Source organism: Stenotrophomonas sp. GD03958 (genome assembly GCF_029839005.1).
Classification (GTDB): Bacteria; Pseudomonadota; Gammaproteobacteria; order Xanthomonadales; family Xanthomonadaceae; genus Stenotrophomonas; species Stenotrophomonas hibiscicola.
The window spans coordinates 1-43,376 of record NZ_JAOBZT010000032.1; the positions used below are offsets into that span (position 1 = coordinate 1).

The 43,376-nt window shown below is 66.8% G+C and carries 33 protein-coding genes, 2 tRNA genes and 1 pseudogene; 18 read left to right on the forward strand and 18 right to left on the reverse strand.

The genetic code is table 11. The annotated features are described in order from the left end of the window. On the forward strand, positions 1 to 1,531 hold a 1,531-nt coding region (gene rho / locus N5C25_RS11135), incomplete at its 5' end, for a transcription termination factor Rho (RefSeq protein WP_279936942.1). Between the two features lie 207 nt (positions 1,532 to 1,738). Beyond that, positions 1,739 to 3,313: a sensor domain-containing diguanylate cyclase gene (locus N5C25_RS11140; RefSeq protein WP_058978843.1), complete on the forward strand. Its 1,575-nt coding sequence runs from the start codon at positions 1,739 to 1,741 to the stop codon at positions 3,311 to 3,313. Between the two features lie 33 nt (positions 3,314 to 3,346). Here N5C25_RS11140 and N5C25_RS11145 read toward each other — a convergent pair whose 3' ends face one another. The 8 genes and pseudogenes from N5C25_RS11145 to N5C25_RS11180 form a co-directional block, all read right to left on the reverse strand. Further along, positions 3,347 to 4,237, reverse strand: coding sequence for an energy transducer TonB (locus N5C25_RS11145; protein ID WP_058978846.1), 891 nt, complete (start codon positions 4,235 to 4,237; stop codon positions 3,347 to 3,349). A gap of 61 nt (positions 4,238 to 4,298) precedes the next feature. Next, entirely contained in the window at positions 4,299 to 6,029 is a 1,731-nt protein-coding gene (gene aceK / locus N5C25_RS11150; protein ID WP_058978848.1) for a bifunctional isocitrate dehydrogenase kinase/phosphatase, read from the reverse strand. Between the two features lie 154 nt (positions 6,030 to 6,183). Then, positions 6,184 to 6,414: pseudogene (locus tag N5C25_RS11155) on the reverse strand (hypothetical protein); the annotation flags it as partial. 152 nt (positions 6,415 to 6,566) lie between these two features. Beyond that, positions 6,567 to 8,789: an NADP-dependent isocitrate dehydrogenase gene (locus N5C25_RS11160; protein ID WP_279936943.1), complete on the reverse strand. Its 2,223-nt coding sequence runs from the start codon at positions 8,787 to 8,789 to the stop codon at positions 6,567 to 6,569. A 912-nt stretch (positions 8,790 to 9,701) separates the two neighbouring features. After that, positions 9,702 to 10,214, reverse strand: a complete 513-nt coding sequence (locus N5C25_RS11165; protein WP_019660848.1) for a hypothetical protein — start codon at positions 10,212 to 10,214, stop codon at positions 9,702 to 9,704. Positions 10,215 to 10,257: 43 nt separating this feature from the next. Continuing rightward, positions 10,258 to 10,551 (reverse strand): LysM peptidoglycan-binding domain-containing protein, encoded by a 294-nt coding sequence (locus N5C25_RS11170; protein ID WP_005419771.1) that lies wholly within the window; start codon positions 10,549 to 10,551, stop codon positions 10,258 to 10,260. A 214-nt stretch (positions 10,552 to 10,765) separates the two neighbouring features. Further along, entirely contained in the window at positions 10,766 to 11,584 is an 819-nt protein-coding gene (gene queF / locus N5C25_RS11175; RefSeq protein ID WP_279936944.1) for an NADPH-dependent 7-cyano-7-deazaguanine reductase QueF, read from the reverse strand. Positions 11,585 to 12,104: 520 nt separating this feature from the next. Continuing rightward, positions 12,105 to 13,424 carry a M20 family metallopeptidase gene (locus tag N5C25_RS11180; RefSeq protein ID WP_251101973.1) on the reverse strand — a complete coding sequence of 440 codons (1,320 nt, stop codon included), beginning with the start codon at positions 13,422 to 13,424 and terminating at the stop codon, positions 12,105 to 12,107. A 186-nt stretch (positions 13,425 to 13,610) separates the two neighbouring features. On the opposite strand from N5C25_RS11180, the gene N5C25_RS11185 reads away from it, so the two are divergent. From N5C25_RS11185 to N5C25_RS11230, 10 genes are all read left to right on the forward strand, one after another. After that, complete coding sequence (locus N5C25_RS11185) at positions 13,611 to 14,855, forward strand: efflux RND transporter periplasmic adaptor subunit (RefSeq protein ID WP_019661485.1); 1,245 nt, start codon at positions 13,611 to 13,613, stop codon at positions 14,853 to 14,855. 74 nt (positions 14,856 to 14,929) lie between these two features. Beyond that, complete coding sequence (locus N5C25_RS11190; RefSeq protein ID WP_279936945.1) at positions 14,930 to 18,163, forward strand: efflux RND transporter permease subunit; 3,234 nt, start codon at positions 14,930 to 14,932, stop codon at positions 18,161 to 18,163. A gap of 31 nt (positions 18,164 to 18,194) precedes the next feature. After that, positions 18,195 to 21,317 carry an efflux RND transporter permease subunit gene (locus N5C25_RS11195; protein WP_279936946.1) on the forward strand — a complete coding sequence of 1,041 codons (3,123 nt, stop codon included), beginning with the start codon at positions 18,195 to 18,197 and terminating at the stop codon, positions 21,315 to 21,317. Between the two features lie 299 nt (positions 21,318 to 21,616). Beyond that, positions 21,617 to 23,674, forward strand: a complete 2,058-nt coding sequence (locus tag N5C25_RS11200) for a TonB-dependent receptor (RefSeq protein WP_279936947.1) — start codon at positions 21,617 to 21,619, stop codon at positions 23,672 to 23,674. A 182-nt stretch (positions 23,675 to 23,856) separates the two neighbouring features. After that, positions 23,857 to 26,034 (forward strand): YccS family putative transporter, encoded by a 2,178-nt coding sequence (gene yccS, locus N5C25_RS11205; RefSeq protein WP_251101968.1) that lies wholly within the window; start codon positions 23,857 to 23,859, stop codon positions 26,032 to 26,034. A 141-nt stretch (positions 26,035 to 26,175) separates the two neighbouring features. Further along, a complete protein-coding gene (locus N5C25_RS11210; RefSeq protein WP_058978863.1) occupies positions 26,176 to 26,970 on the forward strand; it encodes an SDR family oxidoreductase in 795 nt (264 codons plus the stop codon). Between the two features lie 98 nt (positions 26,971 to 27,068). Continuing rightward, a complete protein-coding gene (locus tag N5C25_RS11215) occupies positions 27,069 to 28,958 on the forward strand; it encodes an MFS transporter (RefSeq protein ID WP_279936948.1) in 1,890 nt (629 codons plus the stop codon). A 182-nt stretch (positions 28,959 to 29,140) separates the two neighbouring features. After that, entirely contained in the window at positions 29,141 to 29,428 is a 288-nt protein-coding gene (locus N5C25_RS11220; RefSeq protein WP_005411297.1) for a CD225/dispanin family protein, read from the forward strand. 34 nt (positions 29,429 to 29,462) lie between these two features. Continuing rightward, positions 29,463 to 29,741, forward strand: a complete 279-nt coding sequence (locus N5C25_RS11225; RefSeq protein WP_005419785.1) for a CD225/dispanin family protein — start codon at positions 29,463 to 29,465, stop codon at positions 29,739 to 29,741. A gap of 43 nt (positions 29,742 to 29,784) precedes the next feature. Continuing rightward, a complete protein-coding gene (locus N5C25_RS11230) occupies positions 29,785 to 30,210 on the forward strand; it encodes a DUF2752 domain-containing protein (protein WP_049468614.1) in 426 nt (141 codons plus the stop codon). Positions 30,211 to 30,884: 674 nt separating this feature from the next. Here N5C25_RS11230 and ampE read toward each other — a convergent pair. From ampE to N5C25_RS11255, 5 genes are all read right to left on the reverse strand, one after another. Continuing rightward, a complete protein-coding gene (gene ampE / locus N5C25_RS11235; RefSeq protein WP_021203729.1) occupies positions 30,885 to 31,772 on the reverse strand; it encodes a regulatory signaling modulator protein AmpE in 888 nt (295 codons plus the stop codon). Positions 31,773 to 31,918: 146 nt separating this feature from the next. Next, positions 31,919 to 32,824 carry an NAD(+) diphosphatase gene (gene nudC, locus N5C25_RS11240; protein ID WP_251101965.1) on the reverse strand — a complete coding sequence of 302 codons (906 nt, stop codon included), beginning with the start codon at positions 32,822 to 32,824 and terminating at the stop codon, positions 31,919 to 31,921. A 160-nt stretch (positions 32,825 to 32,984) separates the two neighbouring features. Further along, a complete protein-coding gene (gene erpA / locus N5C25_RS11245; protein ID WP_005419789.1) occupies positions 32,985 to 33,377 on the reverse strand; it encodes an iron-sulfur cluster insertion protein ErpA in 393 nt (130 codons plus the stop codon). Positions 33,378 to 33,408: 31 nt separating this feature from the next. Next, complete coding sequence (locus N5C25_RS11250) at positions 33,409 to 33,873, reverse strand: polymer-forming cytoskeletal protein (protein ID WP_006398829.1); 465 nt, start codon at positions 33,871 to 33,873, stop codon at positions 33,409 to 33,411. Positions 33,874 to 33,877: 4 nt separating this feature from the next. Beyond that, positions 33,878 to 34,621: a DUF6776 family protein gene (locus N5C25_RS11255; RefSeq protein WP_058978868.1), complete on the reverse strand. Its 744-nt coding sequence runs from the start codon at positions 34,619 to 34,621 to the stop codon at positions 33,878 to 33,880. 179 nt (positions 34,622 to 34,800) lie between these two features. On the opposite strand from N5C25_RS11255, the gene N5C25_RS11260 reads away from it, so the two are divergent. The 3 genes from N5C25_RS11260 to N5C25_RS11270 are packed head-to-tail and all read left to right on the forward strand — an operon-like array spanning position 34,801 to position 39,582. Continuing rightward, positions 34,801 to 35,418, forward strand: a complete 618-nt coding sequence (locus N5C25_RS11260; protein WP_279936949.1) for a DUF4126 domain-containing protein — start codon at positions 34,801 to 34,803, stop codon at positions 35,416 to 35,418. 44 nt (positions 35,419 to 35,462) lie between these two features. Further along, positions 35,463 to 37,349 carry an EAL domain-containing protein gene (locus N5C25_RS11265; RefSeq protein WP_058978871.1) on the forward strand — a complete coding sequence of 629 codons (1,887 nt, stop codon included), beginning with the start codon at positions 35,463 to 35,465 and terminating at the stop codon, positions 37,347 to 37,349. 1 nt (position 37,350) lies between these two features. Continuing rightward, positions 37,351 to 39,582: an ATP-binding protein gene (locus N5C25_RS11270; protein WP_262213037.1), complete on the forward strand. Its 2,232-nt coding sequence runs from the start codon at positions 37,351 to 37,353 to the stop codon at positions 39,580 to 39,582. 1 nt (position 39,583) lies between these two features. Here N5C25_RS11270 and bfr read toward each other — a convergent pair whose 3' ends face one another. From bfr to N5C25_RS11285, 3 genes are all read right to left on the reverse strand, one after another. Further along, the gene (bfr, locus tag N5C25_RS11275; RefSeq protein WP_005414691.1) at positions 39,584 to 40,054 is read right to left on the reverse strand and encodes a bacterioferritin; all 471 of its coding nucleotides are present in this window, start codon (positions 40,052 to 40,054) and stop codon (positions 39,584 to 39,586) included. A 141-nt stretch (positions 40,055 to 40,195) separates the two neighbouring features. Continuing rightward, complete coding sequence (locus tag N5C25_RS11280; RefSeq protein WP_019661500.1) at positions 40,196 to 40,405, reverse strand: bacterioferritin-associated ferredoxin; 210 nt, start codon at positions 40,403 to 40,405, stop codon at positions 40,196 to 40,198. Positions 40,406 to 40,513: 108 nt separating this feature from the next. Continuing rightward, positions 40,514 to 41,134, reverse strand: a complete 621-nt coding sequence (locus tag N5C25_RS11285; protein WP_019661501.1) for an RNA pyrophosphohydrolase — start codon at positions 41,132 to 41,134, stop codon at positions 40,514 to 40,516. Positions 41,135 to 41,255: 121 nt separating this feature from the next. Here N5C25_RS11285 and N5C25_RS11290 point away from each other — a divergent pair. Both N5C25_RS11290 and N5C25_RS11295 read left to right on the forward strand, forming a co-directional pair. Further along, positions 41,256 to 41,332: transfer RNA gene (locus tag N5C25_RS11290), tRNA-Met, on the forward strand. 55 nt (positions 41,333 to 41,387) lie between these two features. Beyond that, positions 41,388 to 41,462: transfer RNA gene (locus tag N5C25_RS11295), tRNA-Gln, on the forward strand. A 282-nt stretch (positions 41,463 to 41,744) separates the two neighbouring features. Here the strand turns inward: N5C25_RS11295 and rpsI are convergent. Together rpsI and rplM are read right to left on the reverse strand one after the other, a co-directional pair. Next, entirely contained in the window at positions 41,745 to 42,137 is a 393-nt protein-coding gene (gene rpsI, locus N5C25_RS11300) for a 30S ribosomal protein S9 (protein WP_019661502.1), read from the reverse strand. A 2-nt stretch (positions 42,138 to 42,139) separates the two neighbouring features. Then, positions 42,140 to 42,568: a 50S ribosomal protein L13 gene (rplM, locus tag N5C25_RS11305; RefSeq protein ID WP_005414692.1), complete on the reverse strand. Its 429-nt coding sequence runs from the start codon at positions 42,566 to 42,568 to the stop codon at positions 42,140 to 42,142. A gap of 198 nt (positions 42,569 to 42,766) precedes the next feature. Between rplM and coq7 the strand changes: the two genes are divergently transcribed. Continuing rightward, on the forward strand, positions 42,767 to 43,376 hold a 610-nt coding region (gene coq7 / locus N5C25_RS11310; RefSeq protein WP_279936950.1), incomplete at its 3' end, for a 2-polyprenyl-3-methyl-6-methoxy-1,4-benzoquinone monooxygenase.

Here is a 43,376-nt window from a genome sequence, read left to right on the forward strand (position 1 = left end):
TGGCGAAGGCAGCGAAGGCCGCGAATCCGGCCAGCCGCGCCAGCAGCACAACCATCAGGGGGGCGGCCAGAACCAGGGCCAGAACCCATACAACCAGAATGGCCAGCAGGGCCAGGGGCAGGGCAACCGCCGCGACCGCTTCCGCAACCGCCGCGACCGTGACCGTGACCGCAACAACCGCTTCCGCGACGAGGGCATGCCCAACGACGGTGGCGAGCAGCAGCCGTTCGTGCCGCGCCCGCACGCCAACGTGCCCGAGGGCTTCCCGGTCTATTCGCTGAGCGACCTCAAGCGCATGCCGGCACAGAAGCTGCTGGAAATCGCCGAGCAGCTGCAGATCTCCGAAGGCGTGGCCCGCGCCCGCAAGCAGGATGTGATCTTCGCCCTGCTGAAGGTGCTGACCCGCCACGGCGATGGCGTTGCCGCCGACGGTGTGCTGGAAATCCTGCCGGATGGCTTTGGCTTCCTGCGCGCGGCCGAAGCCAGCTACCTGGCCGGCCCGGACGACACCTACATCTCGCCCAGCCAGATCCGCCGCTTCAACCTGCGCACCGGCGACCACATCTCCGGCCGCATCCGCTTCCCGAAGGACGGCGAGCGCTACTTCGCGCTGAACATCGTCGACACCATCAACGGCGAGCCGATCGAAGCGTCGAAGAACAAGGTGCTGTTCGAGAACCTGACCGCGCTGTTCCCGCGCCGCCGCTTCACCCTGGAGCGTGGCAACGGTTCGTCGGAAGACATCACCGGCCGCATCCTCGACCTGATGGCGCCGCAGGGCAAGGGCCAGCGCTCGCTCATCGTGTCGCAGCCGAAGGCCGGCAAGACGATGATGATGCAGCAGGTCGCCACCGCCATCACCACCAACCACCCGGACGTGCACCTGATCGTGCTGCTGATCGACGAGCGCCCGGAAGAAGTGACCGAAATGCAGCGCACCGTGCGCGGCGAGGTCATCAGCTCGACCTTCGACGAGCCGGCCGCGCGCCACGTGCAGGTGGCCGAAATGGTCATCGAGCGCGCCAAGCGCCTGGTCGAGCACAAGAAGGACGTGGTGATCCTGCTCGACTCGATCACCCGCCTTGCCCGCGCCTACAACAACGTGGTGCCGAGCTCGGGCAAGGTGCTGACCGGTGGTGTGGACGCCAACGCCCTGCACCGCCCGAAGCGCTTCTTCGGTGCCGCGCGCAACGTGGAAGAAGGCGGCAGCCTGACCATCATCGCCACCGCGCTGGTGGACACCGGTTCGAAGATGGACGAGGTGATCTACGAAGAGTTCAAGGGCACCGGCAACAGCGAAGTGCACCTGAGCCGTCGTATTGCTGAAAAGCGCGTGTTCCCGGCCATCGACATCAACCGTTCCGGCACCCGCCGCGAAGACCTGCTGATCGAGCCGGAACTGCTGCAGAAGATCTGGATCCTGCGCAAGCTGCTGCATCCGATGGACGAAATGGCCGCGATGGAATTCCTGCTCGACAAGATGAAGAACACCAAGTCCAACGACGAGTTCTTCGGTTCGATGAAGCGCTGATCCGGCGTTGCATCGGAAGAAGCCTGCCGCTCGCTGCGGCAGGTTTTTTTTTGCCTGCAGGGCGACCTGTTTCACTTTGCCGCCGCCGACTTTTGGCGATAATTCGCCCTATACCCTGCCCGGCCCCAAGGGCGTGGCCACCGATTCCCGCTGTCGCCCCTTCCGGAGAACCGGTCGGGTCCAGCCTCCTGCCGGATCCGTCGACGCATGCGAACGCTGTCTCCCCGCCTCAACCTGGGCAAGCTGATCCTCGCCCTGGCCCTGCTCAGCGCCATCATCGCCCTGGCCAATACCCTGCTGGCCAGCTACCGGGTGCAGCGCGACCAGCTGGTCGGCAATACCCTGGAAGCCAACCGCGTCTATGCCACCAAGCTGGCCGAGACCACCCAGAACTTCCTGCTGGCCGCGCAGCAGGAGTTGGCGTATGCGGCCACCCGGCTGGGCCAGAGCAATCTCGATCCGGCACAGGCGCAGGACGAAGCCAGCCGCCTGCAGTTGCAGACCAACAGCTTCAATTCCTCGCTGGTGGTCGATGCCGATGGCCTGGTGATCGCCACCTCGCCACAGACCCTGCAGTTGCAGGGCGAGATCCTGCACAGCGTCGGCAACAACGCGGCACTGGCCGCGCGCCAGCCGATGATCAGTGACCCGTACCAGTCGGCCACCGGCAAGCTGCTGGTCTCGCTGTCGCACCCGATCTTCGACCGCCAGGGCCGCTATCGCGGCTACGTCAGCGGCACCCTCTACCTGCGCCAGCGCAGTGCGCTGCACACGCTGCTGGGCAAGCACTACTACCGCGACGGCTCGTATCTGTACGTGGTGGACCGCCATGGCCGCCTGCTGTACCACGCCGATGGCAAGCGGGTGGGCGACTACGTGGTCGGCAACCCGGCGGTGAAGGCAGTCGTGCGCGGTGAACGCGGTGCGCAGCAGGTCCGCAACAACCTGGGCGTGTCGATGCTGGCCGGCTATGCGCCGGTACCGGCCACCGGCTGGGGCATCGTCGCCCAGCGGCCGACCGAGGCCACGCTGCAGCCATTGTCGCGGTTGATGACCGCGGTGATCTGGAACGCGATCCCGCTCGGCCTGCTGTCACTGCTGGTCACCTGGTGGTTCGCCCGCCGCATCTCGCTGCCACTGTGGCAGCTCGCACGCAACGTGCAGGGCGGCGAAGACACCGGCAATGCGATCAGCCACGTCAGCGGCATCCGCGCGTGGTACTTCGAGGTCGCCCAACTCAAGCAGGCAGTGCTGCACAGCTTCAATGCCCTGCAGGACCGTATCGGTACGCTCAACCGTGCCAGCCGTACCGACCCGCTGACCGGCCTGCTCAACCGCCGCGGCCTGCAGCAGGCGCTGGACGCGCTGCAGGTGCAGGGCATCCCGTTCGCGATCCTGGCGCTGGACATCGACCGCTTCAAGTCGATCAACGACAGCCATGGCCACGACGTCGGCGACGCCGCCATCGTCCACATCGCCGACCAGATGCGCCGCTATTCGCGCGACAGCGACATCCTCTGCCGCGCCGGCGGCGAGGAATTCCTGCTGCTGCTGCCGGGCATCAGTACCGACTCGGCCCGCCAGGCCGGTGAACGCCTGCGCCAGCACGTCGCCGATCATCCATTCGAACCGGTCGGCACCATCACAGTGTCGCTGGGCGTGGCTCACTTCCCCAGCTTCCATGTCGACGCCGAGCAGGCATTGCGGCTGGCCGACAAGGCGCTGTACATGGCCAAGGAACAAGGCCGCAACCGGGTGGTGATTTACCCTTACGCCGACTGACGCGGAGCCGGACCGGCCAGCTCCGCAAGGACCTCAGCTCTGTTGCAGCGGGGTCAGCAGGCGCAGGCCGCGCTTGGCGCCGTCCACCATGTAGACGCCGCCTTCCGGCAGCAGATCGCTGCCGGCCTGCTCGACCGGGTCGGCCTCGTGCCACGGCACGCTCTGCCGCGGCCCCGGAATGAAAGCGCGCCAGCGGCCATAGCGCTCGGCAGCGGCATTGCGATCATCCGAGAACGCATAGTTGACCGGCACGCGTACCGACCAGAATTCCCGTGCGACGTCCTCACCGCTGCTTGGAGGAATGAAGGTCCACTTGCGGGCGGTGTTGATGCTGGCCTTGGCCAGCACATCGCGCAGCTTGGCCATGGTCCGCTCGGGCCCTGCCACGGTCATGTTGACCTGCTCGGCAATGACGTCGGCCACCGTGCCATCACGGGCGACCTTGATCATCAGGATCACATCGCCCTGACCACCGATCCTCATTGCCTCGTCCGGATACCGCGGCGGCGCCAGGCGATCCGCTGTCACCGAATCGGTGGCCTTCGGATCGTACTCGCTGAAATCCACGCTGGTCATGCTGACTTCGTAGTCGCCCTTGCCTGTGGACTTGCCACGCAGGCGAACGCGCAAAGGGGCCCTCGTGGCCACCGCCTGGCCATCGCGCAGCGTGGGCTCGAAGCGCCAGCCACCGATGGTGCCTTCGACGAAGGAGGCGATGCCCGGGGCGACCATGGCTTTCTGGTCCAGCACCAGCGAACTGACCGCGCCCTCCGGCGTGACCTCGATGTGACCGGACAGCACCATGCTCATTTCCGCAGTCGCACGTACAGCGCGTGCGGTCTGCGCAGTGGCGTCACCTGCAAGCAGGGGGGCGCCGGCACCGACGGCCAGCACGAGGGCGAGAAACAGTGGAGAACGCATCATTGCCGGATCCTTGGTGATGATCGTCGAGCGTACCTCAGCCCAAGCGCCCAGGACAGCCGGCTCAGGCCAGCCGGTGCGCGCCCGAATAGGGCGGCGTGTCCGGATAGTCACCTCGGCCGAAGCGTTCCTGCAGGCCCTGCCACCAGCCCGGGTCGAACAGATGCCGGTAGTGCTCGCGCACCGCTGCCAGCTCTGCAGCGGGCAGGCCCATGAACGGACCGAAGCGCTCGGGAAACACATCGCGCGGACCAACATGGAACCACGGCTCGTCGGACATCGCTTCCTCCGGCGTACGCGGCTGCGGCCAGGCGCGGAACACGCAGTCGCTGACCAGGCACAGCTCGTCGTAGTCGTAGAATACGGCCCGCCCATGCCGTGATACGCCGAAATTCTTCGGCAGCATGTCACCGGGGAAGATGTTGTTGCGCGCCATGTCGGTGATCGCCTGCGCATAGTCGAGCACCGCCGCCCGCACCGCCTCCGCGCCCTGCTCGCGCAGGTACAGATTCAAGGGACGAAAACGACGCTGCACATAGCACAGTGCGACTTCGACCTCATCGCCATCGATGCGTACGCTCTGCGCGCACTGCTGCAGCAGTTCATCCAGCAGGGCCGGCGCGAAGCGCTCGCGCGGGAAGCGCAGATGACGATACGGCTGTGCATCGAGCAGGCGGCCGACACGATCGAGGTTGAACACCAGCGCGTACTTCTCTTCCACCTGCTGTCGCGACATCGCCTTGGGCCAGGCGAAGCGGTCGCGGATCAGCTTGAACACCAGCGGGTAACTGGGCAGGGTAAACACCGCCATGACCATGCCCGGCGTGCCTTCGGCGGGGACCAGCCGCTCCTGCGGGTGCTCGCTGAAGTGGCGGAAGAAGGTGCGGTAGCGCTCGGTCTTGCCCTGCTTGGCGCGTCCCAGCACCGTGTAGATCTCATCGATGGGCTTGCCCGGCAGCAGGCTGCGCAGGAACACCACGGCATCGCCCACCGTGCCCAGGTCGGCCTGGAAGTAGCTGCGCGACACGCCAAACAGATGGGCGACATCACGACGCCGGGTGAGCACCGCATCGGCTCGCAGCCCGCGCTCATCGTTGACCAGCGCGATCACGCAGGGTGAGAAGCGGTGCTCGCCGAACACGCGGCCAACCAGGTAGGCGCGGCGCTCGCGGTAGAACACCGTGTCGAGCAGTTCAATGCTGCGCACCGGCGTGTCCCCCCAATGGGCGAGGTCGTCCTGCAGGCGCACGGCGATGGCCGCCGCGCAACGCAACTGGTGCGCGTAGGGAATGTCGAAGCGGTAGTCGGCCAGCACGCGTTGCAGGGCCTCCACCGGCCGCGTCGGCGAGACCGCGTAGGTATGCCGCGCGACGGGATGGGTGATCGCATCGGACGGCTCGACGTCGAAAGCGATGAATTCCAGCGCCGGGTCCACGCCGCGGGTAGCGAACAGGCGCCGCGCCAATGTGTTGTAGAACGTCTTGTACAGCTCGGCGTCAATCAGGCCCTGCAGCAGCGCGCTGTACCGCGCGTGTACCTGCAGCCACAGCGCACGCTCGCCGATCGCGTCACCGGCGAGCCGACGCAACGCATCCATCTGCTCGGCGATGCACAGGTCGTACAAGGCGATGCGCTCGACCGCATCCTGCCGCGCACCGGCCCAGTCGCGCTGCTCGAAGCGCTGCCGTGCCCGCGCGGTGATCGCCGCGAAACGGGCATGGTACTGCTCGAAACCGTCGCGGATGGCACCTGCGATACGCGGTGCCAGCTCGGCAGCGATGTCAGGCTTGGACATGCGTAGCTAACCCGGGGAGGACCGGCTTCACCATACGCTGGCGTGTGCGATGCCGTCGAGCGCGAAGGTAGTGCCGGCCGCTGGCTGGCAGCACCTGGACCGACGGTGGATCCATGCGGATGCCGGCCAGCGGCCGGCACTACCGTCTCAGATCGCGCTTCTTCGCCACCGGGCGCATGATGTGGTACGCCTTGCCCAGCGAGATCAGGATGTCCTCGATGCCGTCGTTGAGGTTCAGCGACGCGGCGGTCTTCATTTTGGCGCGGATCACTTCGGTGTTGCCAGCGGCCGCCACTTCCATGTCCATGCCGGCACCGGCCTCGCCCAGCAGCATGCCGCTTTCGTAGTCGACCAGCACCACGGCCTGCGCGCCGTCGATACCCATCAGTGCGTTCAACGCGACGACCGACGGATGTCACGGTTTTATCGCGCGGGATCAGATCCCTTTGCAGGGCAAAGGGATCTGACCCCCAAAAGCCCAAAAAAGAAACCCGCGCCGAAGCGCGGGTTCCAGTGTCACCACCGAACGGCGATGGATCAGCCGCGCAGCTGCTCCAGCGCGGCATTGAAGGTCGCGCTCGGGCGCATCGCCTTGCTGGCCTTGGCCACGTCCGGACGGTAGTAGCCGCCGATGTCCACGGCCTTGCCCTGCACCGCGATCAGCTCTTCGACGATCTTCTGCTCGTTGTCGGTCAGCGCCTTGGCCAGCGGGGCGAAGCGCGCCTTCAGGGCGGCGTCTTCGTCCTGCGCGGCCAGGGCCTGGGCCCAGTACAGCGCGATGTAGAAGTGGCTGCCGCGGTTGTCGATGCCGCCGAGCTTGCGCGACGGTGACTTGTCGTTGTCCAGGAACTGGCCGTTGGCTTCGTCCAGCGCCTTGGCCAGCACACGGGCAGCGGCGTTGTCGTAGCGGTTGCCCAGGTGTTCCAGCGACGCGGCCAGGGCCAGGAATTCACCCAGCGAATCCCAGCGCAGGTAGTCTTCCTCGACGAACTGCTGCACGTGCTTCGGAGCCGAACCACCGGCACCGGTCTCGAACAGGCCGCCACCGGCCATCAGCGGCACGATCGACAGCATCTTGGCGCTGGTGCCCAGCTCCATGATCGGGAACAGGTCGGTCAGGTAGTCACGCAGCACGTTGCCGGTCACCGAGATGGTGTCCTCGCCCTTGCGGATGCGGTCCAGCGAGAACGCGGTGGCTTCCACCGGCGGCAGGATGCGGATGTCCAGACCGGCAGTGTCGTGGTCCTTCAGGTACTGCTCGACCTTGGCGATGACCTGCGCGTCGTGGGCACGGGCGGCATCCAGCCAGAACACGGCCGGGGTGCTGCTCAGGCGGGCGCGCTCGACGGCCAGCTTCACCCAGTCCTGGATCGGCGCGTCCTTGGTCTGGCACATGCGCCAGATGTCACCGGCTTCGACGGCATGCTCGAACACCACGGTGCCAGCATCGTCGGTGACCTTGACCACGCCATCGGCGGCGATCTGGAAGGTCTTGTCGTGCGAGCCGTACTCCTCGGCCTTCTGCGCCATCAGGCCGACGTTCGGCACCGAACCCATGGTGGCCGGATCGAAGGCACCGTGCGCCTTGCAGTCGTCGATGACGGCCTGGTACACGCCGGCGTAGCAGCGGTCCGGAATGACGGCCTTGGTGTCCTGCAGCTTGCCTTCGGCATTCCACATCTTGCCGGAGTCGCGGATCATCGCCGGCATCGAGGCGTCGACGATGACGTCGCTCGGCACGTGCAGGTTGGTGATGCCCTTGTCCGAGTTGACCATGGCCAGCGCCGGGCGCTGCGCGTACTCGGCCTTCAGATCGGCTTCGATGGCGGCGCGGGTAGCCTCCGGCAGCGAAGGCAGGCGTGCGACCAGGTCACCGATGCCGTTGTTGGCATCGAAGCCGGCCTGCTTGATGGCGTCGGCGTGCTTGGCCAGCACATCCTTGTAGAACTCCTCGACGACCACGCCGAACATGATCGGGTCGGAGACCTTCATCATGGTCGCCTTCAAGTGCAGCGAGAACAGCACGCCCTGGGCCTTGGCATCGGCAATCTGCTCGCCGATGAACGCGGCCAGTGCCTTGCGGCTCATCACGGCGGCATCGACGATCTCGCCGGCCTTGACCGCGGTCTTTTCCTTCAGCACAGCGGTGCTGCCGTCATTGCCGTGGAAGGTGATCTTCAGCGAACCGGCGCTGGCCAGGGTGGCCGACTTCTCGCTGCCGTAGAAATCACCGGCGGCCATGTGCGCGACGTGCGACTTCGAATCCGACGCCCAGGCGCCCATGCGGTGCGGATGCTTGCGCGCGTAGTTCTTCACCGACAGCGGTGCGCGGCGGTCGGAGTTGCCTTCGCGCAGCACCGGGTTCACCGCACTGCCCTTGACCTTGTCGTAGCGCGCCTTGTAGTCGCGCTGCTGGTCGTCGGCCGGGGTTTCCGGGTAATCCGGCAGCGGATAGCCCTGGTCCTGCAGTTCCTTGATGGCCGCCTTCAACTGCGGCACCGAGGCGGAGATGTTCGGCAGCTTGATGATGTTGGCGTCCGGGGTGGTCGCCAGCTGGCCCAGCTCGGCCAGGTCGTCGCTGACCTTCTGCGCGTCACTGAGCAGTTCCGGGAACTGCGACAGGATGCGGCCGGACAGCGAGATGTCACGGGTTTCCACCACGATGCCGGCCGTACCGGTGTAGGCGTCAACGATCGGCAGCAGCGACTGGGTGGCCAGGAACGGGGCTTCGTCGGTCAGCGTGTAGAGAATCTTGGACATGGGGGACTTGGACTCTGTAGCAGTGCTCAGGGGAAGGCCGGCGCCAGCGCCGGGCCACGTGCAACCGTGTCGCGCGCGGGGCCGGGCCCCACGCTTTCCCCCGTCGCCGTCAGGGTGGGCGCGCGGCAGGGGAAACCCCTGCATTGTCGCGTTTTCAGCCGCGCGGGGCAAAGCCGCGCCATACGCGGCGGTACTGGACCGCTGTGTTTCGTCGTTGGCTCGCTTCCGGTCAGGAAGCTGGGGCTTGATGGCTAGTTCGACTTCTCGCTCGTTGAGGCACGCATGACCCACTCCGACAATCGCTGCCCCCACTCGGCACGCCTTGGACAGGTCAACGTCTGTGCGCGCTTGCTTTGCTGGAAGTTGCAGACACGGAATCCCCCGACGACGGCGGCCAGGCTGGCGAGTTCATCCGCCGTCGCTGCAGAACCTCGGATGTGCAGCGAGCCGGCGCCAGACGATCCGGGCCGAACGTAGACGTCGTACCGGGTGGAAGGTCCTTCCGACCTTACGTATCCCGACACGGCATATCCGCCGTCCGTGAAACGCAGATCCGGCGTGCTTCCTGCAGGCTTTTCGGGGGCGTCGCCCTCGTAGATCAGGGCGACTTCCTTACTATCGTGCCTGATAAGGTGCAGACCAGAGTCAACAGGTGCCTCGTAGGTCACAGACATTCCTGTCGGCACCCGCACACAGGCGCCGTATAGGAAGTGGTCGCAACTGTAGCTCCAGAGATTCGCAGGTCCCATTGCGAGTGTGAGCGCAATCCAGCTGAGCATCCTGTCCCCCGATCTGTCCGTGGTCCGTTCAGCGTATCCCGCTAGGCCCCAAAGCGGACATCGCCCAACAAAAAAGGACGCAGCCTCGCGGCTGCGTCCATCGTGAGCCCTGCCGGGAGAGAGTCGGCAGGACTTACTTGACCTCGAACTCCTGCGGCGTTCCGGCCGCCTTGCCATCGACGGTGACCTCGGCGCGGTACTTGCCGGCCGGCCAGCCCTTTGCATTCTTGAACGTGACGTTGGTGGTTTCCGCACCACTGGTGTTCAGGGTGGCGGTCTGTTCGCCGGCCACCTGGCCGTCCTGATAGGTCAGCTTCGCGCCAACGTTGACATTGTTTGCCGCACCGTCGGTCTTGACCGAGACGATGATGTCGTCCTTCGGTGCGAACAGAGCCGTCGTCGCAACCGACTTGTCGGCGGCGGCGGTCTTTCCGACCGTGACCGACGAGACACTGACGGCAGCGGCTTCGGCCATCGGCGGCGGCGCGCCGGTCATCGGGGCCGGTGCTGCCGGTTCGGCCGGAGCGGTCGCTGCCGGAGCGGCATTGTTGTCGGTCGACTCTTCTTTCTTCTTGCAACCGACCAGGGCGACGCTGCCCAGCAGGGCGGCGATCAGGGCGGTCTGGAGCGGGGTGGTCTTGATCATTCGGGGTTCCTCCCAGGGATTGTCGGACGGCGTTCTGGCCGGCTTACTTCGGCGGCAGTTTCAGGGTCTGGCCCGGGAAGATCTTGTCCGGGTCATCAAGCACATCGCGGTTGGCTTCGAAGATCTTCTTCCAGGCATTGGCGTCGCCCAGATGCTGCTTGGCGATCTTCGACAGCGAGTCACCCTTCTGCACGGTATAGGTGCCGCCGCTGACAACGTCTGCGGTGCTGTCCACCGAAGCGCTGACGCCGGAGAAGTCCGCCTTCGGCACCTGCTCGGCGGTACTGTCGACACTGCCACTGACGCCGGAGAAATCGGCTTTCTTCTCGGTACTCATCCACAACTCCCGTCTGCATGACTACGTGATTGGCACGGTGCCATGGCGGTTGTTAAATGGGGATGGTGCAGATGTGAAGCCGCCCCCGGGGGCGGCTGAACAATCGGGGGAATGGACACCCGGTAGTGCCGGCCGCTGGCCGGCTGTGCCACGGGATCCGGCCTTGGCCGATTGCCGGCCAGCGGCCGGCACTACCGGTAACCGCCTGCGGCGATTACTGCCGCAGCTCGCGGTAGGTCGCGGCCGGGGCGACGATGCCCGGGCTGGCACGCCAGGGGTTGATGTCCAGGCCACCACGGCGGGTGTAGCGGGCCTCAACCTCCAGCCAGTGCGGCTGGCAGCGCGCGGACACCTCGCTGAAGATCCGCTCGACGCACTGCTCGTGGAACTCGGCATGCTCGCGGTAGCTGACCAGATAGCGCAGCAGGCCCGTGCGGTCGATCTTCGGCCCGCGGTAACGCAGGCTGACCGTGGCCCAGTCCGGCTGGCCGGTGACCGGGCAGTTGGACTTCAGCAGCGCCGAGACCAGAGTCTCCTCCACCACCTCGCCCGCATCGGCGGCGAGGAAGTCCGCCTGCGGCGGGCCGTAGCAGTCGATCTCTACGTCCAGCCCGTCGATGGATTCGCCAAGCGGCGTCTCTTGCAGCTCCGGCAGGCCGAACTCCACCTGGACCGGCGCACCGGCGCAGGCCGACAGATCCGCCACGATGCGCGCGCGCAGCGCCTCGGCGCTGTCGATGCGGGTGCTGTTGAGGGAGTTCAGGTACAGCTTGAACGACTTCGATTCGATCAACCGCGGCGAGGTGCAGGGCACCTGGACGGTGGCCACGGCCACCTGCGGCTTGCCGCGCGGGTCGAGCCAGCTCAGTTCGAACGCATGCCAGCGGTCGTGGCCGACGAACGGCAGCGCAGCGTCATCGAGGCCGATCTCGGCGCGGGCGCCGCTGCGGGGGATGGGAAACAGCAGGCCGGGATCGTACTGCGACGGGTAACTGACCTCGCGACCGAGGCTGGAATCCTGTGGGGTGTTCATGGAGGTCATTGTATCGCGCGGACGGCAGGCCTTCGGCCGGGCCGGCCAACGGCGGAGCCCCTCCGTGGTGGGGTGGCTGCCGAATGCCTGGGTTGGCCGGGAGGGTGGGTTGGCTGGGGGACGCCGTGAATACGTCCATGTAGGCTCGGTCGCCGCATCCATGCGGCTCACGCCCCCAGCCAACCCACCCTCCCGACCACGGATAATTTCCCGCGCCACCACGGGAAAGATCAGGAAAATCAAAATCAGAATCCGATCCTTCAGACGTTCATGACGTCCGCCGTGTCGACCAAGGTCGACACCTACCAACAGCCGCGTGAACCTGTCGGGGGTGGGGCGGTGTGGGTCTGCAGGACCGTTGGCGCCATGGATGGCGCCATCGAGCCCCCATGGACGGGTTTACGGCGTGTCCTGCAGGCCCACACCGCCCCGCCCAACCAGCAGAAATCCAGCACCGTTTTTGCCGTTGACGTTGCCGTTGCTTCGGCGGGTGCAGGGCTGCAAGCCCTGCCGGCACCCCTCACCCCGCAGGAGTGCCGGTACCGTGCAGGTAATCCAGGCTCACCTGCAGCAGCGCACGCAGACCCACATCCAGCGCCTTCTCATCCAGCAGGAACTTCGGGGAGTGGTTCGCCGGCGCCGTCGCCGGGTCGATGCCCACGCTGGTGGAACCAACGAAGAAGAACATCCCCGGCACTTCCTTCGCGTACAGCGAGAAATCCTCCGCGCCCATCTGCAGCGGTGGCTCGTAGACGTTGTCCTTGCCCACCACCGCCTGCAGGCTCGGCAGCATCTTCGCGGTCAGCGCCGGGTCGTTCACCGTGGCCGGGTTGCCCTCCGATTCGTAGATGTCGGTCACCGCCTTGGCACCGTGCGCGGCGGCCGTGTGCTCGGCCACGTTGCGCAGGTCGGCGAAGATCTGCTGGCGCATCCCTTCGTCGAAGGTGCGGATGGTGCCGACCATCTCCACTTCATCGGGAATGATGTTGTAGCGGATGCCGCCGTTGATTGCGCCGAAGGTCAGCACCGCCGGTTGCTTGGACAGGTTGGCACGGCGGCTGACGATGGTCTGCGCGGTGCCGACCAGATCGGCGGTGGCGACGATCGGGTCAACACCGTTCCACGGTGCCGAGCCATGCGTCTGGCGCCCGATCACTTTGATGCCGAAACGGTCCGAGGCGGCCATCAACGGGCCACCGCGCACCGCGATCTGGCCGGCCTGCACGCTGGAGAACACATGCAGGCCAAACACCGCCTCCGGCTTGAAATCGGCGAACAGCCCTTCCTTCAGCATGAGTGCGGCACCGCCCTCTTCCGGCGGCGGCGCGCCCTCCTCGGCCGGCTGGAAGATCAGCATCACCTGGCCCGGCAGGTCCTTCTTCATCGACACCAGTGCTTCGGCCACGCCGAGCAGCGTCGCGGTGTGCGCGTCGTGGCCACAGGCATGCATCACGCCCACGGTCTGCCCGCGGTACTGGTCAGTGGCCTTGGAAGCGAACGGCAGGCCGGTCTGCTCGGTCACCGGCAGCGCGTCCATGTCCGCGCGCAATGCGATCTTCGGGCCCGGCTTGCCGCCTTCGATGATCGCCACCACGCCGTGGTGGGCGATGCCGGTCTTCGGCTTCAAGCCCATCGCACGCAGGCGCTTGGCGACCTCGGCCGAGGTGCGCACCTCGCGGTTGGACAGTTCCGGGTGCTGATGGAAGTCGCGGCGCCATTCAACCACCTTGGCCTGCAGGCGCTGGGCAGCGGCGGTCACTTCGGGGCGTTGCCCGTCCTGGGCGTGGGCAACGGCCGGCAGGGCCAGCAGCAGGGCGGACAGCAGCAGCGAACGGCGCATCGCAATCTCCACAGCAAGAGGGGTCCAGCTGAATGTAGGGCAACACCGCCGCCACGGGAACCTCCGCGGCCGGATCCGGTCTTAGCGCCCGTCCCATCCGTCATGCAGGAAACGTGATGTGGCACAGGTATGCTTTGCGCATTGCCCCCGGGTCGCGCCCGGTCCAGCCCTTTTGGAGTCCTCGTAATGTCACGTGTTTGGAAGATCGTGCTGCTGGTCGTGGCAGTGCTGGTGCTGGCCGTGGTCGGCCTGCGGGTCATCGGCGGCGGCAAGGACGAGGCTGGAAAACCCGCTGCGGGCGCGCGCCAGGGCGGCGAAGACCCGGATGCGGGCCCGGTGCCGGTGACCGTGGTCGATGCCACCCGCCAGGACGTACCGGTGTACGCCAGCGCGCTGGGCACGGTGACCGCAATGAATACCGTTACGGTCAGCCCGCAGGTCGGCGGCCAGCTGATGAGCCTGAATTTCCGCGAAGGCCAGGAAGTGAAGCAGGGTGATGTGCTGGCGGTGATCGATCCGCGCACTGCCCAGGCCAGCTATGACCAAGCCGCGGCAGCCAAGCGCCAGAACGAAGCCCTGCTGGCCACCGCGCGCTCCAACTACCAGCGCTCCAACGCGCCGGAATACCGCCAGTACGTCGCCAAGACCGATCTGGATACACAGCGAAACCAAGTGGCACAGTACGAAAGCGCAGTCGCTGCGAACGAGGCCAGCATGCGCTCGGCGCAGGTGCAGCTGCAGTACACCCGGGTCACTGCGCCGATCTCCGGCATCGCCGGCATCCGCGCGGTCGATGCGGGCAACGTGGTCAACGCCGGCACCGCGCTGGTCACGCTGACCCAGATCCATCCGATCCACGTGCTGTTCAACCTGCCCGAGCGCCAGCTGGGTGATGTGCGCCAGGCACAGGCCGCCGGCACGGTGCCGGTGGCCGCGCTGGACCGCGCCGACTCGCATGTTCTGTCCGGCGACGGCAAGCTGGACGTGGTCGACAACCTGATCAGTGCGGACAGCGGCACGTTCAAGGCACGTGCGGTCTTCGACAACACCGACAATGGCCTGTGGCCGGGCCAGTTCGTCAACGTGCGCATGCAGCTGCGCACGATCGCCGGTGGCGTGGTCATCCCGACCCAGGCGGTGCTGCGTGGCCCGGATGGCGAATACGTCTATGTCGTGCAGGGCGACAACACGGTGAAGATGCAGACCGTGCGCAGCGGCGTGGAAGTGGGCGACAGCCAGGTGCAGATTGCCGAAGGCCTGAAGGGCGGCGAGCGGGTGGTCAGTGAAGGCCAGTTCCGCCTGAAGCCGGGCAGCAAGGTCACCGCACTGAAGCCGGGCCAGACCCCGGCCGCACCGACCGAGGCCGAGCTGAAGGCGGCCGAGCAGAAGAACGGTGGCGGCGGTGGCCGTCGCGGTGGTGGCCCGCGCTGAGCGCAGGCGACTGTTCTCCCTCGCGCCGGCATGCTCGTCGGCGCCGACATTGAAGTGCCAGCAAGGATCAGTCCGTGGGCTTTTCGACGATCTTCATCCGCCGCCCGATCGCCACCTCGCTGTTGATGGCGGGCCTGTTGCTGCTGGGCATCCTCGGCTACCGCAAGCTGCCGGTGTCGGCGCTGCCGGAAATCGATGCGCCCAGCCTGGTGGTCACCACCCAGTACCCCGGCGCCAACGCCACCACCATGGCCTCGCTGGTCACCACGCCGCTGGAGCGCCAGTTCGGGCAGATCTCCGGGCTGGAGCTGATGACCTCCGACTCGTCGGCCGGGTTGTCCACGATCATCCTGCAGTTCTCGATGGACCGGAACATCGACATCGCCGCGCAGGACGTACAGGCGGCGATACGCCAGGCCACCCTGCCCTCGTCGCTGCCCTACCAGCCGGTCTACAACCGGGTGAACCCGGCTGACGCGGCCATCGTTACCTTGAAACTGACGTCTGACACGCGTCCGCTGCGCGATGTCAACAACTACGCCGACTCCATCCTGGCCCAGCGCTTGTCGCAGGTGCAGGGCGTCGGCCTGGTCTCGATTGCCGGCAACGTGCGCCCGGCCGTGCGCATCCAGGTCAATCCGGCGCAGCTGTCGAACATGGGCCTGACCCTGGAACAGCTGCGCAGCGCGCTCACCCAGGCCAACGTCAATGCGCCCAAGGGCTCGTTGAACGGCAAGACCCAGTCCTACAGCATCGGCACCAACGACCAGCTGGCCAGCGCCGCCGAGTACCGCGACACCATCATCAGCTACAAGAACGGCCGCCCGGTGCGGCTGTCGGACGTGGCCGAGGTGGTCGATGGCGTGGAGAACGACCAGCTCGCCGCCTGGGCCGATGGCAAGCCGGCGGTGCTGCTGGAAGTGCGGCGCCAGCCCGGTGCCAACATCGTGCAGACAGTCGAGCGCATCCGCGCGATCCTGCCGCAGCTGCAGGGCGTGCTGCCAGCCGACGTGCACCTGGAGATCTTCAACGACCGTACCGAGACCATCCGCGCCTCGGTGCACGAAGTGCAGTTCACCCTGATCCTCACCATCGGCCTGGTGGTGGCGGTGATCTTCGTGTTCCTGCGCCGGTTGTGGGCCACGATCATTCCCTCGGTGGCGGTACCGCTCTCGCTGGCCGGCACTTTCGCGGTGATGGCCTTTGCCGGCATGTCGCTGGACAACCTCTCGCTGATGGCGCTGGTGGTGGCCACCGGTTTCGTGGTCGACGATGCGATCGTGATGATCGAGAACATCGTGCGGTATATCGAACAGGGCAAGAGTGGCAAGGAAGCGGCCGAGATCGGCGCACGCCAGATCGGCTTCACCGTGCTGTCGCTGACGGTCTCGCTGGTGGCGGTGTTCCTGCCGCTGCTGCTGATGCCTGGCGTCACCGGCCGCCTGTTCCACGAGTTCGCCTGGGTGCTGAGCATCGCGGTGGTGCTGTCGATGCTGATCTCGCTGACGCTCACCCCGATGATGTGTGCCTACCTGCTCAAGCCCGATGCCCTGCCCGAGGGCGAGGACGCGCATGAGCGCGCGGCAGCGGCCGGCAAGCAGAACCTGTGGACGCGCACCGTCGGCCTGTACGAGCACAGCCTGGACTGGGTGCTGGGCCACCAGCGCCTGACCCTGGCTGTGGCCGGTGGCGCGCTGGTACTGACCGTGCTGCTGTACGTGCTGATTCCCAAGGGGCTGCTGCCCGAGCAGGACACCGGCCTGATCACCGGCGTGGTGCAGGCCGACCAGAACATCGCCTTCCCGCAGATGGAGCAGCGCACCAGGCAGGTGGCCGAAGCGCTGCGCCAGGATCCGGACGTGACCGGCGTGTCGGCCTTCATCGGCGCCGGCAGCATGAACCCCACGCTCAACCAGGGCCAGCTGTCGATCGTGCTGAAGGAACGCGGCGAGCGCGATGGCCTGGAGGAGATCCTGCCGCGCCTGCAGAAGGCAGTGGCCGGCATTCCGGGGGTGGCGCTGTACCTGAAGCCGGTGCAGGACGTAACCCTGGATACCCGTGTGGCCGCCACCGAGTACCAGTACTCGCTGTCGGACGTGGATTCGGCGACGGTGGCGACCCAGGCCACGCGCCTGACCGAAGCGCTGCGCAAGCGCCCGGAACTGGCCGACGTGGACAACAACCTGTCCAACCAGGGCCGCGCCCTGGAGCTGAACATCGACCGCGACAAGGCCAGCGTGCTGGGCGTGCCGATGCAGACCATCGACGACACGCTCTACGATGCGTTCGGCCAGCGCCAGATCTCGACCATCTTCACCGAGCTCAACCAGTATCGCGTGGTGCTGGAAGTGGCACCGGAGTTCCGCACCAGCACCGCGCTGATGGAACAGCTGGCGGTCGCCTCCAACGGCGCCGGCGCATTGACCGGCACCAATGCCACCAGCTTCGGCCAGGTCACCTCCTCCAACTCGTCCACCGCCACCGGCATCGGCGCGCAGAACACCGGCATCACGGTCGGCGCCGGCAACATCATTCCGCTGTCGGCGCTGGCCGAAGGCAAGGTGAGCAGCGCACCGCTGGTGGTCAGCCACCAGCAGCAGCTGCCGGCGGTGACGGTGTCGTTCAACGTGGCGCCGGGCTATTCGCTGTCCGAAGCGGTGCGAGCGATCCAGGAGACCAAGGACAGCCTGGACATGCCGGCACACCTGCATGCCGAATTCATCGGCAAGGCAGCCGAGTTCACCGGCAGCCAGACCGATGTGGTGTGGCTGCTGCTGGCCTCGCTGGTGGTGATCTACATCGTGCTGGGCGTGCTCTACGAGAGCTACATCCACCCGATCACGATCATCTCCACCCTGCCGCCGGCCGGTGTCGGCGCGCTGCTGGCGCTGATGCTGTGCGGGCTGAGCCTGTCGGTGGATGGCATCGTCGGCATCGTGCTGCTGATCGGCATCGTCAAGAAGAACGGCATCATGATGGTCGACTTCGCGATCGAGGCGCGCCGCGCCGGTGCCAACGCGCATGAAGCGATCCGTCGCGCCTGCCTGCTGCGCTTCCGCCCGATCATGATGACCACCGCTGCGGCAATGCTCGGCGCGCTGCCGCTGGCGCTGGGCACCGGCATCGGCTCGGAACTGCGCCGCCCGCTGGGTATCGCCATCGTCGGCGGCCTGCTGCTGTCGCAGCTGGTCACGCTGTACACCACGCCGGTGATCTACCTGTACATGGAGCGCTTCTCCGAGTGGCTGGCGCGCCGCCGCGAACAGCGCGCGCTGCGCAATGGTTCGCTGCAGGAGCCGCAGGCATGATCCACGCCCCGCTGCTGCGGGAGGCCGCACGATGAACCTGTCCGGCCCTTTCATCCGCCGCCCGATCGGCACCGCGCTGCTGGCCATCGGCCTGTTCATGGTCGGCCTGATCTGCTACCTGCGCTTGGGCGTGTCGGCGCTGCCGAACATCGAGATCCCGGTGATCTTCGTGCACGCCAGCCAGTCCGGCGCGGATGCGGCGACCATGGCCTCGACAGTCACCGCGCCGCTGGAGCGCCACCTCGGCCAGCTGCCGGGCATCGACCGCATGCGCTCGTCGAGCTCGGAAGGCAGCTCGCTGGTGTTCATGATCTTCCAGAGCGGCCACAACATCGATTCGGCCGCGCTGGACGTGCAGACCGCGATCAACTCGGCGCAGGCCGACCTGCCTTCGGGCATGGGCTCGCCGATGTACCAGAAGGCGAATCCGAACGACGACCCGGTCATCGCCATCGCGCTGACCTCGCAGACGCAGTCGGCCGACGAGCTGTACAACGTCGCCGACTCGCTGCTGGCCCAGCGCATCCGCCAGATCAGCGGCGTTGCTTCGGTCGACATCGCTGGCGCTTCGACGCCGGCGGTGCGTGTGGACGTCAACCTGCGCCTGATGAACGCGCTGGGCCTGACCGCCGATGACCTGCGCAACGCCGTGCGCGCGGCCAACGTGACCTCGCCCACCGGCTTCCTCAGCGACGGCAACACCACTACCGCGATCATCGCCAACGACTCGGTGGCGCGTGCCGCCGACTTCGCCGACCTGGTGGTCAAGACCCAGGGCGATGGCCGGGTGATCCGCCTGAAGGACATCGCCAACGTCTACGACGGCCAGCAGGATGCCTACCAGGCCGCGTGGTTCGACCACAAACCGGCGGTGGTGATGTACGTGTTCACCCGTGCCGGCGCCAACATCGTGGAGACCGTGGACCGGGTCAAGGCGCAGATCCCGACCCTGCGCGATTACCTGCAGCCCGGCACCACGATGACGCCGTACTTCGACCGTACGCCGACCATCCGCTCGTCGCTGCATGAAGTGCAGATCACCCTGCTGATCAGCCTGGCGATGGTGGTGCTGACGATGGCGCTGTTCCTGCGCCGGCTGGCACCCACGCTGATCGCCGCGGTGACCGTGCCGCTGTCGCTGGCCGGTGCCGCGCTGGTGATGTACGTGATGGGCTTCACCCTGAACAACCTGAGCCTGCTGGCGCTGGTGATCGCGATCGGCTTCGTGGTCGACGATGCGATCGTGGTGATCGAGAACATCATGCGCCACCTCGACGAAGGCATGCCGCGGATGCAGGCGGCGCTCACCGGCGCGCGCGAGATCGGCTTTACCATCGTCTCGATCACCGCCTCGCTGGTGGCGGTGTTCATCCCGCTCCTGTTCGCCAGCGGCATGATGGGTGCGTTCTTCCGCGAATTCACCGTCACCCTGGTGGCGGCGATCGTGGTCTCGATGATCGTCTCGCTGACGCTGACCCCGGCGCTGTGCAGCCGCTTCCTCAGTGCGCACGACCACAGCGCGCCGCCGTCGCGTTTCGGCCGCTGGCTGGATGCCGGCCACGAGCGGATGCTGCGCATCTACACCGTGTTCCTCGACTTCTCGCTGCGCCACGCGCTGCTGCTGTCGTTGACGCCGTTGCTGCTGATCGCCGCCACCATCTTCCTGTTCGGTGCAGTGAAGAAGGGTGCGTTCCCGCCGCAGGACACCGGCCTGATCTGGGGCCGGGCCAATTCCAGCGCCACTGTTTCCTTCGAGGACATGGTCAGCCGCCAGCGTCGCATCACCGACATGCTGATGGCCGACCCGGCAGTGAAGACCGTGGGCGTTCGCCTGGGCAGCGGCCGCCAGGGGTCAAGTGCGCAGTTCAACATCGAGCTGAAATCGCGCAGGGAAGGCCGTCGCGAAACCACCGCGCACGCCCTGGCGCGGCTGAGCGCCAAGGCCGACCGCTACCCCGACCTGCAACTGCGCCTGCGCGCTATCCAGGATCTGCCCAGCAATGACGGCGGCGGCTCAAGCCAGGGCGCGCAGTACCGCATCTCGCTGCAGGGCAACGACCTGGCATCACTGCAGGAGTGGCTGCCCAAGCTGCAGGCGGAGCTGAAGAAGAACCCGAAGCTGCGCGACGTCGGCACCGATGTGGACAACGCCGGCCTGCGCCAGAACATCCAGATCGACCGGGCCAAGGCTGCGCGCCTGGGCATCACGGTCGGCGCCATCGACGGCGCGCTGTACGGCGCCTTCGGCCAACGCCAGATCTCCACCATCTACTCCGACATCAACCAGTACAGCGTGGTGGTCAACGCCCTGCCCTCGCAGACCGCCACGCCGGCGGCGCTGGATGAGGTTTACGTGCGTGCGGGCAACGGCGACATGGTACCGATCACCGCGGTGGCCACCCAGGTGCCCGGCCTGGCACCGTCGCAGATCACCCATGAAAACCAGTACACGACGATGGACCTCAGCTACAACCTTGCTCCGAACGTGAGCATGGGCGAAGCCAAGGCGATCATCGACGCCACCGTAGCCGGCATGCGCATGCCCGGTGACATCCGCCTGGCCGACGACGCGGGCTTCGGCTTCAACTCCGATCCCAGCGACATGCTGATCCTGGTGTTCGCCGCGATCCTGACCGTATATCTGGTACTGGGCATGCTCTATGAGAGCCTGATCCACCCGGTCACCATCCTGTCCACGCTGCCGGCGGCGGGCGTGGGTGCGCTGCTGGCGTTGTTCGGCACCAACACCGAGCTGTCGGTGATCTCGATGATCGCGCTGGTGCTGCTGATCGGCATCGTCAAGAAGAACGCGATCATGATGATCGACTTCGCGCTGGTGGCGCAGCGCGAGCATGGGCTGGCGCCGCGCGATGCGGCACGCGAGGCCAGCATCGTGCGCTTCCGCCCGATCATGATGACCACGATGGTGGCGATCCTTGCGGCGGTTCCGCTGGCGATCGGCCTGGGCGAAGGGTCCGAGCTGCGTCGTCCGCTGGGCATCGCGATGATCGGCGGCCTGCTGTTCTCGCAGAGCCTGACCCTGCTCAGCACGCCGGCGCTGTACGTGATCTTCTCGTGCCTGGCCGAACGCTGGCGCGCACGTCGCGCGCGCAGGCGCGAAGCGAAGCTGCTCAAGCGCGCGCAGCGGGCGTAGTAGAGCCCATCCACGCATGGCGTGGATCTACTTCTCGGTACTGCGAATCTGCCGGCCAGCGGCCGGCACTACCGTGGATGCGAATGGTGGGTACGGACCGTGGGTGCGGACCGTTGGTCCGCACGCCTCCAGGTTTGACGTGCCGTAACGAAAAGAGAACAATTCTCATCCAGCTACGGTCCTGCGCCCCGTTGCGGCGCCCCGCTGCCTTCCCCGGCCAGCCTGCGTGATCCCAGCCACTGCCCCTTCCCCCACCCGTGGGCGGATGGCCTGTGGCCGTCCGTCGAGGACCACCATCGATGCTGCCTTCCCGTCTCCCCCGCCTGGCCCTGCTGGCCTCCGCCGTGTCCGCCGCCGGCGCTGCCCATGCCGAAGCGCCGGCCGTCAGCCGCAACGCCACCGATCTGGATGCGGTGAATGTCACCGCCGAACGCACCCATACCGACGCCGGCGCACTGGGCGACCGCGCCCTGCGCGACACTCCGTTTGCAATCACCGCGGTGGGCCGCGAGCAGATCGAGCAGCGCCAGGTGGTCTCGCTGGGCGAAGCCTTCCTGCTCGACCCTTCGGTCACCACCCAGGTCAGCGCCTACGCGAGCGGCTGGAGCTCACCCATCCGCAATCGCGGTATCGAACTGAATTTTGACAGCTATCGCGTCAATGGCCTGCAGGTCTCTTCCTGGGGTACCGAATGGCCGCTGGAAGTGATGGAACAGGTCGATCTGCTGAAAGGCCCGGGCGGCTTCCTGTACGGGTTCGGTGCACCCGGCGGCATCGTCAACTACATCACCAAGAAGCCGACGGACACGCCCACCTTCTCCGCCCAGCTGGGTTGGCGTGAACAGGGCATCGTCAGCGGCGGCATCGACGTTGGCGGACGTTTCGGCAACGAGCAGATGTTCGGCTACCGTTTCAACGCCTTCCAGGAAAAGGGCGAGACCTTCAATGGTGGGCACGTCGATCGCAAGGTTGGCGCACTCTCGCTGGATGCCCGCCTGAGCGATGTACTGACCTGGACCCTCGACGGCGTATTCCAGTCACGCGATCTGCGCGAAGAATCGCCGCAGTACTACTTCCGTGGCCTGACATCGCTGCCGCGACCGATTGCCGGGGGTACCGACAACAGCGTGCCCGGCACCTACTACGACACCCGATCCAGCCTGCTGTCGACCGGCTTGAACTGGCAGATCAACAGCGACTGGAAAGCCAGCCTGAGTTACGGCGTCACCACCTCGTGGAACGACGTCAACAAGATCTTCGCCTACATCGACAATCCCAACGGCGACTATGACGTCAACGTCTACGAACTGGGCGGAAAGAGCGAGTGGAAGCTGGCCCAGGCGATGCTGCAGGGCAGCTTCCGCACCGGCCCGCTGCAGCATCAGGTGGTTGCGGGCATCAGCCACCAGACCGGGCTGGGATGGGACCGCCCCTACGAATGGAACCTGATCGGCCGCGGCAACCTGTACCAGCGCCCCGCCCTCCGTCATGACGCCGTCGGTTCACGGGTGATGACCCGCGGCGACGAGACCGTGCAGCAGGCCGTGTTCGCAAGCGATACCGTCGATCTCGGCAGTGGCTGGTCGGTATTGGCAGGCTGGCGTTACAACGACTACGAGACCAGGGGCCGCTACCACACCTACCCGGTCACACCGACCTACGCGGTGATGTTCAAGCCCCGCGAGGCGGTAACGCTGTATGCCAGCTACATCGAATCGCTGGAAGCCGGTAGCCGCGTAGGCAACAGCTACATCAACGCGGGCGACGTGCTCGACCCGACCATCAGCAAGCAGTACGAGATCGGCGCGAAGGTCGAGGGGGCACGCTGGAATGCGAACCTGGCGGCGTTCCGGCTGGAGCGTGGCGCCAACATCGATGAGCTCACGCCTGCCGGCAAGCGCCTGGTGCAGGACGGCATCACGCTGTACGAAGGCATCGAAGCCAGTGCCGACCTGCACCTCAACGATGCCCTGACGGTCGGCGGTGGCGTCACCTGGCTGGACCCGACCTACGACAGGCTGTCGCCGGCCAGCGCCGCACAGGAAGGCAACCGTACCGCCGGTGCCGCGCGCTGGAGCGGCGTCATGCATGCCACCTACCAGCTGCCGTGGGTGGACGGCCTGGAAACGTATGCGGCCGTGCGCTACTACGGCGATGTCTGGTACGACGCCGACAACACCCTGAAGCTGCCCGACTACACGCTGGTGAATGCCGGCGTCGGCTACCGGCTGCTTGCCTCGGGCCACCCGGTGACCCTGCGTGCCAGCGTCGAGAACCTGGCCAACCGGAAGTACTGGTCCAACGCTGGCGCCGGCCTGCCGCGTACGTTCGCGGTGAGCGTTCGGTTCGACATGTAACCCCGGCAACCCCGTAGTGCCGGCCGCCGGCCGGCTCCTCGCACCTTCGTCCGCGCACATGAAGAGCCGGGCAACGGCCGGCACTACCGCGTATCGAGCGGAAAATCATCCACGCGTGGCGTGGATCTACCATTTCACGCGTGGCCCGCAATAATGGTGGAAGACCCTTCCACCGAGCCTGCATGTCCGCCCGCCAATCCCGCCTCAGCCGCCTGTGGGCCCACGAAAAGGCCAGTTACGGCCTGCGCGTGTTCATCGCCCTGGCCGCAGCGCTTGCCGTGTGCTGGCAGCTGGATGCGCTCACCGCCCTGCCCGGCGTGTTTCTCGGCATCATCGCAAGCGCCATCGCCGAGACCGACGACAACTGGTGGGGCCGCACCAAGGCGGTACTGCTGTCGCTGCTGTGTTTCTGCCTTGCCGCAGCATCGGTGATCTGGCTGTTCCCGTGGCCGTGGATCTTCATTGGCGCGCTGGCGCTGTCCACCTTCGGCCTGACCCTGCTCGGTGCGCTCGGCGAGCGCTATGCGTCGATCGCCCAAGCGACGGTGACGCTGGCGATCTACACCATGATCGGCCTGGAGCAGCATGGCGCCGGCGACCTGCACAGCGCGCTGGACGCGGTCAGCCACCTGCTGGCCGGTGCGGTCTGGTATGGCCTGCTGTCGATCCTGTGGACCGCGCTGTTCGCCAATCGTCCGGTGCGCGAACGCGTGGCGCGGCTGTATCAGGAACTGGGCCGCTACCTGCAGCTGAAGGCCGCGCTGTTCGAGCCGGTGAGGGAAGCAGACCTGCAACGTCGCCAACTCGACTTGGCCGAACAGAACCGGCGTGTGGTCGGTGCGTTGAACGAGGCCAAGACCGCGATCCTGGCCCGCTTCGGCCGTTCCGGGCGGCCGGGCGTGAACTCCGGTCTGTACCTGCGTCTCTATTACATGGCACAGGATTTCCACGAGCGCGCCAGTTCCTCGCACTACCCCTATGGCGCGCTGGTCGACGCCTTCTTCCACAGCGATGTGCTGTACCGCTGCCAGCGCCTGCTCGACCTGCAGGGCCAGGCCTGCGCGCGCCTGGGCGAAGCGATCCGCCTGCGCCGTCCGTTCGTGTACGGCGAAAGCAACCAGCAGGCCGGGCGCGACCTGGCCGATGCGCTGGCCTACCTGCGTGACCAGCAGCGCCCACAGTGGCAGCGCCTGCTTGGTTCTCTGGACCTGCTGGTGCACAACCTGCGCAGCATCGAGCGCCGCCTGCTGGACGCGGAGCGCTCCGAGGCCAGTCTGGACAACGTCGACACCCGCCTGCGCGACAGCAACCCGCACACCCTGCGCGAGATGGGCGTGCGCCTGCGCCAGCAGCTCACGCCCGGCTCGGTCCTGTTCCGCCATGGCCTGCGCATGGCGCTGGCGCTGATCGCCGGCTTTGCCGCGATACGCCTGTTCAATGCACAGAACGGCTCGTGGGTGCTGCTGACCATCGTGTTCGTGTGCCGGCCCAACTTCGGTGCCACCCGCCAGCGCCTGGCGCAACGCATCGTCGGCACCGTGGCCGGCCTGGTACTGACCTGGGCGCTGTTGCAGCTGTTCCCACAGCTGCACGTGCAGCTGCTGATCGCACTGCTGTCGGCGCTGCTGTTCTTCTTCACCCGTACCGATCGCTACCTGGTGGCATCGGCGGCGATCACGGTGATGGCGCTGACCTGCTTCAACCTTATCGGCGACGGCTTCGTGCTGATCGTGCCGCGCATGGTCGATACGCTGCTGGGCTGCGCGATCGCCGCCGTCGCCGCATTCCTGATCCTGCCCGACTGGCAGGGCCGCCAGCTGCACCTCGTGCTGGCGCGGGTTCTGGATACCGCTGCGCGCTACCTCGATTCGGTCCTGGGCCAGTACCGCAGCGGCATGCGCGATGACCTGGCCTACCGCATCGCCCGCCGCGACATGCACAACGCCGACGCCGCGCTCTCCACCGCATTGTCGAACATGCTGCGCGAACCCGGCCATGTGCGCCGCAATCTGGATGCCGGCTTCCGCTTCCTGGCGCTGTCCAACACGCTGCTGGGGCATCTGTCGGCGCTGGGTGCGCACCGCGACCAGGTGGACAGCTATGCTGGCGATCCACTGGCGCTGGCCGCGGGCGATCGCGTGCGCAAGGCACTTCAGCAGCTGGCGACGGCGCTGACCGCGCGGCAACCCGTTGCGGAAGATGACAACGACTCAGACCGCGCGGTGGCCGCCGAGCTGGAGCAGATCGACGAGGCGATGCCGCCGAAACTGCAGCTGATCCGTACCCAGATGGCGCTGGTGCTGCGGATGCTGCCGAAGGTGCGTGCAGCGGCCAATGAGGCAGTGACCAACCTGACCTGATTCCTTGTCGCTGGTCGGGCATCCCATCCGCGCGTGGCGTGGATCTACTGCACCGTGTGCAACCGTGTGTTGCGCCTTGCGATGCATCCCGATCACGTTCCCGCGCGGATACTGGGTGATCCCCTGGTACTGGAATCCCCCATGAAGATCGAACTCGCCGGCCGCACCGCGCTGGTCACCGCCTCCACCGCCGGCATCGGCCTGGCGATCGCCCAGGGTCTTGCCGCGGCGGGTGCGCGGGTCATTCTCAACGGCCGCAGCACCGACAGTGTCGAACGCGCCCGCCAGCGCCTGCTCGCCACCGTTCCGGGTGCCGAGGTGATCGGCGTGGCCGCCGATCTCTCCGATGCGGCCGGCGTCGATGTGCTGCTGGCCGGCCTGCCCAAGGTCGACATCCTGGTCAACAACGCCGGCGTCTTCGGCCCCGAGGACTTCTTCGAGACCGAAGATGCCACCTGGGAGCGCTACTGGCAGACCAACGTGATGTCCGGTGTGCGCCTGTCGCGGGCACTGCTGCCGGCGATGGTCGATGCCGGCTGGGGTCGCGTGCTGTTCATCTCCTCCGAATCGGCACGCAACATTCCCGCCGACATGATCCACTACGGGGTCAGCAAGACCGCGCAGCTGTCGCTGTCGCGCGGCCTGGCCAAGCGCGTGGCCGGCAGTGGCGTCACCGTCAACGCGGTGCTGCCCGGCCCGACCCTGTCCGACGGTTTCGCGGCGATGTTCGAAGATGAACGCCAGCGCAGCGGCAAGCCGCTGGAGCAGATCGGCCGCGAGTTCGTGATGGCACACCGGCCGTCTTCGGTGATCCAGCGCACCGCCACGGTCGAGGAAGTAGCCAACATGGTGGTGTACCTGGCCTCGCCGCAGGCTTCGGCCACCTCCGGTGCAGCACTGCGCGTGGATGGCGGCGTGGTCGACGATATCGTCTGAGACCATCGACAGGTGTGCGGACCAACGGTCCGCACCCACAGGTCCGCACCCACAGCGGATAGGCAGGAATGCTAGGCTGCGCCGGTCAAGGAGGTTCCATGTCCGGTCACAACCAGTTCGCCCTGCTGCGCCAGCGCCGTTTCCTGCCGTTCTTCGTCGTCCAGGCGCTCGGTGCGTTCAACGACAACGTGTACCGGCAGGCGATCATCAGCATGTTGCTGTTCATGGCCGTGCCGGAGGAAGAACTGGGGCTGTACGCCACGCTGGCACCGGCCATCTTCATCCTGCCGTACTTCCTGTTCTCGGCACTGGCCGGGCAGATCGCCGACAAACTGGAGAAATCGCGACTGATCGTGATCACCACGACCATGGAGATCGTGATCATGTCGCTGGCGGCCACCGGCTTCCTCACCCAGAGCCTGCCGGTGCTGCTGGTCGCCTTGTTCTGCACCGGCATGCAGTCAACCCTGTTCGGCCCGGTGAAGTACTCGGTGCTGCCCTCGGTGCTCAAGCCCGAAGAGCTGACCGGCGGCAACGGCCTGGTCGAGATGGGCACCTCGATGTCGATCCTGTCCGGCATGATCGTCGGCGGCCTGGTGTTCACCGTGGCCGGCAGCCATGGCACGGTGGTGGCCGCGTGCGCGATCATCGCGCTGGCGATCTGCGGCAACATCGCCGCCCGCCTGATTCCCAAGGTCGATGCCGGCGACCCGGACCTGAAGATCAACTGGAACCCGCTGCCGGAATCGCTGGCGGTGCTACGCATGGCGCGCCAGCAGAAGGCGGTGCGCAATTCAATCCTGGGCGTGTCCTGGTTCTGGTTCGTCGGCACCGTGCTGACCTCGCAGCTGCCGGCCTATGCGGTGACCAACCTCGGCGGCGAACCAACCCTGTACATCTTTGCGCTGGCCCTGTTCTCGGTCGGCACCGGCGTCGGCTCGCTGCTGTGCGAAAAGCTTTCGGCACGCACGGTGGAAATCGGCCTGGTGCCGTTGGGCGCGTTCGGCATGACCGCGTTCCTGCTCGACCTGTACTTCGCGCGCAGCGGCGAGGCCACGGAGCACGGGTTGACCATCGGCACCTTCCTGCAGCAGCCCGGTAGCATCCGCATCGTCATCGACCTGATCGGCATCGGCCTGTTCACCGGTATCTTCGTGGTGCCATTGTTCGCGCTGATCCAGAGCCGCACGCCGAAGGCGCAGATGTCGCGCGTGTTCGCCGCACTGAACATCCAGAATTCCGGCTTCATCGTCGGCGCAGCCCTGTTGTCGCTGGCCGCGCACACGCTGCTGCACTGGAGCATCCCGCAGCAGTTCCTGGCGCTGGCCATCGCCAACGCGCTGGTGGCGATCTACATCTTCACCATCGTCCCCGAATTCCTGATGCGCTTCCTCAGCTGGCTGATGGTGCGCACCCTGTACCGGCTGCGCCCGCACGGCATCGAAGCCAACGTGCCCGACGAAGGTGCCGCGCTGCTGGTCTGCAACCATGTCAGCTACATGGACGCACTGATCCTGTCGGCGACGATTCCGCGTCCGGTGCGCTTCGTCATGTACTACAGGATCTTCAACATCCCGGTGATGCGCTGGATCTTCCGTACCGCCAAGGCGATCCCGATCGCCGGTGCGCGCGAAGACCCGGCGCTGATGCAACGCGCGTTCGATGACATCGACGCCGCGTTGGCCGAAGGCGAGCTGGTCTGCATCTTCCCGGAAGGCGCACTGACCAAGGATGGTGCAATCGCCCCGTTCAAGTCCGGCGTCGAGAAGATCCTCGAACGGCGGCCGGTGCCGGTGGTGCCGATGGCCCTGCGCGGCATGTGGTCGAGCATGTGGAGCCGGCGCGACAGCCGCCTCGGCCGCATGCGGGTGCCGCGCCGTTTCCGGGCCACCGTCGAGGTAGTGGCGGCACCGTCCATGGACGGCCACACCACCAACGCCCAGGCGCTGGAAGCCCAGGTGCGGGCCCTGCGCGGCGATCACGCCTGACAGAATCGGACTGACAGGCAGGCCCGGCAACCTCCCCCGCATACGCCACCGTCCAGTGGCGAACACGACATGCCGTGCGTGTAAACGCATACATGCAACGCCGGTTGCGGTAGATTACGCACCCACAGGGGGGAGGTTCGGCCGATTCACCAAGGCCGGCCACCAAGGAATGGAGTCTCGCTTTGAATCAACCACCACCGCTCAGCCGTCCGGTCTACATCCCCAACCATCTGGTCTGGGCGATCCTGACGACGCTGTTCTGCTGCCTGCCGTTGGGCGTGGTGTCGATCGTCTATGCCTCCCAGGTCGATGGCCGCCGCGCGGCTGGCGATCTGCCGGGGGCCTACAGCGCGTCGCGCAAGGCGGGCTGGTGGGCAGTGGCTTCGGCCGTGGCCCTGCCGGTCCTGTTGCTGTTGTGGCTCGGGCTGTTCGGCGGCTTGGCCGTGCTGGGCGCTCTTTCCGACCAATGATCTACCACCACCACCCATCAAGGAGCTTGAACCCATGAATACCGCCACTCCGCAGGTCCCGAACAACCTGGTCTGGGCCATCCTGAGCACCCTGTTCTGCTGCCTGCCGGCCGGCATCGTCTCGATCGTCTACGCCGCCCAGGTCAACGGCAAGCTGGCCGCTGGCGATATCGCCGGTGCCCAGGAATCCTCGGCCAAGGCCAAGAAGTGGGCCATCTGGTCGGCCATCGCCGCCGTCGTGGTCGGCGTGCTGTACGGCATCCTGATCGTCGCTCTCGGCGGCATGGGTGCGATGAGCAACAGCGGCTACTGATCCGCGTGGACGGATCCGGCGCCTGCGCCGGATCCGTTGCTGCATGTCCGCACTGCCCTCCCGATCCCGACTGGCCCGCTGGGCACCGCTGCTGGCCGCCACCGGACTGGCCGCCGGTGCCGCGCTGGTGCTGCGCAACGTCAATCCCTATGTCGCCGGCAATCCGTTGCCGAGCTGCCCGCTGTACGCGCTGACGGGCCTGTACTGCCCGGGATGTGGCAGCACGCGCTGCCTGTATTCGCTGGTCCACTTCGACCTTCCCGGCGCGATGGCGATGAACCCGCTGCTGGTCATCAGCCTGCCGTTCCTGTTGCTGATGCTGCTGAATACCGCCGGCATCCGCCCGCGCGTGCTCGACCCGTTGATGCGGGTACTGGCCAATCCCACGTTCTGGCTCTGGCTGCTGCCCGGGTATGCGCTGCTGCGCAACCTGCCGTGGGCACCGTTCACCGCACTGGCACCGGTCTAGGATTCCAGCCAACGGCGCAGCCCCTCGTGGTGGGTGGCGTTTGAAGGCAGAAGCCTTGGGGTTGGCCGGGCGGGACGGGTTTGCGGGGGACGCCGTGAATCCGCCCGTGGAGGCGTGGCCGCGGCTTGCTCGTGTGCGCTGTCCTGCGCGCACGGCAAGACCAGGGTTGGGCGTCCTGCCCAACCCGCCCGAGGCATGCCTCGGACCCATGCCGCGGACACCCCCTCAAACCCATCCCGCCCGGCCACGGACATTTTCCGTGCGCGTCCACCACGGAAAAGAAGAAGAAGATCAGAAGCGAAAGCGGATCGCTTCGCTCCGCATCCACGCATGGCGTGGATCTACCGTGTCGACCAAGGTCGACACCCACCGGCAGTCGCAGTTGACCCACCGTCACCGGGAACTGTCGGGGGTGGGGCGGTGTGGGGCTGCAGGACCGTTGGCGCCATGGATGGCGCCATCGAGTCCCCAGGGGTGAGGGCGCTTTGCTTGCGAGGCACTGCGTCGCAAGCGCCCGAACGCCCAGCCGCCAGCGGCTGGGCCGGCCTGGGGGTTTACGGCGTGTCCTGCAGCCCCACACCGCCCCGCCCAACCCTCAGCAACCCAGAGCCGCTTTGGCTTTGGCTTTGGCGTTTGCCTCTGCAGGTGCAGGGCTGCAAGCCCTGCCAGAACACCTACGTCACCCAGCCTGCTATCACCAGCAACGCCAGGATCGCCAGCCACAGCAGCAGCATCCGCCACACCAGGCTCATCGCATCACGCAGGTCCGGCAGCCGCTGCCACACCGGCAACAGCCCGGCCTCGGTGTAATCGTGCGCATCTTCGCGCAGCTCGGCGTTGACGCTGGCCCGCGCCACCGCGCCCAGGAACCCGATGGTGCCGGCCAGCCGCTCGCCATGCGCCTGGCGCCACGCCTTCCACGCCGTATCGAAGTTGCCCACCAGCGCCATCGAAAACGCCATCAGCTGCGCCACCGGCCACTCGATCCAGCCCAGCAGGCGCTGCGCCAGCGCCAGCGGCTCCACCGGCACGCGGGCACGCATCGGGCTTTCCGCCATCAGCGCCAGCAGCCGGTACCCCAGCGCACCGGCCGGGCCCAGCAGCAGGAACCAGAACAGCACCGCGAACCAGCGCCGCAGCGCGTTGAGCACGGTGGCCTCGACCAGCGACGGCACGTCTTCGCGCAGGCTGCCACCGGCCGCCTGCAGGTTGCGCACGGCGGCCTGACGCGTTGCGGCGTCGTCCGCATCGATGATCGCTTCGATATCACGATCCAGATCACGCGGCCCCCAGCACCAGGCCAGCACCGCCACGCCCAGCATCAGCGACGGCAGCCCGAACAGCACCCCGCGCAGCAGCCATGCCAGCAGCGCCATCAGCAGCAGCGGCGGCAGCAGTGCCAATGCAACACCGGCCGGTCCCTGCCACGCCTTTCCGCCATGCGCGTCCAGCCAGCCCAGCCAGCGCCGGAAGCCGTCGAAACGGCGCAGCGAGGCGGCAGCGGCCGGGGCAACATGGCCCAGGGCCAGTGCCACCAGCACGGCGGCCAGAGTGGTGAACATGGCAGGTCTCCCTACGAAACGGAACGCTCGGCGCCGTTACCTTACCTGTCGCAGCGGCGCCCCTCAGCGGTGAACCGGACTGTAACCCGGGCCGTGTTCAGGTGGCGGCAATACAGCGGCCACAACCGGCCCGGCCGCAGCCCGGTTCAGCCCTGCTGCTCGCGGTACCAGTGTTCGATCAGGCCGCGCGAAATCGAGATCGGCGGCGACAGGCGGATGCCCTGGCCATCGTCGTCCACATCGCGTGCCAATGCTGCGCCAACCTCATCGGCAGTGAACCAGCGCGCGTCTTCCAGTTCGCCATCCACAGTCGGCAGGTCATCCTGCGCCTGTGCACGGAAACCGATCATCAGCGCGCCGGGGAACGGCCACGGCTGCGAACCGAGGTACTGACAGGCGGTCACCCGCACCTTGCTCTCCTCGTGCACTTCACGCACCACGGTCTGCTCGAACGTCTCGCCGGGTTCGACGAAGCCGGCCAGCACCGAGTAACGACGCGGGGCCCAGTTCGACTGCCGGCCCAGCAGCAGCCGGCCCTGGTTCTCCACGGCGACGATCACGGCGGGATCGACACGCGGGTAGTGCTCGGTGGAACACTGCGCGCAACGGCCGACGAAGCCGCCTCGGGCAAACGCCACGGCGCCGCCGCACACACCGCAGAAGCGGGTGCGCGAGTGCCAGTAAGACATGCCGCGGGCATAGCTGAAGGCGGTCGCATCGGCCATCGACCACAGCAGCGCGGCCTGGCGCAGGTCGAGGCGACGTGGTGCGGTGACGGTGACGCTGGCGGCTTCAACCGAGAACCATGCTTGTTCCCCGCGCAGGCCGAGGAAGATCGCGGAGCCGGGCCCCCCCCCGATGTCGGCGCCGGTCAGCGCCAGCGGCTGGCCGTCATCGCCGGTAAAGGCGCTGCCGTCCTGATCGAGCACGAGAATGCGCGCGCCCGGCCACAGGCGCGCCAGTGCATCGGCATCGTCGCGCAGGGCATCGGCGCGCTCCAGCGGTTCGCCAACGAAGGCGAAACCGGAAAGCGGCGAAGAAGTATTGGGCATCCGGCAAGCGTGCCGCCAATCGATGCGGGTGGCAAGGTCGGCGCTGTGCGCAATCTGCTGTTGTGTGCATGGAGGCACAGAGCATCCACGCACGGCGTGGATCTACTGATCCGCTCTGGTGGGTGCCAACCGTGGTTGGCACATCCTGGCCACAGGGCTCTTACATGCTGAAGCTGCTGCCGCAGCCGCAGGTGGTCTTTGCGTTCGGGTTGCGGATCACGAACTGGGCACCGGTCAGGCTCTCGGTGTAGTCCACCTCGGCGCCCATCAGGTACTGCAGGCTCAGCGGATCGACCAGCAGGGTCACCCCGCTGGTCTGTACCGCCAGGTCATCCTCGGCACGGTTCTCGTCGAACTCGAACCCGTACTGGAAGCCCGAACAGCCGCCGCCCTCGATGTACACACGCAGGGCCAGGTCGGGGTTGCCCTCTTCCTGGATCAGGGATTTGACCTTGGCGGCCGCCGACTCGGTGAAGTTCAGCGGGCGCTCCAGCGATTGGTAATCGGGCGCGGCAACCGGAGTGGCGCCGGGCAGGGAGACTAGCGTGCTCATGATGCCAGCATGGGGGTGCCGGGGATGGCTTTCAAGCCATCGCCTCGGCCAGCTTGCGGCGTGCAGCAGTGTCGCCCTTGCCGCCATTGGCCTCATCGCCTTCCGGCGCCGGCAGGGCCGCCATCGGGGCGCTGGCATGGATCAGGCGGCCGTTCAGCTGGGCGCCCGCATTCATCTCCACCACCTGGTAATGGACGTTGCCATTGACCCGTGCGCTCGGGGTCAACTCGACCTTCTCGGTGGCGTGTACATCGCCGTCCAGGCGACCGCTGATGACCACCACCTGGGCCCGGATTTCGCCCTCGATCACGCCGTGCTCGGCGACCGTCAGGGTCGCGCCACTGGCGCCTTCGGCGGCGATCACCTTGCCATGGATGCGGCCTTCCACGTACAGGCCACCACTGAATTCCACATCACCGCGGATCACCACCTGGTTGCCGATCAGGGCATCCACCACCAGCTGGCCTTCACGGTTGGATTTGCTGCTTCCGAACATCTGCCTACTCCCCTTTGGCGGCCGGCGCACCGGCCTGTTTCCAGTCGAATACCTGGGTGGTACCCCCCGTACCACTCCCCAATGTCACCCGCACGCGTTGCGGGGTAAAGTCAGCCGGCAGCATCACGCTGCCGGTGAGCTGCTGGAAGTACCGGAACGAGTAATCCTGTCCCGGTACCTTGCTGCGCTGGTGCAGATCATCCCAGCTGATCGTGGCCAGCTTGCCGTTCCTGACGCCTTCCACGGTGAAGCGCATCTGCCCCTGGCTGATGGCGCCGCGGTTGAGGTTCTGGGTCAGCACGGCGGTGTATTGCCACGTGCCGGCCGCTTCCGGGCTGAACTCGATCGAATGGGTGTTCAGGCCCTTGCGCTGGCTGGTCGAACCCACCAGGCGCTCATAGAAGGCAACGTCGGCACGCAGGCCGGCGATTTCCTCATCGCGCTCGGCCAGCGAGGACTGCACCTCGGTGTTGGCGGCGCGGCTGATGCGGTCGGAGGCTTCCAGCGTGGCCTGCTTCTGGCGCAGTTCGGTCAGCTGCGCCTGCAGCGTCTCGGCACGCTTCTCGGCGGCCTGCAGGCGCTGGCCCTGGGCATCGCGCGGGGTGGCCATCCAGCAGCCGCCGAGCACCGCCAGCACCAGGCTGAGCAGCCAGATGCCGCCGATCACCAGCAGGCGGCCACGGTCGGCAGGCGGTTGCGGCGCGCCGGGCAGGCGGACCTGCACGCGCATGGGAGGACGGTTGGTCATGGGTGGTTTCCGGGGTATCGCAAGGGCGACACCGGTACGGCCCCTGTGGCAAACGACGGGCTAGTGTATGACAGGACGGGTGGGTTTCCTGCGCAGTAGCGAGCCACGGTCTGTGGCGTTCAGGCATGCCATCGTCGATAGTGTGGTCCCTTGCACAGTTCCGTCGCCGGAGCATCGCCATGACCGAAGCCCACCTGTTCGTGATCGGCATCCTGCTGGCCTGGCTGGCCGGCATCCGCGTCTACCTCACCGTGTTCGGTGTCGGCCTGGCCGGCCTGCTCGGCTGGGTCGACCTGCCACCGGCCCTGCAGGCTACTGAATCGTGGTGGGTGCTGGGCACTTCGGCGGCGCTGGCGGTGACCGAATTCTTCGCCGACAAGATTCCCGGCGTGGACTCGGCGTGGGACCTGGTGCAGACCCTGGCACGTGTACCCGCAGGTGCCTTCCTTGCCGCAGCCACGCTGTCGCCGGATGGGCAGCTGGGTACCGGCGCACTTGCTGCCGGTGCCGGAGTCGCGCTGGCCAGCCATGGCCTGAAAGCCGGCACCCGTGCCCTGCTCAATACCTCGCCCGAGCCCGCCAGCAACTGGGTGGCCTCCACCGCCGAGGACACCGTGGTGGTCGGGGGCCTGGCCCTGGTCCTGGCACACCCGTGGATCGCGCTGATCGTGGTGCTGGCCTGCAGCCTGGCGGGCGCGCTGCTGGTGTGGCTGGTCTGGCGCGCCTTGTGGAAGGGCGTGCGCTGGCTGGCACGCAGTGCGTCGCCGGACGGTCCGCGCCAGCCAGGTACCGGTTGAACCACGGGCTTGTCGCATAATGGACGCGAACACCAGGAGCACCGATGGCCGCAAACGAATCCCCCGCGGGCGCCCGCCCGGGACGCGCTGAATCCCCTCCGGCCGATCATTGGCAACGCTGGGCCGCGGAGCCGGCGAGCGCGGTCGCCGCAGTACCCGCAGTGGTTCCGCCGCTGGCCAGCTCCGACATGCCCGCATCGATCGGCAGCGCGCCACCGCCTCTGCCGGGCCCGGCCTTCCTGGCCGAGGCTGGCAACAACGACCAGGCGCCGTTGGCCTCCGATTCGCCCTACCGCGTGCTGATCGTCGAGGACGACCGCGCCCAGGCCCTGTTCGCGCAGAGCGTGCTGCACGGCGCCGGCATGCAGGCAATCGTGCACAGCGACGCCGATGGCGCGCTGCAGGCGATCAAGGAACACCGTCCCGACCTGATCCTGATGGATCTGCACCTGCCCGGACTGGATGGCATGCGGCTGACCGCACTGATCCGCCAGCAGCCCGGCCTGCAGCTGCTGCCGATCGTGTTCCTCAGCGGCGATCCGGATCCAGAGCGCCAGTTCGAAGTGCTCGACAGCGGCGCCGACGATTACCTGAGCAAGCCGATCCGGCCGCGCCACCTGATCGCCGCCGTGGCCAACCGCATCCGCCGCGCACGTGCGCAGGCCGCGACCCTGCCCGGTGCCAGCGGCGTACCGGCCACCAGCAATCCGGAAACCGGCCTGCCGACGCGCCATCACGTGCTGCAGCAGCTCAACACCGCACTCGCCCACCACGACCGGGGCGGTGTGTTCTTCATCGAAGTGGCCAGCGCGCTGGGGCTGCGCGAACGCTATGGTTATGCCGCCTTCGAGCGCCTGATGGTACAGGCCGGGCAGCGCCTGGCCGAGGCCGGCCATCCACACCTGCTGGCACGCCTGAACGACAACAGTTTCCTGCTGCTGGCCCGCAACGCCGACGAAGATGCCCTGGAAGGCATCGCCGCTTCCCTGCGCGAGCAGCTGTCGGCGCGTGCCTTCGTGATCCGCGACGACGAATCGGTGCACCTGCGCGGCGTGGTGGGTTATGCGCCGCTGTCGCCGGGCTTCGACGATGCCAACGCTGCACTGGAAGCGATCGAGCGCACCACCCTGCAGGCACGCCTGCTCAGCGCCGGTGTGGCGGGCCATGTGCACCGCCAGGCCGTCACCGAACAGGAGCACCTGGCACTGCTGGAAGGCCAGCTGGAGCTGGCCTATCAGCCGATCGTCGCCGTCGCCGGTGGCAACACCGCGCAGTACCAGCTGCTGCTGCGCCTGCGCCAGGCCGATGGCACGGTGCTGGCGGCCGGCCAGGTTATTCCGGCCGCCGAAGCGGCAGGCCGTATCGCCGACCTCGACCAGCAGGTGATGGACCACGCGCTGGGCCTGCTGGATCTCTACCGGCACGCCACGCCGCCGCTGAACCTGTTCGTCTCGCAGTCGCTGCGCACCCTGCAGCGCGACGCCTTCGCCGACTGGCTGCTGGAATCGCTGCAGCAGCGTGACCTGCCGGGCAGTGCGCTGGTGATCGACGTGCGCCTGCCCGACGCACTGATCCACACCGTGCCGCTGCAACAGTTCTGCCAGCGCATGGCCGGCGCCGGGGTGCGCTTCTGCCTGAGCCAGTTCGAGCCCAGCGGCGAAGCCGACGCCCTGCTGACCCAGCTGCCGCTGTCGTTCGTGCGCATGGCCGCGCGCTTCTCAAGCAGCCATGCCAACCCGGCCACGCGCGAGGAACTGCGCAAGGCGATCGAACAGGCACATGCGGCCGGGCTGCAGATCATCGGGCAGCAGATCGAGGACCCACAGGCCGCCGCGGCGATGTGGGTCGGCGGCGTCGATTACATCCAGGGCAACATGGTGCAGTCGGCCGGCAGCGACCTGAACTTCGACTTCCACAACGCGGTGCTCTGACGTGCCGCTGTGGGGCGTGCTGCTGGTTGCCCTTGCCGCGGCCGCCGTGGCGCTGCTGTTGGGCCTGCGCCTGCGCGCACGCAGCCGTGCACTGGCCCGGCTGCAACGCGCACACGATGCGCTCGCCGCCGAACGCGACCAGCTGCGCCGTACCACCGAACGCCAGGGCCAGCTGGAACAGCAGCTGCTGCAGGCCAAGCAGGCCGCCGAAGCAGCGGTGCTGGCCAAGGGCGAGTTCCTGGCCACCATGAGCCACGAGATCCGCACCCCGCTCAACGGCATCCTGCCGATGCTGGAGCTGATCGCGCACGGGCCGCTGGGCGAGGACCAGCGGCAGATGCTGGCCACCGCTTCGGCCAGTTCACAGCAGCTGCTGCGCATCGTCGATGACATCCTCGACTACTCACGGCTGGAAGCACAGGCGCTGGAACTGGAAATCACCAGCTTCAACCTGCGCGATCTGCTGGATGGCGTGGTGCAGCTGATGCAGCGCGCCGCCGACGCCAAGGGCCTGTCCCTGACCCTGCAGCTTGACCCGTCGGTGCGCCTGCCGGTGCGCGGCGACCCGGTACGCCTGCGCCAGGTGCTGAGCAATCTTCTGGCCAATGCCATCAAGTTCACCGCGCGCGGCCAGGTACAGCTGCGCGTGCAGCGGCTGGGCGAAGGCGCGGCCCAGCACCAGCTGCGCTTCGAGATCATCGACACCGGCATCGGCATCGATGAGGCACTGCAGGCACGCCTGTTCCAGTCCTTCAGCCAGGCCGATGCCTCGACCACGCGCATCTACGGCGGCACCGGCCTGGGCCTGGCCATCTGCAGGCGCATCATCGACCTGATGCACGGGCAGATCGGCGTGCAGTCCACGCCCGGCCAGGGTGCTACGTTCTGGTTCGAGATTCCGCTGCTGAAGGTGCCCGGCGACCTGCCGGCGATGGCCCGCGCGCCGACAGCGCTGCTGCTGTTCAGTGCCGATGCAATGCTGCAGAAACGCATCGAGCGCATCGCCGCCCACCATGGGCTGCAGGTGCAGATGCTGAGCCAGCTGGACGCCGTGGTCGAACAGCTGCGCACCGCGCCGCAACCCGGGCAACCGGCACCGGCGTGGCTGCTGGTCGATGCACGAGCGCGGCGCAGCGGCGAGGCGATGCTGCAGCAGGCACTGGCCGAGCGCGGTGACGACGACGCACTGCAGGTGCTCTGGCTGCAGGATGACGCACCAGCGCAACGACCGCGCCAGCGCCAGCTGCCCACGCACTTCGACGATGCCGCACTGCATGCACTCCTGGCCGCACCTGTCACGCCTGCCCGTCCTGCCGCCCTGCTTTCCAGTGCCGGAGATGGGGTACCCGCGCCGGTGCTGCCGCCACTGCACCTGCGCGTGCTGCTGGTGGAAGACAATACGGTCAACCGGATGGTGGCCGAGCAGCTGCTGCGCGTATTCCAGTGCGAGGTGCGCAACGCCGTCGATGGCGAGCAGGCATTGGCCGCTCTTCGCGAAGGCGGCGTGGACATCGTGCTGATGGATTGCCAGATGCCGGTGCTGGACGGCTACGCCGCCACGCGCCACTGGCGTGCGGAAGAAGCGGAAACCGGGCGAGCGCGCCTGCCGATCATCGCGATGACCGCCAATGCCATGGCCGGCGACCGCGAGCGCTGCCTGCAGGCTGGCATGGACGATTACCTGTCCAAGCCGATCGCCCGCGCCACGCTGCATGCGCTGTTGAAGCGCTGGGGTGGCGGTAAAGCCGCATCACCTGCACGGCCTTCTGCAGAGCCGAGCATGGCTCGCCTGACGGCCAACAGCAGCGGGGCTCCATCAGCCGAGCATGGCTCGGCTCTGCAGGACGATGACAGCCGAGTGGGCTCCAAGCCACAACCGGTACTCGACCGCGATGTGCTGGACGAACTGCACGCGGTGATCGGCGACGCCGCCATGCAGATCGTGTCGGTCTTTCTTGACGATGCGCCAGCGATGGTGCAGCAGCTGCAGCAGGCCGCGCAGAGCGGCGACGAGCCCCGCCTGCAGGCGGTCGCGCACAGCCTGAAATCGTCGAGTGCGAACGTGGGAGCCCTGTCGCTGTCGGCGGTCGCGCAGCGCATCGAACGCGAGGCCCGTGGTGGCAGCCTGCAGCGCCCCGCGGTGGCGGTCGCGCTGCTGGTTGCCGAATTCGCCCGGGCACGTGTGGCGCTGACGGGCTACCTGGCGCAGCATCGTGCCGGCCAGGACAGCTGACTCACTCTTCCAGCTTGCTCAGCAGGTACTTGGGCTCGCCGATGCGCTCGATCAGGTCGAGCTGGGTTTCCAGCCAGTCGATGTGTTCTTCTTCCGAATCGAGAATCTTCACGAACAGCTGGCGGCTGACATAGTCGCCGACCGAATCGGCATAGGCGACGGCCTCGCGCAGGGTGACCACGCCGTCGCGCTCCAGCGACAGGTCGCACTGCAGGATCTCGGTCGGGTTCTCGCCGATGCGCAGCTTGCCCAGCGCCTGGAAGTTCGGCAGGCCTTCGAGGAACAGGATGCGGTCGGCGAGCATGTCGGCATGCTTCATCTCGTCGATCGATTCCTTGTACTCGTGCTCGGCCAGTTCCTTGATGCCCCAGTTCTTCAGCATCTTGGCGTGCAGGAAGTACTGGTTGATCGCGGTCAACTCGTTGTAGAGGACCTTGTTGAGGAATTCGATGACCTTGGTGTCGCCCTTCATGGGATGCTCCTGCACGCTGAAAACGCAGGCACTTTAACGCCTTGCCTGCGGCCGTGAAGGAACGCGAATCGTGCGCATTGGCCTGTGCGGCCGCGCGTGAAGGATGCGAAAGCGCGGCATCAATGCGCCGCGAAGAAACGATCAGGCAACCTGGGCCAGGCCCAATACCGGCAGCGGCAGATCGTGGGTCGCACGCGCCTTGGCCAAGAGGTCCGCGGCCATGTCCAGGCAGGAACCGCAGGTCGCACCACAGCCGGTCCGCATGGTCAGTTCGGCCACCGTGCTGACACCATGGCTGGCGGCTTCGCGGATCTGGTGGTCGGTGACTCCGTTGCAGATGCAGACGTACACAGGCGGGAACCGGGCTGACAGGCCAGGAGCGGCCTGGTGGCTATTCCAATGGAAACGAGAATGGTTGTCAATCAGAGACCTGAACCATTCTCGATACCGTTCAGCCCGTCAGCTGGCTGGGCCATCACCCGTGGCCTTCTTCGGCCAGTAGCCGCGCGTCCGCGGGCGCTTGCGCGGGCGGTCGTGGCCGGCCGTGTGGCCGGGCATCCAGGCCTCGGCGGCGCTCTTGGGCATGGCGGTTACGCCCTGCCCGGCGACCCCGCGCGCCAAAGGCGCCAGATGACGCAATGCGCGCGCATAGACGCCGCGCTTGAACACCACCACATGCTCCACCGGGTACCAGAAATCGACCCAGCGCCAATGATCGAACTCGGGCGAGTCAGTGTGGTCCAGCTTCACATGGGATTCGTCGCCGGTCAGGCGCAGCAGGAACCAGACCTGCTTCTGGCCGATGCAGACCTGCCGCTCGTTGCGGCGGATGGCCCGCGCCGGCAGCTTGTAGCGCAGCCAACCGGGCGTGGCCCCGAGCACTTCCACATGCTCAGGCAGCAGGCCGGTTTCTTCCTGCAGTTCACGATACATGGCCTCGACGGGCGTCTCATCGGTGTTCATGCCCCCTTGCGGGAACTGCCAACCATCCCGGCGCACGCGTCGTGCCCAGAACACCTGGCCGTCCTGCCGCATCAGCACAATGCCGACGTTCGGTCGATAGCCGTCCGGATCGATCACGATGCGGACTCCTAAGAAAATCTACTGCCCGGGACTATCCCACGCCCTCTGTCGGCCCACAAGCACGGCACAAAAGTGTTGACAGGGACGGTACACATCCGCAGAATAGCGGGCTCACCAAGGCTATGTAGCTCAGCCGGTTAGAGCACAGCACTCATAATGCTGGGGTCGGTGGTTCGAGTCCACCCATAGCCACCACACTGAAAATGAAGTTGTTTTTCAGCGTGATAAGTGAGAAAATCGTTGCACGTTTTGCCCCGTCGCCAAGCGGTAAGGCACCTGACTCTGACTCAGGCATTCGGTGGTTCGAATCCATCCGGGGCAGCCAAATTAAAAGCAAAAGGCCAGATCGAAAGATCTGGCCTTTTGCTTTTAATTTGGTCACGCATTCCACCTTATCCCCGCGCCTGTCGGCGCACCCCCTTGAACAACAAGGGGGCTCTTCTCCAGAGAGAGGCCCGGGGTCGGACATGCAAAAAGACGGGTAGTGCCGGCCGCTGGCCGGCAACCACGAAATGCCTGACTCCAAGACGACAAAAGCCCGGCCGAAGCCGGGCTTTTGCTTTTCCATCCAGCGGGCCCCCGAAGGAGCCCAACCAGGCGCAGCAGATCAGCGCTTGGAGAACTGGGTGGCGCGGCGGGCCTTGTGCAGACCGACCTTCTTACGCTCGACTTCGCGGGCGTCGCGGGTCATGAAGCCAGCCTTGCGCAGCTCGGACTTCAGGCTTTCGTCGTACTCGACCAGCGCACGAGCGATACCCAGACGGATCGCACCGGCCTGGCCGGTGGTGCCGCCGCCAGCGGCGGTGACCAGGATGTCGAAGCTTTCGGTGTTCTTGGTCAGCTCGAGCGGCTGGCGCACGATCATGCGCGCGGTCTCACGACCGAAGAACTCGTCCAGCGGACGACCATTGACGGTGATGTTGCCCGAACCCTTGCGCAGGAACACGCGAGCGGTGGAGGACTTGCGGCGGCCAGTGCCGTAGTTTTGAGTGATAGCCATGATTAGATATCCAGAACCTGCGGCTGCTGTGCGGCGTGCGGATGCTCAGTGCCGGCGTAGACCTTGAGCTTGCGGTACATCTGGCGACCCAGCGGGCCCTTCGGCAGCATGCCCTTGACGGCGATCTCGATCACGCGCTCCGGGTGGCGCTCCAGCGCCTGGGCCAGGGACTCGGTCTTCAGGTTGCCGATGTAACCGGTGAAACGGTGATACATCTTGTCCTGCAGCTTCTTGCCGGTGACGGCAATCTTTTCTGCATTGATGACGACCAGGTAGTCGCCGGTATCAACGTGCGGGGTGTAGACCGGCTTGTGCTTGCCACGCAGACGGCGGGCCAGCTCGGTGGCGAGACGGCCCAGGGTCTTGCCCTCGGCGTCGACGAGGTACCAGTCGCGCTGGACGGTCTCGTTCTTGGCAGTGAAAGTGCTCATGAAGAACTCTAGGTTAGGTCGGGCTCATTGCGGCGAAAGGCTCGCCGGAACTCTGCCACGCGTTGTGAAAAGGTGAAGCGCAAGAGGCGGGATTGTACTGGCCTTGCCAGCCACTTGCAAGTGGACCGTCAGGCCGGGTTGGCACGGACGCAGGGCCGGGCGAGAATCGGGGGGACTTCCGCCCCACCGCGTACTGCCATGACCGTGCTCCGCCAGACCACCCCGCTGGACCACCTGCTGACCGAGGCGCAGCGCGCTCTGGACACGGTGTTCGGCAATCCACCGGCGGCCCGCCCCTACCCGGCTGCGGAGACCGACGAGCCCGGCATGGGCAGCGCCGAGCGCCGCCATGCAGCCGGCCTGATGCGGATCAACCACGTCGGCGAAGTCTGTGCGCAGGGCCTGTATTTCGGCCAGGCCGCCGTGGCCCGCGACCCGGCCACGCGTGAACATCTGCTGGAAGCGGCCCAGGAAGAGACCGACCATCTGGCCTGGTGTGCCACCCGGCTGGCCGAACTGGACAGCCGTCCCAGCCTGTTCAACCCGCTGTGGTACGCCGGCAGCTACACGATCGGCACCCTGGCCGGGCTGCGCGGCGACGGATGGAACCTGGGCTTCGTGGTCGAGACCGAGCGCCAGGTGGAAGCCCATCTGGACGAGCACCTGGTCAATCTGCCGCCCGGCGATCTGCGCAGCCGCGCGGTCATTCAGGTGATGAAGGAGGACGAGGCCCGCCATGCCGAGCACGCCGAGCAGGCCGGCGCACGCCGCCTTCCGTTTCCGATTCCGGGCGCGATGGCACTGGCCT

Coding starts and splice junctions, on each gene's coding strand:
- N5C25_RS11140 (WP_058978843.1), top strand. CDS start 1,739: ATGCGAACGCTGTCTCCCCGCCTCAACCTGGGCAAGCTGATCCTCGCC.
- N5C25_RS11145 (WP_058978846.1), bottom strand. CDS start 4,237: ATGATGCGTTCTCCACTGTTTCTCGCCCTCGTGCTGGCCGTCGGTGCC.
- aceK (WP_058978848.1), bottom strand. CDS start 6,029: ATGTCCAAGCCTGACATCGCTGCCGAGCTGGCACCGCGTATCGCAGGT.
- N5C25_RS11160 (WP_279936943.1), bottom strand. CDS start 8,789: ATGTCCAAGATTCTCTACACGCTGACCGACGAAGCCCCGTTCCTGGCC.
- N5C25_RS11165 (WP_019660848.1), bottom strand. CDS start 10,214: ATGATCAAGACCACCCCGCTCCAGACCGCCCTGATCGCCGCCCTGCTG.
- N5C25_RS11170 (WP_005419771.1), bottom strand. CDS start 10,551: ATGAGTACCGAGAAGAAAGCCGATTTCTCCGGCGTCAGTGGCAGTGTC.
- queF (WP_279936944.1), bottom strand. CDS start 11,584: ATGAACACCCCACAGGATTCCAGCCTCGGTCGCGAGGTCAGTTACCCG.
- N5C25_RS11180 (WP_251101973.1), bottom strand. CDS start 13,424: ATGCGCCGTTCGCTGCTGCTGTCCGCCCTGCTGCTGGCCCTGCCGGCC.
- N5C25_RS11185 (WP_019661485.1), top strand. CDS start 13,611: ATGTCACGTGTTTGGAAGATCGTGCTGCTGGTCGTGGCAGTGCTGGTG.
- N5C25_RS11195 (WP_279936946.1), top strand. CDS start 18,195: ATGAACCTGTCCGGCCCTTTCATCCGCCGCCCGATCGGCACCGCGCTG.
- N5C25_RS11200 (WP_279936947.1), top strand. CDS start 21,617: ATGCTGCCTTCCCGTCTCCCCCGCCTGGCCCTGCTGGCCTCCGCCGTG.
- yccS (WP_251101968.1), top strand. CDS start 23,857: ATGTCCGCCCGCCAATCCCGCCTCAGCCGCCTGTGGGCCCACGAAAAG.
- N5C25_RS11210 (WP_058978863.1), top strand. CDS start 26,176: ATGAAGATCGAACTCGCCGGCCGCACCGCGCTGGTCACCGCCTCCACC.
- N5C25_RS11215 (WP_279936948.1), top strand. CDS start 27,069: ATGTCCGGTCACAACCAGTTCGCCCTGCTGCGCCAGCGCCGTTTCCTG.
- N5C25_RS11225 (WP_005419785.1), top strand. CDS start 29,463: ATGAATACCGCCACTCCGCAGGTCCCGAACAACCTGGTCTGGGCCATC.
- N5C25_RS11230 (WP_049468614.1), top strand. CDS start 29,785: ATGTCCGCACTGCCCTCCCGATCCCGACTGGCCCGCTGGGCACCGCTG.
- ampE (WP_021203729.1), bottom strand. CDS start 31,772: ATGTTCACCACTCTGGCCGCCGTGCTGGTGGCACTGGCCCTGGGCCAT.
- nudC (WP_251101965.1), bottom strand. CDS start 32,824: ATGCCCAATACTTCTTCGCCGCTTTCCGGTTTCGCCTTCGTTGGCGAA.
- erpA (WP_005419789.1), bottom strand. CDS start 33,377: ATGAGCACGCTAGTCTCCCTGCCCGGCGCCACTCCGGTTGCCGCGCCC.
- N5C25_RS11250 (WP_006398829.1), bottom strand. CDS start 33,873: ATGTTCGGAAGCAGCAAATCCAACCGTGAAGGCCAGCTGGTGGTGGAT.
- N5C25_RS11255 (WP_058978868.1), bottom strand. CDS start 34,621: ATGACCAACCGTCCTCCCATGCGCGTGCAGGTCCGCCTGCCCGGCGCG.
- N5C25_RS11260 (WP_279936949.1), top strand. CDS start 34,801: ATGACCGAAGCCCACCTGTTCGTGATCGGCATCCTGCTGGCCTGGCTG.
- N5C25_RS11265 (WP_058978871.1), top strand. CDS start 35,463: ATGGCCGCAAACGAATCCCCCGCGGGCGCCCGCCCGGGACGCGCTGAA.
- bfr (WP_005414691.1), bottom strand. CDS start 40,054: ATGAAGGGCGACACCAAGGTCATCGAATTCCTCAACAAGGTCCTCTAC.
- rpsI (WP_019661502.1), bottom strand. CDS start 42,137: ATGGCTATCACTCAAAACTACGGCACTGGCCGCCGCAAGTCCTCCACC.
- rplM (WP_005414692.1), bottom strand. CDS start 42,568: ATGAGCACTTTCACTGCCAAGAACGAGACCGTCCAGCGCGACTGGTAC.